This window comes from Kushneria sp. Sum13 (genome assembly GCF_052692355.1).
The window spans coordinates 1,548,571-1,605,414 of sequence record NZ_CP199847.1 but is presented as its reverse complement, the minus strand read 5'-3'; the positions used below and the strand labels follow the sequence as shown (position 1 = coordinate 1,605,414).

The following is a 56,844-nucleotide window of genomic DNA, read 5'->3' as shown; positions in this document are numbered from 1 at the left end:
TTTCGGCTAAAGGAAAGATGTCGTCGGGACGATATTCAAGTTAGCGGCACGCGAAAAGCCGCCCTCGGATGGCAATTTCGCCAAGCCTAAATAAATACTGAAGGAATCGTCATCATGGCAATGGTCGTCAATACCAATACCCTGTCCCTGACTGCTCAGCAGAACCTGAACAAGTCACAGAACTCCCTGAACACCGCCATTGAGCGTCTGTCTTCCGGCTCGCGCATCAATAGCGCCAAGGATGACGCCGCCGGCCAGGCGATTGCCAACCGCATGACCTCTCAGGTCACCGGTCTGAATCAGGCCAGCCGCAACGCCAATGATGGCATTTCACTGGCCCAGACCGCCGAAGGCTCTCTGGATCAGATCAATGATAACCTGCAGCGCATCCGTGAACTGACCGTTCAGGCCCAGAATGGTACCAACTCTGCCAGCGACGTCGACTCCATCCAGAAGGAAGTCAACCAGCGTCTGGAAGAAATCAACCGCGTGACTGAAAGCACTTCTTTCAACGGTACTGACCTGTTTGGCAGCGCTGCCGAAAAGACCTTCAATATTCAGGTCGGCGCCAACGATGGAGAGCAGATCAGCATCAAGATCGGCCAATCCAATGGTACTGCCAGTACAACAGTTGATGGCTGGAACATGTACGACTCTGGCGGAAGCAACAGCGTTGCCAGTGTAAACGGTACAACTCGCGATGTAGATGCTGCCGGCTTTGATGTCATGAGTACAGACGCGCTGGCACAGCTTGATGCCAAACTGAAATCGGTCGACAACAACCGCAGTGACCTGGGTGCCGTTCAGAACCGCTTCGAGTCGGCCATCGACAACATCAGCACCACCGCCACTAACCTGAGCGCCGCCCGTTCGCGCATCGAAGACGCCGACTACGCGACTGAAGTGTCGAACATGTCCAAGGCGCAGATCCTGCAGCAGGCCGGCACCTCGGTACTGGCACAGGCCAACCAGACTACGCAGGGCGTGCTCTCCCTGTTGCGTTAAACGTTAATAGCAGTTGCAATACAAAAGGCCGGCTTATGCCGGCCTTTTCTTTGTCTTATTTGTGTAACGATTTTACTACTTATTACTTATCCAAACGCTTTATTGAGCAGGTCTTCTGTCCCCTGGAATATCGCTCTGTTTTTCCACAAAACGCCTAAAGAAAACATCGAGCAATACCGATAATTAAATCAGGCGGCAGGTGCCGCGAATTAACCGGCTTATCAAGGCCGCTTCCTTTTAGAAAGATATACAGGAAATCGCAAACATGGCAATGGTCGTCAATACTAATACCCTGTCGCTGACCGCTCAACAGAATCTGAACAAGTCACAGAATTCCCTGAACACCGCTATCGAGCGCCTGTCCTCCGGTTCGCGCATCAACAGTGCCAAGGATGACGCCGCCGGCCAAGCCATCGCCAACCGCATGACCTCTCAGGTTACCGGTCTGAACCAGGCCAGCCGTAACGCCAACGACGGTATCTCACTGGCCCAGACGGCTGAAGGCGCTTTGGATCAGGTCAATGACAACCTGCAGCGCATCCGTGAACTGACTGTACAGGCCCAGAACGGCACCAACTCCGCCAGCGACGTTGACTCCATCCAGAAGGAAGTCAATCAGCGCCTGGAAGAAATCAACCGCGTGACTGACAGCACCTCCTTCAACGGCACCAAGCTGTTCAGCAGTACCGCCGCGACCTCTTTTAGTATTCAGGTCGGTGCCAATGACAATGAGAAGATTGATATTAATATCGGCACCTCCAAAAGTGCAGGCGCCACATCCACTACCGGCTGGAATATGTACACCAACGCAACAGGATCAGCGGGTGCCGCACTGACCAATGGCGGTGGCGGTACACGCACCGTGAATGCCAGCGGCTTTGACGTTCTGAGTACTGATGCTCTGAAAACTCTTGATGCCAAGTTGAAATCAGTCGACAACAACCGCAGTGACCTGGGTGCCGTTCAGAACCGCTTCGAGTCGGCCATCGACAACATCAGCACCACTGCCACCAACCTGAGCGCTGCCCGCTCACGGATCGAAGATGCCGACTACGCGACCGAAGTGTCGAACATGTCCAAGGCGCAGATCCTGCAGCAGGCTGGCACCTCTGTACTGGCGCAGGCCAACCAGACCACACAGGGCGTACTCTCCCTGCTGCGTTAAGTATCCATTGCAGTTGCAATACAAGGGCCGGCTCATGCCGGCCTTTTTTGTTTCTTTTTTAACCCTAACCGGATTAGCCCGTTCTTGAACGCGCTATTCAGGCTTTGACTAGCGCAGGGAGTCTCTAGAATCAGCAGGTATATACTCTCTCATTCAGGCCAGAATCCACATGAGCAAGCGCAAACCGAAACATTTTCAAAAGAGCATGAAGCCCGCTTCCAGAGAGGCAACTCCGGAAGAACAGAGGCAGTTCCTGGCGTTTTATGACGTCAATGATTTTGTTCAGGCACAACGCTATGCAGAAACCTTGACTCAGCGTTATCCAAAGGATGCCTTTGGATGGAAAGTGCTGGGCAGTTGTTTACACAAAAACGGCCATATCAGTACAGCTCAGGAAACACTGGAACGTTCGCTTGAGCTCAATGCTGGAGATGCCCAGACACAACATCTCATGGCACGCGCCTGGTATGACCTCGGCGAACCACTCACGGCTCTGCAATTTGCAGGGAAAGCCGTTACGCTGGAACCCGCGTTTGCTCAGGGACATTACACCCTGGCCGAAATCCTGACAGAGAGTGACCAGGACGAGGAAGCGCTCGATCATGTACTGAAGGCCGAAGCCCTTGGGTATAACACCAGTGCCTGTTTGTTCATGCAAAGCCATATTTATACCAAACGTCGCCGCTATCAGCTGGCTTTGGACACGGTTTCGACGCTACTGGAACGAGAGCCTGACAATCCTTTCGTACAAAATGAGATAGGCAACCTTTACAAGGATCTGGGTCACTTTGACAAGGCCGAGACCGCTTATCGAAAGGCGCTGTCACTTCAGCCTGATTTTGATACTGCCTTTTCCAATCTGCTGATTTGCATGCATTACAATCCAGACGTCAGTGCAGATCACATTTTTTCCACCATCCGGAACTGGGAAAGTCATTTCAATCAGCAGGTAACGGCGTTTACGCATCAGCCTGTACTGGCTGACGCCGGCAAAACGATTCGAATCGGGCTGGTATCACCAGGGTTTCGCATGCACCCGGTAGGACAGATGATTCTGACGGGACTTGAAAATATTCAGCCAGGTTTCGAGCTGCATTTTTATAGCACCAATAACGCTGATGATGCCCTTACCCAGCGGCTTAAACAGGTCGCCACACGCTGGAATCTGGTACGCCACCTTGATCAGACAGCACTGGCTGACCGGATCCACCAGGACAATATCGATATTTTGATCGATCTGTCAGGGTTTGGAGAAGGCAGTCGACTTCGTACCATGTCGCGCAAACCTGCACCGCTTATCGTCAAGTGGGTGGGTGGTCTGATCAATACCATGGGTCTCCCCTGCTTTGATTACCTGATATCGGATCATTACGAAACACCGGAAGGCTGTGATCACTCGTATTCGGAAAAGCTGATTCGCATGCCCAATGATTACATCTGCTATTTACCGGCTCCGAATGCGCCCGCCATTAAAGCTCTCCCGGCGATGAGCAATGGCTATATCACACTGGGCTGTTTCAACAACCCTGCCAAAATCAACCCCGAGCTGCTGGGTGAGTGGGCAAGATTGATGCACGAGCTGCCCAATAGCCGGCTGTTTTTGAAAAGCGGCCAGTATGAAAGTACGGAATATTGCGAGCGTATACGTCGTATCATGAGCGACCATGGTATCGAGACCGAACGACTCACTCTGGAAGGCCCGTCCAATAACAAGGACCTGCTTGAAGCTTACAATCGAGTCGATATTGCACTCGATACCTGGCCCTACTCGGGCGGACTGACGACCTGTGAAGCCTTCATGATGGGTGTTCCTGTCGTCACCCTGCCCGGCCCCACTTTTGCTGGCCGCCATTCGGCTTCTCATCTCATTAACGCGGGCATGCCGGAACTCGTGGTCAACAGCTGGGAAGAATATCGCCAGCGTGTGGTCGAGCTGGCATCCGACATTCCCAACCTGAGTGTCATTCGTGCGTGCCTGCGTCAATTTCTGATTCAGTCGCCAACATGTGATGCCGAGCAGTTTGGCCAGCATTTTTCGACCGCCATGCGCGCCATATGGCAGCGTTATTGTGATGGCAAGGATGCAGCTGTATTAACACTAAATGCAGAAGATCAGGTCTTTTTCGAAGATCAACTCTTTGAAGTAACGCCCTATCAATCCACACAAAGTTCTATATCGTTTCAAGATAATTTTTTTGAAAATAACGTTCAGACACTGCCGTCCGCCAAGGATGAAAAAATCAGCCCTGCTGCCAATACAGTCAACATCCCCGATCAACCTCACATGTCAGAGAGCGAACTGACATTATTTGATCATTATTTATCCAGGTCCAAAAAATATTTTGAGTTTGGCAGCGGCGGTTCAACGGTTATTGCAGCAGGGCATGGATTAACCATACACGGCGTTGAAAGTGACCAGCAGTGGGTAGCAGCATTAAAGGAAAAGCTCGGCGCTCCATGCCAGGTGACATGGTGTGATATTGGTCCTACGGGCGCATGGGGGGTTCCTGTGAACCGGGACATGAGAGAGAGTTTCCCGGCATTCAGCCAGTCAATTCTGAACCAACAGGAAAATTACGATTTTGTACTTGTAGACGGCAGATTCAGGGTTGCCTGCACCCTTGCAGCCATTAAAAAATCGATGCTGCAAGACACTGCCATTATTATTTTCATACATGACTTCTGGAATCGCTCTCAATATCATGTCGTGCTTTTATTTCTGGAGCATCTTGAGAGTTCAGAAACCGCCGGAGTTTTCAAACCACGAGATAATATTGACATGGACATGCTTGAACGCATGTATCAACAATATGCGCATAATCCTGACTAATTAAACAATTCATGAGCAAGGGGCGCCTTCAGGCGCCTCTTTCTCCTAATCCAACATATTAAATATCCAAGTGATACTCAATCTTTACGCTCGCCTGCCGATATCAATGATACATTCTCGCGTTTGAGAGCGTTCATGTTCTCGATATCATCATCACCTTCTTTTTCCACTCCCAGTCAGCTGGACAAGAATCAGCGCTCATTGAATCAGGCCATTGAGCGTTTATCCAGCGGTCTACGTATTAACACCGCCAAAGACGACGCAGCAGGCCTGACCATTGCCAATCGATTTCAGGCCAACCTGAATGCTGATACGCAGATCACTCGTGGCGTGAATGATGGCGTCAGCCTGATCCAGACCGCCGATGGCGGACTTGAAAACATCAATGGCCTGCTACAGCGCTCACGTCAGCTTGCCGTACAGGCTTCCACTGGCACCCTTTCAGATTCGGACAGAGCTGCCCTGCAGCAGGAGTTTACCCAGCTCCGCACCGAGATTGATCGTATCGCCACTGAAACCACTGTCTTTGGCAAGACACCGCTGGCACCGGCAACCCCACAACCGCTACCGGTAAAACTCGGCGATACTCTCCCGGCCAGTGAAGTCCTCGAGCCTCAATTCCGACCTTATGCTTCAGGTGTGAAAAGCGTGGCCTACCTTCCGGCGGGTACACAAAATTTCAGGCTGGAAATGAATTCTCTGGCCTATGACGATGATATTCAGCTGTTCACCACGGACGGAAGGCATCTGATTGGCACTCCCCTTGCAGGAGAGAACACCGATCATGTCTGGCAACACCAGAATATATCGAGCGAGGCAGAGGCCAATCTTCTGCTCATGAATCCCTCGGAAGGTTTCAAGCCGGGCGCTCAATATGACGGTAGTGGTCTGCAGGACGGCACGGGCCAATACAATACCAATAACCTGCCCGTGACGGCCCATTACAACGGCATGCAGATCCAATGGTCGGGTGATGGTGATCGCCAGTATCCCGACACGGCCGGTCAAAGCGGCTCCAGCTTCAATAATGGCCGCATCGATGATCAGAAAAGTCAGCTTGAAGTTCTTACCGTTAATAACGTCACTGAAGACCTGCTGATCTTTGTGGTTGGAGAGGGAAATTTTAATGCCTCGGCCACCTGGGACCACATGCCGCTTGAGTACACCCCGGTACCGCCTCCCATGGGCCCGGTCAGTACCGATACGGATATCGTGGTAGGTGCCGATTTTGATCGCGTCATGCAACAGGTCACCATCAAGGCGACGCCCTCGGACAGCGAGACACTGGGGCTTAAAAACACGAGTCTCGACCCAATAGAACAGGCGCAAGCGGCCCTGGGGGCTCTTGATCGTGCCATGGATCGCGTCAGTGACTATCGTGGAAGTTATGGCGCGCTGCAAAACCGGCTTGAAGGTGTCATAGAGGCCGCTGCTGACAAACGGACGATCACGGCTGGCGCCATGTCACGCATCATGGATGCCGACTACGCCGTTGAGATTTCCAACATGAGTCGCGCACAAATCACACAGCAGGCGGGTACTGCTGTGCTGGCACAGGCCAATCAACGACTCGATAGTGTGCTTGCACTACTGCGTTAAGCCCCACTACCCAAGTCGACAGACAGGGCCCTCTTACCGCGCCTTCATTGTTGCTTTTCATCAGCCCGGCCAGCCACTGTCTGGAACATCAAGCATGTCCTGCCAGCCTCTACCCCTGGGGGCCAGCCTCTTGTTAATAGTATTTCAATATCTTCATCATTGTTACAACGCGTTAAAGAGCAGTTTGTTAGGCGCCGTTACTACTATTAACTCCTCAGGAAACTGAGGCACTCCTTTCGTTGCGGCCACCAGCCTTTTTCGAGCTGACAGGCTTATCAACGCCTTTTGGATTTTTCACCATGTACCCGGTTTCAGGACACTGTAAAACGCTGTTTGTCCTTTTTGCAGTCATTGTGTCTTGTACGCCACCCCATGCCGTGCAGGCGGCGGCACACGGTACAACGCCCTCCTCGACAGGCTGGCAACAGGGTGACTGGCTGATACGGTTAAAAGCCACCGGCGTGATTCCGGTGAATGAAAGCAGCGAGACCAGCCCATTGGGCGGGCGGCTGGAAACCCCTTCACAGGTTTTGCCAACGCTGGATATCAGTTATTTCCTGACTGATCACTGGTCAATAGAAGCGATGGCTGGCTTCATCTCGACGGATTACCGCCTGAAAGACAGCCTGCCGGGCGATTTCAAGGTCAGCCATACCAGAAGCGGTACGGCTTCACTGGTCGCTCAGTATCACTTTCTCCCCAAAGCCACTCTTAACCCATATCTGGGGGCAGGTGTTAACCATACCTGGCCCATTAGCGTCGAGTCCGCCACGGGTGTGCCAGAGATCACTACGGAATCCATTACCAGCCCGCTTTTTGATGCAGGCCTGGATTACCGCCTCTCCGAACACTGGTATGCAACCGCCAACGTTCGCTATGCGATAACGCCTGCGCAGCATTTCAGCGGCGATGGTTTTAATGCCAAAAGCGATACCGATGTGCTGGTACTGGGCGCAGGCATGGGCCTGCGTTTTTAAGCATTAAAGGACTGGGTCGAAGAGACGCCGCAAAGCACGACAGGCCCCTCAAAACATCACCGGCAGAATTGAAAATGCCGGGTATTTATGGGAATACGCCAATTCCATGCTTGATCTTACAACGCTAAGCTTTTCCAGTACGGTCAGCCGGGCCGCCTATTGCGCGGTTTTTTTGGTGCTGGCGTTGCGTCAGCGGGAAAAGTCCTATCTCTGGCATTGGCTGGGGGCAATTCTGGCCTCTCTGCTGGGCGCCATGCTGCTGGCCAAAGAGCCTACCAACCTGACGCTGCCAATGCTGGAAAGCATGCAGATCTTTACCCTTTATATGGCCAGCCTTGTATTGTCGTGGAGCGGACTACGGCGTTTTTACGGCCTTCATTTTCATGCATATGCCATTGTGGCGGTGGTCATCCTGACTGTAACGCCTGCACTAGCCTGCCTGCTGGTGCCATCGTTTGGCGTTTCAAAAACCACCGTGTCGAGCATTTACTTCCTCTGTGCGACCGCTGCTTCCGTTATGGTGGTCGTTGAGATCCTGATTGCCAGGCGGGAAGATCTCTGGTCCCAGATTGTGGTGGCCGTTGCCTTTGGCATCTATGCTCTGGGGTTTGCTCTATCTGCCGGCATGCTGATATTGACAGATATCCAGATATCGACAGAAACCGCTCGGGTAACGATTATTTTTGATCAGATCAATAGCGTTCTGGTCTATGTCGGGTATGTGGCGATGAGTGGGGAGCGTGCCAATCTACAGCTCAGACACCAGGCCGACACTGATGCGCTAACCGGGCTTTTTAATCGGCGTGGCATTCAGCATGCACTGACAAGGCTTGATTTAAAGCATCCCGATAGCACGGTATGCGTGCTTTTGGGCGATCTTGACCATTTCAAAAGAATCAACGACACGCTAGGCCATGAAGGCGGAGATGCCGTATTAAAAATCTTTGCCAGGCGTTTGAAAAACCTGATGCGTCGCGATGATATCGCTGTGCGCTGGGGGGGCGAAGAGTTTCTGGTCGTACTGACTCATACCACCATTGATGAAGCAGGTGCTTTCGCCGAGCGACTGAGAAAGCATATTGAGTCCGAGCCTTTTGTGATTTCTTCACAAGCCATCAACGTGACCATCAGTATCGGCGTTGCTGAAATTGAAAGGCCTCAGGAGACGTTTGACAAGGCCATTGGACGCGCTGACGGCGCCCTGTATCAAGCCAAGCATGACGGACGCAATCGCGTCTGCCGCTAGTGTTGCAAACCTGCAAAACAAGGCTCATTGCAGTGCAGGTTCGCTCGAGCCCCTTTCCTTATCGAGACCCTATCCTCAGTACCGATTACCTTCCATGTCTTCATAGCCAAAGTCTTTGGTCATTGGACGATGATCGAACAGCTCGCCCCAGGCCCGATCGTGCGCCGCTGACCGGAAGTTTTTCATGCCGCCGGTAGGCGTAAAGGTAATTTCGCCGAAATAGATCGCATCGCGCATCAGATAGAAATCAACGCGTGCAAAACCAAAGCCTTCGGACAGCTTGAGTGCCAGTTTCATGGCGCGATCCAGCTGTGCCGGTTTCTCGATCGGACAGTCGGTATTGAAACGCTCGTTTACGACATCCACAAGATTCCAGTCCTGATCATAGTAATCGACATGGAAATCGGTGAAACGATCATGCGTGACTTCAATAAAGACTTTTGGCGCCTGCCCTTCTGTACGAAAACAGTAAAACTTGTAGTCCTTGGGAATTTTGCCGTTTTCATCGAGCAGCAGCTTTTCACACATCAAGCGAGGGGTGATGCTTCGGTAGTGAAGCTCCCGGCTATCACGATAGAAGTTGCTGGCCAGCCAGTGGTCACTGAGACGCCGTATCAGATCAAAGCTGTACTCGGCCTTGTTACGCACTACCAGGTTGTAGCCAGAGCCATGGTTGGCCTTGAGTACAAAGCTGCTGGGAAGCCTGTCGTAATCGTGCTGGGTAAAGGGCTGAGAAATTGGATACAGCGGCAACAGGGTCTCGTTACCAATCTTCTGGCGGACGTAATCACGCACCAGCAGCTTGTCACTCAGCGGTGAGAAAATGGGCTCGGGATGCAGGCGCCGATAGCATATTTTTTCATTGAAGGTTTCAGGGTTGACCAGGTTGGGCCTGGCGCCAAAATGCTTCTGGTAGCGGTGCGCAATATAAAGGCGATCCGGTATCCAGCGTGAAATACTCCTTCGCATCATGCGCAGCAAGCTTTGGCGCCTTTGAGGAAGAAGCTGTTTTTTATCGGTGTCAAAACCCTGCATCTCTGCTTTGGCGTGCTGACTTGTTGTTGGAAATACGTGTAATTCCGCCATTGCCGTCCCCTGCGAGGTCAACTGATATTTCAATAAGTAACTTTGACTACGCAAAAGGTAAAACGAGTAACCAAAAGAAAGTGTGCCGTAGCGCGCATGGTCCCTGGTTCTACCTGATCTTGTGGCGAGCTGGCGAAACGAATGGCTTACAGAGTGTCATGAGTCATGGGTTGTAAACGACTCAGCTTCAGCCTGACATCAAGAAATCGCATAATATGTTGTTTTTATTAAGATTAATGGCAAATAAAACCAGAAAAAGAACTGATATATTGCTTTTTGTATTGCAAAACACCTTGTTTCTGCGGCTTAAAAGACGTCTTGAAGCTCTGAACAATCAGGTGCTAATTCATATTTTTTCATGATTTATTGTATCAGGATTTTTTTATATAAAAGCGTTTCAGCACAATTTTGTTAGCAGCTTCGACGGCATTTGACAGCAACCCCGGAAAGGGAGCATCACCATGATCATTACCCCCACAGCTTCGGTCGCCACCAGTACGGCATTATCCAGCAAGACCGTTATGGCCGCATCGGCGTCGATGACGCCGATATCCGTGACTTCAACGCCGCCGGATAACACTACGGGCCTTGAAAAGGCCGTGAAACAGCTGAATCAGAGTTTCACATCGATTGGCATAGAGCTTGATATTCATGACGATAGCGGCCGGGTCGTAACGCGCGTGATCGACCGGGAAAGTGGTGATGTGATTCGCCAGATGCCAACGGAAGAGGTGCTTCATATGGCACGTCTGGCGACGTATCAGAAGGGCCGGCTGCTGCAGACCACCGCCTGACCCCAAAAGAATCAAAATGATGAACATGCACGGGCCATGCAAAAGCGCCCGTGCACTGCCTTCTTGAGGCTTATACCTGCATGCTCATGATCTCGCGATAGGCGCTGAGAACACGGTTACGCACCTGGATGCCCATCTCCATGGAGACACTGGCTTTTTGCATATCGACCATGACATCGTTGAGTGCCACATTGCTGTCACCGCGTGAAAACGCCACAGCCTTGGCTTCAGAAGCCTGCTTCATACCATCAATTCGGTCGATCGCTCCCTTGAGTTCCCCTGCAAAACTAATCCCGCCTGTCTGCTGGGCAGCATTGTAATGACCGCCTGCCTGCTGCGCCACGCCCTGCATCTGCTGAACCAGGGCCTGAAGGCCCGCTGCTGCCACTGACATTTGAGTAACCTCAAGAGAGTAAAGGTAACCGAAAGTAAATTTTGTCACCGAATGCAGCGCAGCTTAAAGACAAAGTGCTCCTGTCGATTGTTCTAAATAGTGAAAAAAACAACGGCTATTCGGTCCTTCAATCCTGTTACTTCCCGTAATAATGACGCCACTCCCGGTATAGGGCGCCACCGTTCCCGGTGCCCAGCGCATAAAAGAGTCTGCCGATGCCCATCGAGCTGAACCCGCGTAACACCAATAACTCTGAGGCGATGTGATGAGTGCTCAAGCAACACAAGGCACCGATCAGAAGCTGTCCGGACTGATGGATCGCCTCAAGGCCAATCCGCGTCTGCCCCTCATTGTGGCTGGCGCTGCTGCCATCGCGATTCTGGTCGTGCTTTTTTTATGGGCGCGTGCACCCGACTATCGCGTGCTGTTTTCCAATCTGAGTGACAGCGATGGCGGTGTCATCATCGCCCGGCTGGATCAGATGCAGGTGCCCTATCGCTTCTCGGAGGGCGGTCAGGCCATCTTGATTCCCGCCGAAAGCGTTGAGCAGACCCGGATGGCACTGGCCAGCGAAGGGCTGCCCAAGGGCGGCGGCGTTGGCTTTGAACTTATGGATGGCCAATCCTTCGGGATCAGCCAGTTTGCCGAGCACGTCAATTATCAGCGTGCTCTTGAAGGCGAACTGGCCCGTTCCATTGAATCGATCGATTCCGTGCAGACCGCCCGCGTGCATCTGGCGCTGCCACAGGAATCTGTCTTTGTCAGGGACCGCCGCCAGCCGTCAGCCTCGGTCATTCTGACCCTTTACCGCAATCGTGCTGTCAGTGAAGGCCAGGTCAACGCCATTACGCACCTGGTATCGGCCAGTGTCTCGAATCTGCCGGTCAATCAGGTCACCGTAGTAGATCAAAACGGTAATCTGCTGTCACAGCCGGCCGGCAACGATACGCGTAACCTCAACGATGCCCAGCTCAAGTACACAGCTCAGGTAGAAGAAAGCTATCGCAAGCGTATTGAAGCACTGCTTTCAACGATCGTGGGACACAGCAACGTACGCGCTCAGGTCACCGCCAGTATTGATTTCTCTGTGGGGGAACATACGCAGGAAACCTATGACCCCAACCAGGACCCCAATCAGGCGAGCGTGCGCAGCATTCAGTCCAGTGAAAGCGAACAAAGCGGCAGCAGTGGTATTGGCGGTGTTCCTGGAGCACTGAGCAATCAGCCTGCACCTACCGTGGCATCACCGGTGGAAAATGCAGCAGCTGCCAATGGGCAAAATCAGAACGCTCAAAATCAGAATCAGGGTCAGGGACAAAACAACGCGCAAAACGCAAACGGTCAGGACAATACGACCACTCAGGCGCCAACCGGACCCCGCTCTACCTCGCAAAGCAGCACGACCAACTATGAAATCAATCGTGTCATTCGCCATGTGCAGGAAGACACCGGTCAGGTTCAGCGTCTTTCCGTCGCGGTAGTGGTCAATTACCGCAACAAGACAGGCGAAGATGGCCAGACCGAGATGGTTGCCCTCTCCGAAGACGAGATGGCTCAGATTCAGCGTCTGGTCCGCGAGGGCATGGGTTATTCCGAGACACGCGGCGATTCGCTTGAAGTGGTCAATGCAGCCTTTAGTCAGCAGGCTGAAGCGCAGGCACCGACGCTTGCCTGGTATGAAAACCCCGAGATCATCTCGCTGGCCAAAACGCTGGGCCGCTATCTGTTGATTGCGATTGTCGCCTTTATCCTCTGGCGCAAGCTGCTCAAGCCTATGGTCGAGCGTCAGCGCAGTCTGATGGTACCGGCGGGCAGCCATGGCGAAGTCGGCAGCGGCGGTACCCTGCTTGCAACCGCCGGCGATGACGAGGACGGAGAAGATGTAGCGGAATCCGATATCGCCGAACAGATCGCGAAAAAGCAGAAGCGTCGTGCCCGTATCGAACATGAAACCCTGTTGGGCACGGTTCGTGAACAGGCTCAGAAAGACCCCAGAATGGTCGCAATGATTATCAGAGGCTGGATCAATGGCAAAGACTGAAGGCAATGAAGAAGGCATCGAGCGTAGTGCCATTCTCATGATGGCGCTGGATGACGATACGGCTGCCGAAGTCTTCAAGCACATGTCACAGCGTGAGGTTCAAAAGGTGGGTCTGGCCATGGCCAGCCTCACCCAGCTCACCAACGAGCGTCTGATGGAAGTGCTCAGGCAGTTTGATATCGAAATCGAAGAGCTTGGCGGGCTCAACCTGCAGTCGAGCGACCATATTCGTTCGGTGCTGGTCAAGGCACTGGGCGAGGAACGGGCATCCAGCCTGCTGGAAGATATCTTTGAATCCGGTAACGATTCCGGTATTGATGCGTTGAATTTGATGGAGCCCAGCGTGGTCTCCGAAATGATCCGCGATGAGCACCCGCAGATCATTGCGACCATCATGGTTCACCTTGAGCGCCACCAGGCCTCGGAAGTACTGTCACGCTTTGATGAAGGGCTGCGCAACGATGTGGTACTGCGTATTGCCACCTTCAGTGGTGTGCAGCCGGCCGCCCTTCAGGAGCTGACCGAAGTCCTCAGCGGTCTGCTGGATGGCCAGAACCTCAAGCGCAGCAAGATGGGCGGCGTAAGAACGGCAGCCGAAATCCTCAACCTGATGAACACCACTCAGGAAGAGAGCGTTATCGAAAGCGTGCGCCACCACGACGACTCCCTGGCACAGCAGATTCTGGACGAGATGTTTGTCTTCGAAAATCTGGCCGATGTCGACGACCGGGGCATCAAGCGCATTCTGCAGGATGTCGACAGCAACTCGCTGGTCATTGCGCTCAAGGGTTCGCCGGAAGAGCTTCGCGACCGCTTCCTGTCCAACATGTCCTCGCGTGCCGCGGAGCTTTTGCGCGAAGACATGCAGATGCGCGGACCGATTCGTCTGTCGCAGGTCGAGGCCGAGCAGAAAAACATCCTGCAGCTGGTACGCCGTCTGGCCGATGCCGGCGAAGTAACCCTGGGAGGTGGCGACGACGCCTATGTCTAGGTCGAACGATCACTCATCGTGGCGGCGCTGGGAAATGGATCGTCTGGAAAGGCGCGAGGCGCGACAGCCCGCGCCTGAGGTGCTGGAGAAGCACAACATTCCCCAGCGCCGGGCAGAAGACGACATACGTCGCGAAGCTTTCGAGAAAGCCCGCAAGGAAGGCTTTAAACAGGGCCAGCGCGAGGGCCATGAGGCCGGGTATGCCGCAGGACTGGAAAGCGGCCGGGAACAGGCGCATCAGGATTATCAGCTCGAGCTTGAGTCGCGCCTGCACGAGGCACTGGCGCCGGTGGCGGACATGGTTCATGCCTTTGATACGGCTGCCGGAAAACTCAAGGACGATATTGCCTATACCCTGGTCGAACTGGCGCTGGAGACCGGCCGCCAGCTGGCCGGGCGGTCGCTGGAGCTGGCGCCCGAACATATTCTTGATGACATCGAAAAGCTGATGATGGAACACCCGACCCTTGGGGGATCACCGCGCATTTGTGTCCACCCCGATGATCTGGTCATGGTCCAAAAGCAGCTGAGCACCCTTCTCGGTGATGTTGGCTGGCAGCTCAAAAGCGATGTCTCCCTGTCCCGCGGTGACTGCCGACTGGAAACCGATCAACTTGAAATCGATGCCACTCGCGACGACCGATGGGAACGTCTGCGTCACGCCGTCGGCCATGGCAAGCATTGATGAACCCAGAGACAGGAGGCAGCGCCCATGTCATCAAATAGTGATGCCATGCTCAACCAGTGGAAACGCACGCTGGAAACTGCCACCCGACGTGTGCAGAAACTGCCGACCAATCGCGAACGTGGTCGGCTGACGCGCGCCACCGGGCTGGTACTGGAAGCGGTTGGTCTGCGTCTGCCGCTGGGATGCAGCTGCATGGTCGAGCTGGCCGATGGTCAGGGAGAAACCGAAGCTGAAGTGGTCGGTTTCAATGGCGATCGTCTTTTTTTGATGCCTTTGGTCGAAACCAGCGGATTGGTGCCCGGCGCCCGTGTCTGGCCGGCCAACCCTCGCCCGGGTGCCGGTCAATCCCAGAGCAAGCAACTGCCGGTTGGAGACGCCCTGCTTGGGCGCGTCGTGGATGCCCGTGGTCGGGTACTGGACGGCCGTGGACCACTGATCGAGCCGGATAACGTCTCGCTCAACTCCCCAACGCTTAATCCGCTGCAGCGTGCTCCCATCGAGGAAGTGCTCGATGTTGGCGTGCGCGCCATCAACGCCCTGCTGACTGTCGGGCGTGGTCAGCGCCTGGGCCTTTTTGCAGGCTCGGGCGTGGGCAAGAGTGTGCTACTGGGCATGATGGCCCGCTACACCCAGGCGGATGTCATCGTGGTGGGTCTGATCGGCGAGCGTGGCCGTGAGGTCAAGGACTTCATCGAAAACATTCTGGGCGCCGAGGGTCAGCGCCGCGCCGTGGTCGTGGCCGCTCCGGCCGACATGTCACCGCTGCTGCGTCTGCAGGGGGCTGCCTATGCCACACGTCTGGCAGAAGACTTTCGTGACCGTGGCAAGAACGTACTGCTGATCATGGACTCCCTGACCCGCTACGCCATGGCCCAGCGTGAAATTGCACTCGCCATCGGCGAGCCGCCGGCAACCAAGGGGTACCCGCCCTCGGTCTTTGCCAAGCTGCCTGCCCTGGTAGAGCGTGCCGGCAACGATGCCCCGGGCAAGGGCTCGATCACCGGATTTTATACTGTTCTAACCGAAGGCGATGACCAGCAGGACCCGATCGCCGACGCGGCGCGCGCCATTCTTGACGGGCACATTGTACTGTCCCGAAAGCTTGCCGAAGCGGGTCACTATCCGGCCATCGATATTGAAGCATCAATAAGCCGTGCAATGACGGCGCTTATCGACGAACCACATTTCGAGTGCATCAAATACTTTAAGCAGATGTTGTCACGCTATCAGCGCAACCGCGATTTGATCAGCGTAGGGGCCTATGCCGCAGGCAGTGATCGATTACTGGATGAAGCCATCAGGCTCTATCCGGCACTGGAAGCCTTCCTGCAGCAGCGCATGAGTGAGCGCGCCGATGTCGAGCATTCCGTAGAGGGGCTCAAGTCGCTTTTGACCTCATAGCGTCCGGGACACTGCACACAAGCCAGCCATCGGGCTGACTGCCACTGATACTGAGGGGACCATGTCCAATCATTCATCACTTGAAATGTTGATCGAGCTGGCTGAAGGCGATCGTGATGCTGCAGCCAAACTGCTGGGCCAGCTGCGCTCGGCCCATCAGCAAAGCCATACACAACTCGAGATGTTGAGTGATTATCGCAATGATTATCTGCGCCGCTTCGAGCAGGCCATGCAGCGTGGACTGACCATGGCCTCCATTCAGAACTATCAGCGCTTTTTATCGTCGCTCGATCACGCCATCGAACACCAGCGCCAGCAGGTCAATCAGCATGAGGGCCGCATTACGCGTGGCATGACGAACTGGCAGCAGCAGCAAAAGCGGGTGAATTCCTATGACGTCCTGATCAGTCGGCGCCGTCAGGAAGCAGAACACCGCATGAACAAACTCGAACAGCGCCAGAGTGATGAATATGCCAGCCGGGCAACGTCTGCGCTGGGTGGGTTCTAACCACGTTTTTTCTGTCAGGAAACATGACACATGCTGACGCCAGTCAACGCTCAGATCACCTCCCAGAGCTCTGCCAGCGCCACCCCGAAGGGCAGCGAGGGCGATAGCGGTTTCGGTGCCCTTTTAAACGATACAAAAGCACGTCGTCAGAGCGATACCGAGTCCTCAAAAGCAGGCCCGGACGACCGCACCTCCACGGTCTCCCGACAGCAGACTCGTGCCGATGACGCGGGCTCAAATCCAAAAGGCGCTGCGCTGCGCAAAGACAGTGGCGCCAGCATCGCTGCCGATCCCAGATCGCGCCCGGCGGGCAATGCCCGTCAAACGTTGTCCAGTGCCCTTGAGCAGCTTCAGGGCAATCGTCTTGAAAGCCGTGAGCGTCCTGATGAGGCTGCTGTACAGCGCGGCACTGACCGAGCTCGTGCGACCCTGGCCAATCAGAAAGGGGGAGATGAATTACGCCAGGCAAGGCTTGCAGCACTGTCAGGCGAGCGCCAGCCCCTTGAGGCGTTAAAGGCTGAACGTGCCGGCAGTTCCCTGTCGAACATTGGCAAATCAATTGCCAGCCGCACTGATGCCAAGGCCGATACGCTCGATGAAAAGGGCAAGCGCCTGACACAGCATGATCAGACAGAAGATGCCAGCACGCTCTATGCACTGGTCGATACCGGCCTGATGAGTCAGACGCCGCAGGCACAGAAGCCAGGCGCCGGTCGTGAAGGTGGCCTGCCTGCCCGAGGCGTCATGCTCGAGCAGGGTCTTCGGGGTCGTGACAGCTCGAAAACGGATACCACACTGGCCTTGTCTGGCGGCCGTGATCAGGACAGCGTCAGAAGTGACCGCCTGTTTGGCGAGATTCTTTCACAGCGCGACGGATCTGCTTTCCGAGTATTTGGATCGAGCTCTGACGCAACGATGGGTACTCAGGCAACAACGCCTTTGACCAACGACAGTCCGCTGAACACCCTGTCTGCCCTGACGGGTCAGTCAGGCGCCAACTCTATGGCGCCCGGAATAGCCCAAGCCGTCACAACGGCCACGCTGCCTGCCATGGACAGTGATCAGTGGAGCTCGGCATTTGAGCGCCAGGTGATTAATCTCAGCATGCGTGGTGGCGGTGAAGCACGACTGAACATGAACCCGCTCGAGCTGGGGCCGCTGTCCATTTCTCTGAAGATGGGTGAACAGAGCGCTCAGCTGCATATTGCCTCACATCATGCGCAGGTTCGTGCTGCCATTGAAGCCGCCCTGCCCCAGCTTCGCGAGGCCTTTAGTGCCAGCGGCATTGAGCTGGGTCAGACCTCGGTCAGTGATCAGGGCAGTTTTCAACAGGGCGGCTTCCAGCAGCAGGAAAGAACGCCCGGCGCCCTGGCTTCACGTGACGACTCAAATGCCATTACGGGCATTGATACCGATGCCGAGGTAATCTCGATCAGCGCCCTGCCGGGACGCTCGCTTAATGGCGGCATTGATCTTTTTGCCTGATTGTCCTTTAAGGATCGGATAGAAGGTCCTGCCGGGCCGCACTGGTATCTGCCAGCGCGGCCCTTTTATTTTGTTGATCGTTTGCAACAGACACGGCCCTGGATTTCAAAACGTTGAGATAACCGTCTGAGACCGCGCTATTTGATCCATCGTTTGCCGCGCCAATCCGTACCATGGCATCAACCCGAACACGCCATGACACACGATGTTACGGATTAATGGACAAGTGTTCTTAACCCTACTGGATTGATCTGACGCCATGACGACTTCTACCGCAACGCCTCCGGCCAAGACCGGCAGTAAAAAACTTCTCTGGATCATCGTCGCGCTGCTGGTCGTTTTGGTAGGCCTGGCGTGTGCTGGAGGTGCCTGGTACTTTCTCAAGGGAGATACCTCCGCTGAGGCACACGTGGCCGAGCAGGCTCCCCCGGCGCCCGTTCCGGTGTTTGTTGAGCTCAAGCCCTTTACCGTAAACCTCAACGATGGCAGTGGCCGCATTCTTTATATCGGTATCACGCTCAAGGCAGAGGGCGAAGAAGCCGCTGCTATCCTGAGAGAACAGATGCCCGAGGTTCGCAATCGTATTTTGATGGTGCTGACCGGCCAGCAGGGTGATCAACTGACCACGCCCGCCGGCAAGCAGGCACTGGCACAAGCATTGATCGGTGCCTTCGAGCAACCGTTCAATGGCGATACAAGCAGCGTCGCGGTAAGCGATGCCCTGTTCACCGATTTCATTGTTCAGTAGGTCCCCATGGCAGATGACATGCTGTCCCAGGAAGAGATCGACGCACTCCTCAAAGGGGTAAGCGGCGAGGAAGAAGAGACGCGCTCCGGGGACATTGGCACCAAGCGTATTCGCCCTTTCGATCCAGCCAATCAGCAGCGTGTGGTACGCGGTCGCCTGCAGTCGCTCGATATCATTCATGAGCGCTTTGGTCGCCGCTTTCGCATGGCGCTGTTCAACCTGATCAGACGTACGGCGGACATTACGGTAGGCCCGGTCAAGATTCAGAAATACAGCGATTTCACGCGCAATCTGCCGGTGCCCGCCAATATCAACATGATCGCCATCAAGCCCCTCAAGGGCAATGCGCTGATCGTGTTTCCACCGAATCTGGTCTTTCTGGTGGTGGACAGTCTCTTTGGCGGAGATGGCCGTTTTCTGACCAAGTCGGAAGGCCGGGAATTTACCCATACAGAGCAGCGGATTATCCGGCGCCTCTTGAATCTGACACTGGAAAGTTACGCCGAGGGCTGGCAGTCCATCTACCCGGTGGAGCTTGAGTACCAGCGCTCGGAGATGCAGGTGAAGTTCACCAACATCACCAACAGCTCCAATGAACTGGTGGTTAACACCACCTTTCATGTCGAGGTAGGCGCCTTTGGCAGCGATTTTCATATCTGCATGCCCTACTCGATGATTGAACCCATTCGCGAGACGCTTTCGGGGCCGCTGCAGCGTAACGACCCGGAAGAAGACCGCGAAAGGATGCAGCGCCTTGCCGGTGAGGTGAAATCCTCAAGCGTGGAGCTGGTCGCGGACTTTACGACGATCGAGACCACTCTGAACAAAATCTCGAAGCTGTCGGTGGGTGATGTTCTGCCCATCGACCTGCCTCAGGACATTAACGTGCGCGTCGACGGTGTCCCGGTCATGGCCTGCGATTACGGCAGCCTCAATGGCCAGAAGGGTCTGCGCGTCAAAAGATTGATCGACCATCGTCCCATCGATGCCCACAGGAATACGCATCATGACTGATCCCAAAAACCCGGATTCACCCAACGACAAGTCTGAAGAGATGCCCGATGACTGGGCCAGTGCCATGCAGGAGCAGGGTGCTGCCAGCGATGAAGACGATATCGACTGGGGCTCGGCTTTTGCAGAGACCGGCGAAACCCCGGAGCATACTCTGGAAGAGACGCCTCCTGTGGCTGCGGCACCACCTGCCAGCGATCTTATTTTTCAGCCCCTGTCGGGTACTGACGCACACGGTCAGTCGCGCGAGCTGGATGTCATCATGGAAATTCCGGTCACGCTGTCGGTCGAGCTGGGCCGTACCCGCATGACCATCCGCGAGCTGCTGGACCTGGCCAAGGGATCGGTCGTCGAGCTTGACGGTCTGGCCGGTGAGCCCATGAACATTCTGATCAATGGCTATCTGATTGCGCAGGGTGAAGTGGTTGTGGTGGAGGACAAATATGGTATTCGTATTACTGATATCATTACGCCATCCGAGCGCATTCATAAGCTTAATCGTTGAAGTCATGCCTCGCTCGTGCTAAGTCGTGTCCCTTGAATGAAACGATATGAGTCATCCCATGACCGACAGCCACACGCGCGAGGCAAGCATCTCGCCTTTTCTGGAAAGCCCGGGGCACACGGCCAACGGCCCGCTGGATGCCGCGGCTTTAAAAAGCGCCCACCAGATTGGCAGCGCGCACGTCGCTGTTGAGCCTGCAACGTCATCTCCTGCCTTTGCTCAGGACAATGGTCTTGGTATCGCGGGACTGGGTAAAACGGCGCTGGGTCTGGCACTGGTACTTTTGCTGATCTGGGGGCTGGCCGCCATCATCAAGCGGCTCGGGCCGGGCCGACGCCTGAAGGGACAATCCCTTCGTATTGTGGCCAGCCAGAGTGTCGGCGCGCGCGAGCGCGTAGTGGTTGTGGAAATAGAAAACACCTGGCTGGTCCTCGGCGTGACCCCCGGCAGCGTTAATCGCCTTCATGAGATGCCGGCAAAAGCTCAGGAACCTTTGAACAGTGCCGGCACTTCTGTCGATCAGGCCACACGTCCTGCCTTTTCCGAAAGCTTCAAGCGTGCGCTGTCACAGCGCTTTGATAGGCGCCCATGACTCATTCTGCCCTGCCCCGTCTGTCTTACCGGGTTCGACACGCTCTACCGGTATTGCTGCCAATACTGGCCACGCTGGTATCGCTGCCGGCCCACGCTTCGGCCGAATTCCCGGCCATGACCAGCCAACCGCTCAACGGTGGCGGCCAGTCCTGGAGTCTCTCCGTCGAGACGCTGGTCCTTTTAAGCTCCATGGCCTTTCTGCCGGCCGCGCTTTTAATGATGACCGGCTTTACCCGCATCATCATCGTGCTGGGGCTTTTGCGAAGTGCACTGGGCACCCAGTCTTCGCCTCCCAATCAGGTACTGGTCGGTCTGGCACTGTTCCTGACGTTTTTCGTCATGTCTCCGGTCTTTGAACAGATCTATGAAACAGCCTGGCAGCCGCTGTCAGAGGGTAATATTGGCATGCCCCAGGCCATTGAAACCGGCAGCCAGCCCCTGCGTGAATTCATGCTGCACCAGACGCGCGAAACCGACATTGCCATGTTCGCCGGCATTGCCAACATGCCGCCACTGGAAGGCCCGGAAGACGTGCCCATGCGCCTGCTGCTGCCTTCCTTTGTCACCAGTGAACTGAAAACTGCCTTTCAGATCGGCTTTACGATTTTCATTCCCTTTTTGATTATCGATCTGGTCGTGGCCAGCGTTTTGATGGCGCTCGGGATGATGATGGTGCCGCCTGCCATCGTGTCGCTGCCCTTCAAGCTGATGCTCTTTGTGCTGGTCGATGGCTGGGGGCTTCTGATGGGGTCACTGGCGCAAAGTTTTTACATGTAGGCATGCCAGTGACAGGCAGGCGTTTTCGAGGCAGTGGCCTCGTAGTATCCCGACTTCAAGGAGTGGCCCCATGACACCGGAAATGGTAATGAGTCTGGCCTATCGCGGCATGATGCTGACGCTTCTGATTGCAGCACCACTGCTACTGGTGGCCCTGACGGTGGGTCTGCTGGTCAGCCTTTTTCAGGCCGCCACCCAGATCAACGAAATGACACTTTCCTTTATTCCCAAGATTCTGGCGGTCTTTACAACGCTGATCATTGGCGGGTCCTGGATGCTGGGAACGCTCTCCGATTTTACTCGAGAGCTTTTTAACAATATCCCCGCCATGATCGGCTAGAGGGCCTTCCCTTGCTGGAGATTACTTCCGCCCAGCTCGATGCGTGGCTAACGGCCTTTCTCTGGCCCTTTGTCAGAATTCTGGCCTTTATTGGCACAGCCCCCATCTTTGGCGAAAACGCCATCCCCAAAACGGCCAAGGTAGGGCTTGCCTTTGCCCTGACCGTGGTCGTGGCCCCTGTACTGCCCCCCATGCCGGATATTCCCCCGGCTTCCTGGGCGGGTATCATGATCATTATCCAGCAGTTTCTTATCGGCGCAGCACTTGGGCTGGTCATGCGACTGGTGTTTGCCGCCATCCAGGCCGCCGGTGATTATATCGCCCTGCAAATGGGCCTCTCCTTCGCCTCGTTCTACTCTCCCGAAGCTCAGGGGACGACCACGGTCCTGTCACGTTTCCTTAACATGATCGCGATTCTCATGTTCATGTCCCTCAATGGTCATACCATCATGATCCGGCTTTTGATCGAGACCTTTACTCGCCTGCCGATCGGCCAGACAGGGCTTGAGCCGGCCGGCTTCGATGCGATCGCACGCTGGGGCAGTTTTATCTTCTCGGCCGGCTTTTTGATGGCCCTGCCCATAGTGACCGCCCTTTTGATCATCAATATCTCGATGGGCATCCTTAACCGCGCATCACCGCAGTTCTCGATCTTCTCGGTGGGCTTTCCCATTACCCTGACGACCGGGGTCATACTTCTGACCTTCATGACACCGGAGCTGGGAACGATCTTCCAGCGCATGTTTGAAAGTGCCCTCAATCAGATGGTCAACATCACGGAGCTTTTTTCCTGAGCCCGAACAGGGCTTTTCAAAATTGATGATCAGAGGCGCAATGCATGTGCCATAAAAAAGCCCCCATGTCGTTACCGACATGGGGGCTTTCTGACATTGGTGCTACCTGTTAGCGGACCAGATCAAACAAGGAAGTCTGCTGCACCTGCATGAAAATCTTCTTTGAGGCCTCAAGGCCGATCTGAGCCAGGGTATAACTGGAGATGGCTTCGGCATAATCCAGATCCTGAAGATCTGAAAGTGTACCATTGTTGCTGATGGTACGGCTGGCGCCGATATTGCCAAGAATATCAAGCTCGTTGAGCTTGCTGCCAATACTGGTCTGGACGCTTCCGACATTATCCAGACTTACATCGAGCTGTCGGTTGACCTTATCCAGATCAGCCCTCAAGGCGTCCTGATTACCAGGGGTTTGAGGTGTTCTAAGTGCCGTGATGGCAGTCTGAAAGGCCGTAAACAGATCGCTCTCAGCATCACCTGCAGCGGTTGCCGGCACCCGGAAAACGTCCGTCCCTGTTGCATTGACATTCATCAGGCGAGACGCATCCACCTGCATGTTCAGGGGTTCACCATCTCCGGCATAGTTCATGACGAAACCGCCGGTGGCATCAGTACCTGCCGTAAAGGGCTGTACATCACCCTTTGATCCGGAAAACATGTACTGGCCATTGCTGTCCTTGCCGTTGGCAAGCCCTGTAAGCTGGTTATAGAGCCCTTCAAGCTGAGTCGCGACTGAAGCTCTGTCACTGTCACTCAGCGCGCCATTGCCCGCCTGAACAACCAGTCCCTTGCCGGTATACAATAGTTTGTTGACGCTATCCAACGTGTTGTCCTGCGCCTCCAACACTGAAGTGGCGCTGGTACGACTGTTTTTATACTGTTCCTGAACAGCCTGATCCTGTTTGATAATCAGGGCCTGCGCCGATGCGCGCGGGTCGTCGGAAGGAGACACCACCCGCTTGCCGCTGGCCATCTGCTCGCCCACCTTCGACAGATCGCTCTGGCGGCTCTGCATGGAATTTTGGCTACGTTCGAACATCATTGAGGTACTGAGACGCATTTGTTTTATCCCCTTAACGCATGATGCCGATCAGCGCGTCGAACATCTCCGAGGAAGCCCGGATCATCTGCGCACTGGCACTGTAAAGCTGCTGATATTTGAGCATGTTGGCGGCTTCTTCATCGATATTGACTCCTGATACCGACTGCTGCGCGCTTTTAAGCTCCTGAGAAATCTGGGTTTGAGCGGCGTTACTGCTTTTGAGCGTGGCGGTCTTGTTACCGACATCGCTGACCAGGGAAGCATAGGCTGTATTCAGACTGGTACTGCCATTGATCAGGTTCTGGTTCTGCACATTGGCCATGGCCAATGCGTTGCTGTTACCGCGTACGCCTTCGGAGAGACTGCCACGGGCAGCAATCCCTTCCGGCGTCATTTCGCTGCTGACACTCAATTGACCGGCCGCATTGGCCAACGGCTTGATGACAAAGCTGTCGCCATTGGTCATGCCTGCCGGAACAGTGACGTCAAGCCCGGCATCAGCAGCATTGACTGCCTGCCCGCTATCCAGCCGCGTTAACGAGTAACCACTGGCCTCATTGCTGTTTACCGTCAGCTTGTAATTGCTTGCAGCGACCCTGGAAATATCGTCTGTGAACGATACCGTAGGCATGCCATTGCCAATGTTGGCACTGCTGGCCACAACCGCGGGTGTACCGGCCGTAAACAGCGCCTTGCCGGCATCACCATCCAGATCAAAACCGCCGGTCTGCAGCTCGTTAACGCTGGTCGCCAGTGTGTGCGCTATCTGATCGAGTCGCAGCTGCGTCGGTTCAAGCGACTGACTGCGAAACTGCGTCAGCCCCCCCAGCGTGCCGCCGGTCAATTTGCTTTCATCGAGCTCGAAAAGGCTTCCATCGCTTGCTCTAAGCGCCACTGCTCGACGAGTCGGATCATCCTCAGCATCGACCATTTCAAGCTTTTGCACCTGCTTGCCGGATACCAATGACTGCCCCGTCGATAGCGACACGGTGTATTGGCCATCCTGATTAACAACCGAAATACCGGTTAGCTCACTGAGCTTTGCCACGGCCAGATCGCGCTGGTCCAGCATGTCGTTGGGCGGCGTTCCGGTCTTGGCCTGCGTCTGGGTAATCTGAACGTTGAGCGTGGCAATCTGTTTGGAGTAACTGTTGATCTCATCAACCACACCGCCCATCTGCGCCACGGTGTTGTTCGACATGTTTTTCAGATAGCTGTCGGTCGCGCGAAACTGGGCCGTCATGCTCTGGGCATCACCCAGCAGGGCCTGACGCGTTGATGTATTGGCAGGATTGTCAGCCAGGGTCTGCATGCCCGCAAAAAAGGACTGCATCTGCTTGTTAATCCCGCCGTCATCGGCCAACAGGTTATCAATCTGGGATATCTGGGCCAGATGAGACTTGCTGGCCCCCAGCTCGCTGTTGGCATCGTTAAGCTGCGTGCTGAGATACTGCTCATACTGACGCTGTACGCCGGTCACACTGACGCCACTGCCGGCAAACAGGCCGCTGGCACTGGTGCCACCAGACTCGGACAGCCCGATAATCTGGCGGTTGTAGCCTTTGGTTTCAACGTTGGCAATGTTATTGCTTGTAGTACTCAGGCCAATCTGGGCAGCTCTCAGCCCGCTCAGCGCTGTCCCCATCAGTGAACCGGACATGGTGTTTCCTCGCACGCGCCCTTAAGGGTGTTATCTGTCATGTACTATCGGCCGAACGCCGGGAAATTTTAGGAAAACATGCCCTGTTGACAGGGCATCAATCGATCAAAAAATTCTGCTGGCTTCATTTTCAACGGCATAGGCCATGGCAGCCCGTCGTTGGGTTACCGCTGATATATCACCATCCTGGCGCCCCTGTGTGCGCGAGGCATACAGCGACTGAGGTACGGCGGGCTCGTCATTCGGCATTTGCGACATGATGGATACCAATTTTTCGCCATAGCGGGGGTCCGTCGCATAGCCACATTTTTGCAGCGCATGCGCCGCCGCCTCGGGCGTGCGGGCATCCAGTACCGGTTGATAGCGCGGGTTATCGGTCAAAAGACGCGCATAGTCGGAAAACGCCGCCTCATAAGAGTCATATACGCGAAAGGCCGCCCGCTCCTTGTGAGCGGTGCCTGCTTCAAACTCAGTGGTCATGACGCTTGCCCGATCGCCCTGCCAGCCGCCGGTTGCCTTGATGTTGAAAAGGTTGTGACTGGCCTTGCCATCATCAGTGCGAATTTCCTTCGCGCCCCAGCCGGTTTCAAGGGCCGCCTGGGCCAGAATCAGCTGATGCGGGATTCCCGTACGCTCACTGACAGCCCGTGCTGCCGAGCCCATTTTCGAGACAAACGAAGAGACGTGCGGGGCTACATCCGCCATCATTTTCTGATGGTCGACCCGGTCCTGTAGACCGCCGCCCAGAGAGGCGTAGCCTTCAATCAGCGGCCCGCGTTTTTGCTCGGCGGGCTTGACCACATGACTGTCTGAATCGAGGCGCGCGTTGTATTTCAACTGTTCATCGCTCAGCGGAATGGCCAGCGCCGACGGGATATTGCGGGACTGCGCCGTCAGCGTTTGAAGCGAATCATTGGGCGACATGTCAGCGGACTGAGCATTGTCCTTGTTCGACAGCTGCTTGATCATCATGTCGGACAGACCGATACCCTGTTCGGAGAGGTTCTGCGCCCACTGTTGATCCAGCATTTTGGTATAGGTGTCCATGCTGTCGCTTTTGAGCAGATCGCTTTTGGGCATGGCATCGCGCATGCTTTTCAGCATCTTTTGCAGAAACAGCGCTTCAAACTGCTGCGTGGTTTCCTTGAGACTCTCCTGAGGATTGTCACGCGCGCTGTACTTGAGCCTCGACAACCCCTGCACGTCGAGCGCAAAACTTCCCCGACTGTCCACTGACATTAGATGATCTCCAGATCCGCGTTGAGCGCACCGGCCGATTTCAGCGCCTGAAGAATGGCCATCAGGTCATTGGGGGTTGCGCCCAGACGATTCAGGGCATCCACAACCTGACTCAGATCCGCTTCGCCACTGACAATGCTCAGCGCCCCGGACTCTTCCTGCACGTTGATATCTGCATTGGGTACCACTGCAGTTTGCCCGCCTGACAAGGCATTCGGTTGGCTGATAATGGGGTTGGAATCTATCGTAATCGAGAGATTGCCATGAGCGATCGCCGCCCGGTTGAGCGTGACGCGGGTATTCATCGCCACCGAACCCGTACGGGCATTCATGATGACTTTCGGTGTCAACACACCCGGGTCTACATCGATGTTCTGTACACGCGCCATGAAAGAGACCTGAGAGGCGCTATCCAGCGGCGCCGCCAGCGAAATCACGCGTGAATTCTGGGCCACGGCAATCCCCTGGCCCATGGCATTGTTGATGGCATTCATGGTGCGCAGTGCAGTGTTGAAGTCAGCGTCCTTGAGCTCCAGATCGATACGCCCCTGCTCGGCCATCTGAACCGGCACCGTACGCTCGATGATCGCGCCGCCCGGAATACGACCGGACGAGGTCTGGTTGACCTGTACGCTGCTGCCGGCGGCCTGGGCACTGATGCCCGGGATGACCATATTGCCCTGTCCCAGCGCATAGATCTGACCATCCGCGCCCTTGAGCGGTGTCATGAGCAGCGTGCCACCCCGCAGACTGCGGGCGTTACCGACCGAGGACACGGTGATATCAAGCCTCTGTCCCGGGCTTGAAAACGGTGGCAGCTCGGCGGTGACCATGACGGCGGCCACATTCTTGAGCTGCATATTGGTGCCGGCCGGTATCGTGACCCCAAGCTCTGAAAGCATGTTGGTGACCGATTGCCCGGTAAAGGGCGCCTGCATGGTCTGGTCACCCGTGTTGTCCAGACCCACGACCAGGCCATATCCCACCAGCGGGTTGGAGCGCACGCCTGCAAAGGTGGCAATGTCGCCCAGCCGGGCTGCCTGAGCCTGACAGGCCAGGCCCATCAGGACGCAGCCGCTCAACAGCAGCGCGGCGCAATGCAGGGAGACGGATTTCAACATTGCCATCATTGTGAAGTTCCTCGATTAAAACGGTGAAATATTGAGGAAGAAGCGCTGCATCCAGCCCATGGTCTGCGCCTCGTTGATATACCCATCGCCGTAATACTCAAGTCGTGCATCGGCCACCTGGGTCGACGGTACGGTATTGAGCCCGGTAATCGTGCGCGGGTTGACGGTGCCCGAAAAGCGGATGTACTCGGTGCCCTGATTAATACCGATACGCTTCTCACCGGCGACCTGGAAGTTACCGTTGGGCAGCACATTCATGACCGTAGTGGTAATGGTGCCGACAAAGGTATTGGAGGCATTCGCGCCTCCCTGTCCCTGAAATGTATTGGTGCCGGAAAGACTGGTCGTCTGACCGTCCAGTAGCCCACCGATGACTCGTGGTGCGGCTTCAAGGCCAAGCGCCGTGGAACCGTTGCGGGTGGCATTGGCCGCCGAGCTTTTGGTGGCACTGACGTTTTCATTGAGCACGATGGTCAAAATGTCGCCTACGCCGCGCGGTCGACGGTCCTCGAACAGGGGCCGGGTATAGTTGCTCTGATAGATCGAACCGTTGGCGACCGGCATCGGCGGAAGCTGAGGCGGTGCCGTGGTTGGCCCTTCCACCACGTTTTGGCGTGGAATCTGGGCACAGGCCACCATCATCATGGCCATGCACGCCACCAGAAACAGCTTCCACAAACGCATGTATCGCATCATTGATCCCCGGTTAACCCTGCACACGTGCATCAATCTTCCCTGTCAGAGCTGAGTCAGACGCGCCAGCATCTGATCCACGGTCGATACGGCCTTGGAGTTGATCTCATAGGCACGCTGTGTCTCGATCATGCTGACCATCTCCTCCACAACATTGACGTTGGAGGTTTCCACAAAGCCCTGATAGATCGTGCCAGCACCGTTGTTGCCAGGAATGCTGTCATTACGCGGCCCGGAAGCATCGGTTTCGAGATAGAGGTTGTCGCCAATGCTTTCCAGACCGGTCGGGTTGATAAAGGTGGTCAACTGAAGCTGGCCGACCTGCTGGCTGGCTGCAGCGCCCGGCACTGTCACCGAGACCAGACCATCATTGGAAATTGATACCGACAGCGCGTTGGCCGGGATCACGATACCCGGATCGATCGGAAAACCGTTGGCGGTAACCAGCTGGCCGTCCTGGTTGACCTGAAAGGCGCCATCGCGGGTGAACGAGTTGGTGCCATCAGGCATCTGCACCGCAAAGAAACCATCGCCACGGATCGCGACATCCTTGGTGTTGCCGGTCTGCTCCAGGTTGCCCTGGGTATGCAGACGCTCGGTGGCCACAGCGCGAACACCGGTACCGATCTGAAGGCCCGAAGGCAGATTGGTCTGCACCGACGACATCGAACCGGGCTGGCGCAGGTTCTGATACAACAGATCCTCAAACACCGCGCGCGAGCGCTTGAAACCATTGGTCGAGACGTTGGCCAGGTTGTTGGAAATGACATCCATGTTGGTCTGCTGGGCATCAAGACCGGTCTTGGCAATCCAGAGTGCATTAATCATCGTTTTCTCCATTCACCGGCAATGATCCGGTGACTTCATGTGCCTGGTCAGAGCCGTCATGGCCCGGAAACATCAATTCATCGAAAGCAGCGAGTTGGCACGCTGATCGTTTTCATCGGCGGTTGTCAGTACTTTCATGTTCATTTCAAAGCGCCGGGCCGTGTCGATCATGGACACCATGGCTTCGGTCGGATTGACGTTGCTGCCCTCGAGCGTGCCACTGATGACCTGAACAGTTTCATCACGCGGCAGGGCTGCCATGGGTCCACCCTGTGCATTCCAGGCACCGAAAAGACCGTCTTCACGTCGGGCCATGCGCCCATCCTGATTACTGGCCAGCATCAGTCGACCAACCTCTGCCTGTGCCTGTGTGCCAGCTTCCCGGGCAGAGATGGTGCCGTCACCGGCGATTGAGACCTCGGCATTGAGCGGCAGAATAATGGGGCCGTCTTCTCCCATGACCGGCCGTCCCTGAGACATCAGCATCCCGGTAGGATCGACCTGCAATCCACCATTGCGGGTATAGGCGGTATCACCGTTGTTGGCCTGCACCGCCAGCCACCCTTCACCGTTGATGGCCACATCCAGTGCGCGACCGGTGGTGCTGAAAGAGCCGGCCGTAAAATCGGAGCCCGGGGTAGAATCAGCCGTAATGGCACGCGTGGCGTAGCCTGCACCGTTGACCGGCACCGCCCGAGCGGCACTGAGTTCGGCACGAAAGCCACTGGTCGAGACATTGGCCATGTTGTTGGCAACGGCAGACTGCCGCTCCAGACTCTGCCTGGCGCCCGACATGGCGGTGTAGATGATTCTGTCCATGACCCGCTCCGAAAAGCTTGAAGAAGTATCGCGGCCGGCATTTTCAGGTGTAACCGAATGCCCGCCCTTTGTGACGCCTAGTAAACACGCAAAGGCGTCTTCTCAAAGTCACAAGAAAGGCACGAGAAAGGTCGTATTTCGTCAGCTGCCATAGTGGCCATAAAAAAGACCGGCCCTGAGGCCGGTCGTTTTACTGCAGAGAGAGAACGGTTTAGCGCAGGTTGACCATGGTCTGCAGGATCTGGTCCTGCGTCTTGATGGTCTGGGCATTGGCCTGATAGTTGCGCTGCGCCACGATCATGGTGACAAGTTCGGCAGCCAGGTCGACGTTGGAGTTCTCAAGCGTTTGCGAACGCAGCGAACCCAGCTGTCCCGTACCGGCACTGCCCAGAAGCTCCTGCCCGGAGTTGGTCGTGGCAAGCCAGGCGTTATTACCGTCAGGCTTGAGCCCCTGCTCATTGGTAAAGCCGGCCAGTGCGACGCGACCCAGGGCACGACTCTGGTTGTTGGAATACTTGCCCAGTACGTCGCCGTTGTCGGCAATGGAGACACCCGTCAGGCTACCTGCAGCATAACCATTTTGCCCGGCCGCCTTGACCACGAAACTCCCACTATTCTGGGTAACACTGGAGAGATCGATATTAGCAGCGACATTGGCAGCCCCGTTATTCGGATTAAACGCCAGCGCCAGATCGCTATCCCCGGTAATTTTTCCGTTCGCATCAAAGCTCAGCGTTTTTGGCTGATTATTCGGTCCAATCTCATTGCCCTTGTTCAAGGCATGGACTTCCCAGGTATTGGGCGTTTCCGATTTCACAAAATACAGATTGACCTGCTGGGCATTGCCTTGCGAATCATAGGTCGTCAGCGAGGTCTGCCAGTTGTAGCTCTTGGGGTTGGTCGCATCAAAAGCAATCGCATTGCCGTCGGCATTCAACTTGACCGTGTCAGTCGAATCCAGGTTAAAGGTCATGCTGCCGCTGGTCGTGGCACTGGCATCCAGATCCCCCTGGGCCACCTGCAGTGCTACCGGCTGGGCCCCCGCCAGTACCACCGGGTTGGCAGACGTCGGGTCGTCCACCGGATAGCCCATCAACCTGCCGCCAGTGTTGTTGACCAGAAATCCATTTGAGTCCATCTGAAACTGGCCGTTGCGAGAATAGCTCACCTGCTGACCGTCGGTCAGACGGAAGAAACCACCGCCCTGAATGGCCAGGTCAAGATCACGGTCGGTGCTTTCCATGGCACCCTGGGAAAAGGCCTGGGTGATGGCAGAGACCTGCACACCAAGGCCTGCCTTGGCACCGGCATAAAGGTCAGCAAACTCGGTACGGCTTTTCTTGAAGCCGACGGTCTGTGAGTTGGCAATGTTGTGGCCGATGGTATCCAGCTGGCTGGATGCTGCATTAAGACCACTGACGCCCTGTGTAAAAGCCATGATTCATCCCCTGATTAAAAGTCGTCTCACCGGCCTGTGCCGGCTGGGTCATAGGACGCGCAACACCGCGCCCGGTGTGCGTTAAAGAATCTGTTTGACGTCGTTAAAGGCGACACTGCCCATGTTGGGCCCCAGGTCCAGCCTTGTAGCGTTACCGCCGGTCATGACGCCGCTAACATAACCGTATTGCAGCGCACGCGAGGCAACGGCTCGGCCGCTGCCGTCGATGGCAGCAATGGTGACCTGATAGGTACCACCCTCAACGCGAGCGTTGCTGGTGTCCGTACCATCCCAGTTGAAGGACTGCACCCCGGCCTTGATCTCGCCCAGATCATATTGATTGATGGTCCGACCCGAGGCATCCGTAATGGTGGCGGTGACCTGGGCGGCATCGTCATCAAGCTCGATACCAAAGGGCAGTACAGTGTCCTTGCCCACCTGAACCTTATTACCTTCCACCAGCACGCCTCGGCCGACCATGGCGCCGGCCTGCAGTTTCTGGGAGGCATCAATCTGACCGGTGATGCTTGAAAGCGTGTCATTGAGCTTGTCGATGCCGCTGACCGTATTGATCTGCGCAATCTGTGAGGTGAACTCGGAGTTCTCCATCGGATTGAGCGGATCCTGATTATTGAGCTGTGCCACCAGCAGGCTCATGAACTCTTCACCCAGTTCACTGGCGCTGGTCGCGCCCATGCCGCTGGTGCCGCCTGTCGTACTGGTACCGTTCACACGGCTCACCAGAGCGTTGTCAAATGCCATGATTTACTCCTCGATGATCCGGTTTACTGACCCAGCGTCAGCGTCTTGAGCATCAGTGTCTTGTTGGTGTTAAGCACTTCAACGTTGGCCTGATAGGAGCGCGCCGCCGAAATCATGTTGACCATTTCAGCCGTGGTATCCACGTTGGGCATGCTGACGTAACCCTGATCGTCGGCTGCCGGATTTTTCGGATCAAAAAGACGCCGGAATTCACTCTGATCTTCACTGATGCCCGCCACGCGAACGCCACCGATCTGCTGACCGGGCTCACCGGCCATTTCAAAGGTCAGCTGTCTGGCACGATAGGGCTGGCCATCAGGGCCTGCCACACTGTCCGCGTTGGCCAGGTTACTGGCGGTCACGTTCATGCGCTGTGACTGCGCCGAAAGCGCTGACCCTGAAATATCGAAAACGCTAAAAAGACTCATTGACTGTTCTCCTGTCGGTTATCAGGACTCGCGCTGCATGGCGTTTTTCAGGCCCTGCAATCGACTGGTTAGAAACTGTACATCGGCCTGGTAGTGCACGGTGTTGTCGGCGAAGTTGACGCGCTCCATATCCATGTCGACCGTATTGCCATCAAGGCTTGGCTGGGTCGGATTGCGATACAGCATGTCCATACCGCCTGCACTGCCATTGGCCTGAGCTGCGATATGCCGACTGGAGGTCATGCTCAGTGACAGCCCGCTCTGCCCTTCTGCCCGCCCTTGATTAACGACACGATCCAGTTCGGTTCTGAAGTCAAAGTCGCGCGCCTTGTACCCGGGAGTATCGGCATTGGCGATGTTGGCTGACAGCACTTCCTGGCGCTCGGCACGCAGGTTAAGGGACTGCTGCAAAAAGTTGAGTGAGGCGTTGAGCCGGTCGATCATGGGTAGTCACTCCATTGCGCCATGAATCATTAAGACAACAAAGGTTACTTTCTTTTACCTTTTGGAATGAGCGCAGCATAGAGAGCCCGCAACCCTCACCATTGAATGAAAAGGCCGCTTTTTAGGGGTCATTTCGCGCACTGTTTTTTTGAGCACCTGTCTAGAATGCACAGCATCCATGTAACCGTTTGATAACAACAGGCCACGTCATGACGCTGCCCTTCATACGCTCTTACCGCAGGCACTGCCGCCATGGCGCCACGTTGTTACTGGTGGCGGCAGGACTGGTTTGTGCACCGGTTGAAGCCAATGAACAGGTCATTTATGACGTCATTGAAGGATTTCTGCTGGAGCAGACGGCCAGTGAAAATGGTGATGTCACCATTGATCTCACGCCATCGCCGGCAGCAGCCATGGCCTGTCAGGCGCCTTCTCCGTTTTTGCCCGGGCGTGGCGGCAAGGTCTCGGGCCGCACCTCGGTTGGCGTGCGTTGCCCGGGCGATGCACCCGAGACGAGGTACTTTCAGGCCTATGTCCACATCAACGGCCAATACCCGGTGGTCAACCGCAACATCATGCCAGGCGATGTCATTGAAGAAAGTGACCTTGACTGGCAGGAAGGAGATCTGACCCGGCTGTCCAGTCGTTTGATCACCGATGCCTCTCAGCTGGTAGGGCAGGTATCGCAGCGCCGTATTGCAGCGGGTCAGCCGTTTCAGACAGGCATGGTGAAGGCGCCCGTACTCATCCAGCGCGGTGCCGAAGTTGCCCTGCTGGTTCAGGGTAATGGTTTCATGATCACCAGCAGCGGCAAGGCGTTAAATGACGCAGGCCTTGGTGAAAGTGTTCGAGTTAGAATGCCCTCCGGCAGCATTATCAATGGTGAGGCAAGTCGCGAAGGAGTAGTGGAGGTTCACTAGTCCCAAAGGCAGTCACATTACGCACTGATATCCATTCGATACCTTTCGTTACCAGAACGGGTTAAAGAACCTGTCCGTGATGTCGATAATGGATACAACAGCGCTTGCCTGCGCCCCTTTATCAGCTCACCCGAGAGAGCATGAAGATGAAAATTGACAGCAACAACGGTTCAATCAACCGCATTGCCAGCCCGGTGTCGGTATCACGCGTTGCTACGCCTGAAGCCGCTAAGACCGAGCAGAGCGCCGCGACGCGCTGGGTCCCTTCCAGCGCTCAGGATGGCTCGCAGGATATTGATACGGCACGTGTCAACGAACTGCGTCAGGCCATTCGCGATGGCAGCTTTGAGGTTGATACCGGAAAAATTGCCGACGGCCTGATCGCAAGCGCGCAGGAGCTGCTTTCGAGCAAGGGCTGAAGCATTCCTCTGTTTGAACGCCTTTGGAGAATACATGGATGAACGATTACGCCAACATCCTGAATCAGATCGATGAAGCCCTCGGGCGCTTCATCGATTTACTCGACCAAGAGGCCGAGATTCTGGATAGCCATCCGGTCGATATTGAAGCCCTGCTGCAAGCCTGTGAGCACAAGGGCACCTCAATGGTTCGACTGGATCAGCTCGAACGCGCTCGAAGTGCCCTGCTTGAAAGCCGCGGTCTCGGTTCGGATCGCGCCACAAGCGATCGAGCGGCCATCAAACTAGAGCTCAACGAGCTATGGCAGCGTATTATCGAGCGCACTGAAGCGGCCGCGCAGCGTAATCGTCTCAACGGGTTTGTGATTGGTCGACGTCTGGATTTCCACAGTCGTGCCCTTAACTTCCTTCAGACCGCAGCCGGCATGACCATGTACGGCCCCAACGGTCGCCAGCACAATATCGGCCGCTCCAGTACGCATCTTGTGGGCTGAGCGCAGATTTGACACTCAAGCATTAAAAAGGCCGCGCCATGATTATGGCGCGGCCTTTTTGATTCCGAATTTAGCGCTTTAATTGAATAAGCAAACACGGCCCCGGCTCTGAATGCCTGTCAGGCAAAACCCTTTTCATTACCTTCCCATTACCCTGCCGAATAGCCTGCAGCAGGCGTGATTTACTGGTCCTGCAGCCGATAGTTGACGAATACCTGGGCGGCCCCGCCCCGCACCGGATGCTTGAGCATGCCCTTGCCAGGCAGCACAAAGTGAAGTGACAGCGGCGTACTGGCTGGCAGCCCGGCAAGGGCGTCCGTGCTGCCACGAGCCATATTCAGTGCCACGCATTCTAATGGCGTACACAGAGAAGCCTCTGGCAGCACCTCCCCCGGGCCCAACTCATAGCGCCAGGAAAGCTCGGTCAACCGGCTGCCAACGGGCGCATTCTCGGCATTCGCCAGCGCCACCCTGTATTCCCATCCCTTTTGCGCCATGTCAGGAAGATTGACCTGAACAGGAATGGCGCCCCCGCCCCCGGCTTCGGCCCAGACCGACGGCAAGGCCAATGCAGCAGTGATCACAAGCCATGATGCCGGCCGAACGCTTATCATGACTGCGATCCGATAATGGCCGTCACACGAATCTGGCGTTCTTCAGGGATCTCTGCCTGAGAGAGCACCACCAGACGCGGCAGGCGTCGACGCAAAAACCGCGACAGCAGCGAGCGCACGCCGTGCTGCACCACTAGTACGGCCGGCAGCCCGCGTTCCTCCTGGCGCTGAACAGCGGTTTCTGCCTGTTGAATCAACGTATCGGCAAGGCCGGGCTCCAGCGCCCCGCCATTGTTGAGCGCCTGCATCAGCATTTTCTCCAGATCGACATCAAGGCTGATCACTTCGGCAGGCTCCTGCCCGGGGAAATACTGCTGCGTAATGGCACGGCCCAGCGCCAGTCGCACGGCGGCGGTCAGCTCCATGGCGTCAGTGGTATGGCCACCATGATCGGCCAGGGTATCAATGATGGTTCGCATATCGCGGATCGACACATCTTCCGACAATAGCTGCTGCAGGATTCGGGTCAGTGTGGTCATTGAAATCAGCTTGGGCACGACTTCCTCGACCAGGCTCGGCGATTCCTTCGCCAGTCGATCCAGCAGCTTCTGGGTTTCACTACGGCCCATCATTTCACTGGCGTGCTCACCCAGCAGGTGATTAAGGTGCGTGGCCACCACCGTGCTGGCATCGACCACGGTAAAGCCCTGCATCTGCGCCTGATCACGCTGAGTAGCCTCAATCCAGGTCGCGGGCAGACCAAACGCCGGATCTTTCGTGACACGACCCTCAAGATTGCCCATTGCCTGACCGGGATCAATGGCCAGATACTGTCCGGGCCACGCCTCCCCTTCGCCAATCAGGACGCCATTGAGCGCGATGCGATACTGCTGTGGCTGTAGTGACAGGTTGTCGCGAATATGCACCACCGGCGGCAGGAACCCCACCTCCTGGGCAAACTTCTTGCGCAGACTCTTGATGCGTTTCAAAAGCTCGCCATCCTGATTCTGATCTACCAGCGGGATCAGGCGATGACCGACCTCAAGACCCAGCGGGTCCACCAGCTGTACGTCATCCCAGCTGGCTTCATGACTGTCCGTCACGGCGGCCGCCACTGGCTGAGTCTCCTCAATGCTGGCCGCTTCCTTGTTTTTCTTGCTCAGATACCAGCCCAGACCGCCCAGCATGGCAGTGAACAGCAAAAACACGATGTTGGGCATGCCGGGAATAATGCCCAGCAGGCCGACAACGCCTGCCGTTAGATAGAGCACACGGGGATTGGTAAACAGCTGGCCCAGCAGCTGCTGACCCACGTCCTGCTCGGTGTTAACGCGCGATACGGTCACACCGGCCGCAGTAGAAATGATCAGGGCCGGAATCTGGCCGACCAGGCCATCCCCGATGGTCAACAGCGTATAGGTGTGGGCAGCATCGCCGACCGAAAGCCCGTGCTGGGCCACGCCCACGATCAGCCCGCCCACGATGTTGATGACCATAATCAGGATACCGGCGACGGCATCACCGCGTACAAATTTGCTGGCACCATCCATGGAACCGAAAAATTCGGCTTCCTGAGCGATCTCCTTGCGCCGCTCACGCGCGAATTTTTCATCGATCAGACCGGCATTAAGATCGGCATCGATGGCCATCTGCTTGCCGGGCATGGCATCCAGGGTAAAGCGCGCGCCGACTTCAGCAATACGACCCGCACCCTTGGTAATCACCATGAAGTTGATGACGACCAGAATGACAAACACCACCAGACCCACGGCAAAGTTACCGCCGACAAGAAACTCGGCAAACGCCTCGATGACCTTGCCAGCAGCGTCACCGCCGTTATGCCCTTCCAGCAGAACCACACGCGTCGAGGCCACGTTGAGCGACAGCCTCAGCAGCGTTGAAAACAGCAGCACGGCCGGGAAGGCCGCAAACTCAAGCGGTTTGGTGGTGAACATGCTCACCAGCAGCACCATGATCGACAGTGCAATATTAAAGGTAAACAGCATGTCGAGAATAAATGGTGGCAGCGGCAGCACCATCATCGACAGAATCATGAGGATCAGGACCGGGCCGGCCAGAAACTTCAGCTGGCTGCTCTGCGTCAGGCCACCCCGGGAAAACAGTGCACTCAATGCATTCATGTCAGCGATGACCTGTCATGGTGAATAGGTTGTCCGGCGCCTTTAATGGGCAACGCAGCGCCCCGAGCATCATTGTTCATTGCTGTCCTCGTCATCCGAGGGTGACGGGGTATAGGCCATCTCTTCAGGCACCTCGATATGGCCGGGTCGTTTTGGCGTTTTGCCCCCCTCACTGCGATGGCGGCGCAGCTGATACACCCAGGCCAGCACTTCAGCAACGGCGGTATAAAGTGCGGCAGGAATTTCCCGGCCCAGCTCACCGTGTCGATACAGTGAACGCGCCAGCGCCGGGGCTTCCAGAAAGGGAATACGGTTCTCCTGACCCAGCTCGCGAATTTTGGCAGCCACGGCATCAGCGCCCTTCGCCACCACCCGCGGGGCCCCCATCTCGTCGTCCTTATAGGCCAGCGCCACGGCAAAATGGGTCGGGTTGGTAATAATGACGTCGGCCTTGGGCACCTCACTCATCATGCGTCGGCGCGCGATCGCCTGCTGCTGCTGGCGAATACGGCCCTTGACGTGTGGGTCCCCTTCGGACTCCTTGTGTTCCTGGCGAATATCTTCCCGGCTCATGCGGAGCTTTTTGGTGTGGCTCCAAAGCTGATAAGGCACATCGATGAGGATGACAAAGATGAAGGACAGCAGGATCAGGGCACAGCAGAACACCACCAGCAGCATCATGTGACGCATGGCGGACTGGATGCTTTCTCCGGCAAGTCCCAGCAGCTCACCCTGGTGGCTATAGATAAAGTAGGCCGCGACCAGCGCAATCAGCAGCGACTTGGCAATGGTCTTGACCAGTTCTGCCAGTGCCTGACTGGAAAAGATACGCTTTAGACCGGCGCCTGGATTGAGCTTTTTGATATCCACCTTGATGGACTTGGTCGAAAACAGCCAGCCACCCAACGCCATGGGCGCCATCAGCGCGACCACCCCCATGATGCCCAGAATCGGGGCAATGGCCAGCAGTGCCCGCCCGCCCAGCGCCGAGACATTGATCATCATTCGAGTGGGGTCGCGTGCGACCTCCGAATCAAAGGTCAGTCCGTCCATCATGACGTCTGACAGCGTCTCTCCCATCCAGCTCATGCACAGCGCAAGGCCGGCAGCCCCGACGCTGAGCATCAGGAAGGTGGTCAACTCACGTGAACGAGCAACCTGGCCCTCTTCACGGGCTTTTTCAATGCGTCGTGCCGTTGGCTCTTCGGTTTTTTCTGCGTCGCTGTCGCCGGACATTTCGACCCCATGAAATCATGTAGAGCATCGTGCTCACTGGGCGACATTGTGCGAGGAAGGAGGGAAAAACAATCGCTCGAATAGCCCGCCCGAGGGAGAGCTATTCGACACATAAGCAGGAAATATGAACTAGAACCCGAGACTGTCGAGCAGATCGTCGACCTGAGACTGATCGGTCACGATATCGGTGCGCCCTTCCGTCTTGATCTGGGGCCCGTTGAGCAGGCCTTCGGGGGTCTTGCTGGAGCTCTCCCTTGCACGCTCGCGCATGGCTTCAGAGGGCATGTTATCGATCAGCACCTGCAGGAGCTCACGCTCGATTTCGCGGATGACCTCCATCATTTTCTTGATGACCTGACCGGTCAGATCCTGGAAGTCCTGGGCCATCATGACTTCCATCAGCTGACTCTGGGTCGCGCGGGTCTGTGCCGGCACCCATTCAAGATAGGCACGAGTATCCCCGACTAGATCACGCGCTTCGGCCTGCTCAAGCGGCTTGTCGAACCACTGATCCCAGCGCCCGGCGAGCTCAGCCGACTGCTTTTCAATGTTGTCCTGAATGGGCTGAGCAATTTCGATGGCATTGAGCGAGCGCTCGGCCGCCTGCTCGGTCATGGAGGCAATATAGCTCAGGCGATCGCGGGAATCGGGAATGGCCTGGGCGGCCTTCTCGACTTCCTTGTCCAGCCCCAGCTCTCGCATATTGTCACGCAACGCACGCGTCAGATGACCGATTCTGGCAATAAGGTCCGGCGGGATCGCATCTTCTGCGTTCTGCGGTTTGGCATTGGCTGTCATGTCGTTAACTCCCGATGGCTATCCGCAGACTTATTTATCGAGCTTTTCGAAGATCTTGTTCAGCTTTTCTTCGAGCGTCGCGGCGGTAAAGGGTTTCACCACGTAACCATTGGCGCCGGCCTGCGCTGCCGCAATGATGTTTTCCTTTTTGGCTTCTGCCGTGACCATCAACACCGGAAGATGCTTGAGGTTGTCATCGGCACGAATCTGCTTGAGCATTTCCAGCCCGTCCAGGTTCGGCATGTTCCAGTCAGAGACCACAAAGCCAAAGCTGTCACTGCGAAGCTTTGCCAGACCATCGACGCCGTCTTCGGCCTCATCAACATTGTTGAAGCCAAGCTCCTTGAGGAGGTTGCGCACGATACGACGCATGGTGGGAAAGTCGTCCACCACCAGGATGTGAATGTTCTTGTCAGCCATGTCTGCCATTTCCTTTTCAAATAAGTGCGCTTGCGCGCGAGTCAACGATTCAGTGGTGCTGCGCTAAACGCGCAGCGCCTGACGATTATTGCCACCCAGCTGTGCCAGCGCTCGCTCGCACATGCTGGTAATGGGGACGATTTCACATGCAGCACCCAGGGCTATGGCCTCACGCGGCATGCCAAAGACCACACAGCTGGCTTCATCCTGCGCCAGCGTCCAGGCACCGGCTTCGCGCATCTTCAAAAGCCCCTGAGCACCATCCTTGCCCATACCGGTCAACAGCACACCAATGGCATTCTTGCCTGCGCTGATGGCGGCGGATTCAAACAGCGCATCAACGGAAGGCCTGTGGCGATTGATGGGCGCTTCATGGTCCAGCGAAATCACATAGTTGGCGCCGCTTCGAATCAGACGCAGGTGCGCTTCACCACCGGGTGCCAGATAGGCATGACCGGGCAGCACACGCTCGCCATGCACGGCTTCGCGAACACTGATACGACAAAGACTATCCAGACGCGCAGCAAAGGATTTGGTAAACCCGGCCGGCATGTGCTGGGTAATCAGTATTGCCGGGCTGTCCGAGGGCAGCGGCATCAAAAATTCTCGAATCGCTTCTGTGCCGCCCGTTGAGGCACCCACGATCAGAAGCTTCTCGCTGGAATACAGGGGCGCACGAAGGGCCGCCGGCGCAGTCGTTGACGACGGGTGAGCCACCTTGAGCTTTGCCCTGGAGGCTGCTCGGATCTTGTCAGTAATGGCATGAGCGTATTCGGCCATGCCTTCTCGAATGCCGAGCTGTGGCTTGGTCACGAAATCCACCGCGCCCAGCTCAAGCGCCCGCATGGTGATTTCCGAGCCGCGCTCTGTCAGGGAAGAGACCATGACGACCGGCATGGGCCGCAGGCGCATGAGCCTTTCCAGAAAATCCAGACCATCCATGCGCGGCATTTCGACATCCAGTGTCAGCACATCGGGATTGGTCCGTTTGATCAGATCACGAGCCACAAGAGGATCCGGGGCCGTGGCAACCACTTCCATGTCCGGCTCCTGATTGATGATTTCGCTGATCAGGCTGCGAATCAGTGCCGAATCGTCAACACACAATACCTTGATCTTGCTCACCGTCCTGCTCCTTTCATGCCTGCTGCAGCTGCGACCAGCGGATTAACAGCATCGCCCACCAGCGCCTCGATCAATGTCTTCTCACGACTGCAGACCGTGGCACTACCGTTGAGGCGCCTGACCCTTACCTGGCCGGTCCCCGGCAGATAGTGCACGCGACGCGCATGGCTACCGTTGAGGTCCTGCGCGAGGACACGAATGTTTTCGCGATCAAGCCACGCCATGACAAACTCGGCATTGGCAAATCCGATGCGCGATGCCATACCGGCAATGACCATGCCGCCCCCGAATACCTTGGCTTCCAGTCGGTCGCGACGTCCGCCCAACCGACATATTTCCTCCACCAGCGTGCTCATGGCGTGCTCGCCGTAACGAAGACGTGGGCCGCTGGTATCGTGACTGCCATCACCGGGCAGCATGTAATGGTTCATGCCGCCCACGCCTGCCGCGCTATCACGGATACACGCAGAGACGCAGGAACCCAGCACCGTCGACAGCACCATGGGTGATGACGCCACGTAATACTCGCTCGGCAGCAGCTTGACGGCGTCAAGACTGTCATCGCGATCGAAGTAAAAGTGGTCGGCCAGGCCTTCCTGCTCGCGAGATTTCATGACCGTGAACCCGGGTTTGACGCAAGGCCATAGACGGTATGTCCCTGCAAACGGAAGGCATCGGTCAAATAGGTAAAGTTTTCGGAGTGCCCGGCAAAAAGCAGTCCATTGGGCTTGAGCAGCGGCGCAAACCTTTCCAGAATTTTCTTCTGAGTCGGCTTGTCGAAATAAATCATGATGTTGCGACAGAAGATGACATCAAACGGACCTTCAACTTCCCATCGGGCCGCCAGCAGATTCAACTGGCGATATTCCACCATGGCCGCCAGCGCCGGATTGACCCGTGCCACGCCGGATTTGGCTCCTACGCCGCGCATGAAGAAACGCTTGCGCTGCTCCATCGACAGCTTCTCGATCTGAGCGATCGGGTAGATACCGGCCGCCGCCGTGGCGAGCGCCTTGGTATCAATATCGGTGGCCACAATCCTGGCGCTTTGCGCCTTCGACCCGAGCGCCTCGGTCAGCGTCATGGCCAGCGACCAGGGCTCTTCGCCGGTAGACGCTGCGCAGCACCACACCTTGACGCTGCCGCTCTGGGCGCGAACGTGATCGGCCAGAATCGGAAAATGATGCGCTTCACGAAAAAATGACGTCAGATTGGTCGTCAACGCATTAACGAAATGTTCCCACTCCGAGGACTCTGCATGGCCATCCAGCAGATCCAGATAAGCCTTGAACTGATTAAGTCCAAGGGTGCGCAGGCGACGTGCCAGCCGGCTGTAAACCATCTCTTTTTTATGCAATGCCAGTGCAATACCTGCACGCTCATGGATCAGGCGCCTTACACGCTCGAAATCCTCATGCGTCAGTTTTAAATCGCGGCTTTCAACGACTTCTGTCACGTCTTTTACTCCGCATCACCCGAGGTGATTAAAAGGTTGTCCAGTCCTCGTCTGCTGCTTCAGACGCTGGCTCACCACGTGGGCGAGCAACTTGTGCCTTGGCTTTGGCAGAGACGGAGGCGGCGGCTTTGCCGGACTCGGTACGTGACGACGTCGAAATGTGTCTGTCCGATTCACCGCCGTGGGCCTTACCCCCATGCTTCATTGAAGAAGCAGTCCTGTCTGAAGCTATTATCGGCGCCCGAACGCTTTCCTTGATCCTGAAAAGACTGACAATTTCATTAAGATGATCGGCGTTTTGACGCATCGACTCGGAGGCTGCCGAAGACTGCTCGACCATGGCGGCATTTTGCTGGGTCATTTCGTCCATGCGCTGAATGGCCTGGCCGATCTGTTCGATGCCATTTTTCTGCTCACGGGTGGCTGACGAGATCTCCTGCATCAGTGTCGTGACCCGATGCACCCCGCCGACGATATCGGTCATGGTGGTTTGTGCGCGGGCTACCAGCTCGCTGCCGGCATGCACTTCAACCGAAGACCTGTCGATCAGTTCACGGATTTCGCGGGCAGCCTGAGCGCTGCGACTGGCCAGGGAACGCACCTCATTGGCAACCACGGCAAACCCTTTGCCCTGCTCGCCGGCACGCGCCGCTTCCACCGAGGCATTGAGTGCCAGAATATTGGTCTGAAAGGCAATGCTGTCGATGACGCCCACGATATCGGAGATGCGTGCCGAGGCCTGAGTGATGCCCTCCATGCGCGTGACAACATCGCCCATTTCGCTGCGGCCCCGCTCGGCTACGGTCGACGCCTCATGCGCCAGCTTCGAGGCATCACTGGCATGCTCTGCGTTATGGCCGACCGTGGCGGTCAGCTCTTCCATGCTGCTGGAGGTCTGTTCAAGTGACGCTGCCTGTTCCTCGGTGCGCCGAGAGAGGTGCTGGTTACCGGTGGCCAGCTCACTGCTGGCCGGCGAGATCACGCCAACACTGCCCTTGACGTCACGAACCACGCCTAAAAGGCACTTGCGCATGGTATCCAGTGCGATCATCAACTGATCCTGACTGGTGCTGGGCGCTTCAAGGTTGCCACTGGAAATTTGTCGGCAGCACACCAGCGCCTGCTCAAGCGAGCGCTGAGCGCGTCGTACCAGCAACGCTCCGGCAGCCGCCGTGCCCGTTGCCAGCAGGGTGGTGGCAATGGTGAGTGTGCTCATGAGTACTGGAAGTGACTGCTGGGACGAGAGCATCTGATAATCCGCCACCAGAAGGCCCAGCAGTGCCAGAGACGATACTGCACATGTGGCTCCCGCCCAGCTGGCCTTGCGCGCCGGGGCCATACGGCCAATTCGATGCCCCCAGCCCAGCGGGCCGGCCGGCGTAATGACGCCATGCACCAGCGTCCACCCCTTGCCCTGGCCTCTGCTGATACGTTGGTAGACCCGCTCGGCGTGTGCAATGGACGCCTCGTCAGCCTTGATGCGGACCGAGGCATAGCCCTTGAGCTGGCCCTGCTCGACAATAGGCATGACCGTGGCCCTGACCCAGTAGTAGCCCCCGTCCTTGCGTCGATTCTTGACCATGCCGGTCCACGTCTCTCCGTCGCGCAGCGTCTTCCAGAGATTGGCAAAGGCCACTGGTGGCATGTCCGGATGGCGCACAAGGTTATGGGGGGCGCCAATCAGCTCGTGGCGCTCAAATCCACTGACCTCGATAAACGCCGGATTGGCGTAAACGATATTGCCATCCGTGTCGGTCTGGGAGATCAGAAACTGCTGCTCATCCAGGACATAATGTTTGTCATTGACCGGTTGGTTATTGCGCACGCATGGATCTCCTGAGATGAACTCGGTGGCCGGCGGTTGCCGGCGGTTGCCGGCATGTCTGTGCACATCAAACTATGTTTTGGATAAACCAAACCGAGGATTAGAGCAGGTTAAAGTACGCTGTTTATACAGACACAAAAAAAGCGCCGGCATCAGCCGGCGCTTTCCAAAGCAGGAGCAATCGATCAGGCAGCCTTGTCGATCAGGGCCATCTCTTCACTGCTCATCAACTTTTCAATATCCACCAGAATCAGCATGCGATCATCCAGACTGCCCAGTCCCATCAGGTAATGGGTAGACAGTGTTGAACCAAACTCCGGTGCCGGCTTGATCTGCTCACCGGTCAGGGCCAGAACATCGGAGACACCATCCACCACCACGCCCACGACGCGATGACCAATGTTGAGCACGATGACGACGGTTTGCGCCGTGTAGTCGGCATTGCCCAAGGCAAACTTCAGACGCAGATCAACGATGGGAACGATAACGCCACGCAGGTTGGTCACGCCCTTGATAAAGGAAGGTGCGTTGGCAATGCGCGTCACCCCTTCATAGCCGCGAATTTCCTGCACACTCAGGATATCGATGCCGTACTCTTCCGCACCCAGTCGAAAGACCAGAAACTCATGACCTTCCCCTTCCAGCTGTACCTTGTCGATAGCAGAAGCTTCCATTGTCTCAACTCCCATATGCCCGACCCAGCGGGCAGAATTAAAGATGGCTGTGCGTTATGCAACTGAATCAGTGCAGCGCGGCAGCACTACGATGATGACCCGCGTGACTGCCTTCACGATCCTGAGGCGCACGTGACAGTGCCGGAATGTCCAGGATCAATGCCACGCTGCCATCGCCCAGGATGGTGGCGGCAGAGATGCCCGGAACACGTCGATAATTGGTTTCCAGATTCTTGACCACGACCTGGTGCTGCCCGATCAGTTGATCAACCTGCAGGGCAAAGCTGCGCCCTTCGCTTTGCACGATCATGACAATGCCCTTGGTGACATCCTGCTTCGCATCGGGGATGTCAAAAACGCGGTAAAGCTCGACCAGGGGCAGATATTCACCTCGAACGTGCAGGACACGATCATTACCGGTGACGGTGCTGATATCTTCCGGCCTGACCTGCATGGACTCCTTGATGGCACCCAGCGGCAGGATATAAACCTCTCCTCCGACACGAACCGACATGCCGTCGAGAATGGCCAGCGTCAGTGGCAGCACGATTCGCGTGGTAGTGCCCTGCCCGGTACGGGAGAGAATTTCCACGTGGCCACCCATCTGCGCGATATTACGCTTGACCACATCCATGCCGACGCCACGGCCTGATAGATCGGTAACATGCTCGGCGGTCGAGAAACCCGGCGCAAAAATCAGCTGCCAGACATCGTCATCACTCATGGCATCCGACACGGCCAGACCATTCTCACGAGCCTTGCTCAAGATCCGGTCGCGGTTCAGGCCGGCACCGTCATCACTGATTTCAATCAGGATGTTGCCGCCCTGATGACTGGCAGACAGCGTCAGCCTGCCTGCAGCCGGCTTGCCCGCGGCCAGGCGTCGATCAGGCGTCTCGATGCCATGATCCAGACTGTTGCGAACCAGATGGGTCAGCGGATCAACGATGCGCTCGATCAATCCCTTGTCGAGTTCGGTAGACTTGCCCACTGTTTCAAATTCAACCTGCTTGCCCAGTTTGCCAGCCAGGTCACGCACCAGCCGCGGGAAGCGGTTGAAAACAACATCCATGGGCATCATGCGAATTGACATGACCGCTTCCTGCAGGTCACGAGCATTACGCTGAAGCTGGTTCATGCCACTGAGCAGATTGCCGTGGATGACCGGGTCGAAATCGGATGTCCCCTGCTCCAGCATGGACTGGGTAATGACGAGCTCACCGACCAGGTTAATGATCTGGTCAATTTTTTCGATCGATACGCGCAGAGAGGCATTTTCGCTGCTGGCCGCAGCCCGCTCGGCCTTTTTGGCAGCAGGCGCGGCGGCCCTGGCCGGCTCGGCCGGAGCCGCAACGCTAACCGGTTCCGCCGGGGTCATCTTTTCCGGCTCAGGTGCCTTTTGCACCATCTCTTCCTCGACAGGCCACTCATCAACTTCGGCCGGCCATTCATCGACTGCTGTCTCTGCGCCATTGTCAGCGGAGGCGGCTGCAACAAGCTCGAACGTGATCTGATCATCGTCGACCACGAAGCAGAGCACGGCGCGGATATCTTCCTCGCCCGTGGCGGTTTCAAGGCGCACGGTCAGCACATCATTGGCATGCTGCTGTTCCAGTACGGTACCGAACAATGCCATCTCTTCTGCAAGACTGGTGGCATTATCCGCGGCAACCCCGGCAATTCGGATGATCATGGCACTGCTTTCAGCAGCGCCGGATGCAGAGGTCTGCGCTGACGATTCGGAAACAGCACCGCTTCCGTGGCCCTTCTCTTCGGCCAGTGTTTTCAGTGTGTTACAGATACGCTCGTAGGCGGCGCTGTCCGGCTCGGTCTGTTGACGGTAGGCATTGAGCTGATCGCTGAGCATATCCTTGGTTTCCAGAAATATGTCGATAATGGTCGGGTCAAGGGTCAGTTCACGATGACGCGCCTTGTCGAGCAGGTTCTCGAACAGATGCGTGGTTTCCTGAAGCACGGTAAAGCCGAACGTACCCGCGCCACCCTTGATGGAATGTGCCGCTCGAAAGATGGCATTGAGCTGTTCGCCGTCAGGATCACTGGGATCGATCTGCAACAGTTGCTGCTCCATATCGCTGAGCAGCTCCTCGGCCTCTTCGAAAAATGTCTGGTAGAACTCGGTAATGTCGATGCTCACGCCTGATGCCCTGCCCTGCTTCTGGATTCGGTCCAACGCTCGACTCGAGCGTGCGCGAAAGTGTTTTCAAAACCTGCCGTCATGGTGCTCATGGCTGTGTCATCTGTTCTGACGCCTCCGGAGTGTCCAGAGCACTGTCGCCCTGCGTAAACCCCTCGATGGACAGCGGGACCTTGTCACCATCAATGATGGCGGGCGCGGCGGGTGCCATGTTTTCCTGTTCCATCATTTTCTGTGCGCGACTGTTGAGCACCAGAATGCTGATACGACGGTTGAGCGCACTGTCTTCCTCATCAGGCATGTTCATGGTGTCCGCCATACCGATGACTCGTAGCAGCTTCTCGGGCTCAAGCCCTCCTGCTACCAGTTCACGCCGTGATGCATTGGCGCGATCCGTTGAAAGCTCCCAGTTGCTGTATCCCTTGAAACCAGCGGCAAACGGAAGGTCATCCGTATGGCCTGACAGGGTCAGCTTGTTGGGCAACTCATTAAGCAAAGGGGCAATGGCCGTGAGTATGCGGTGCATATAAGTCGCTACACGGGCACTGCCTACCTCGAACATGGGCCGTCGCTGGCTGTCCACGATCTGAATCCGAAGCCCCTCGGGAGTAAGATCAAGCCGCATCTGTGAGCGCAGATCCCGCAGGGCCGGGTCTTCCTGCATCAGGGCTTCAAGGCGTGCCTTGAGCCTGCTCAGCGCCGACATATCGGTGGCCATGCTACTGTTTTGCTCAATGGTAATTCGGGAGCGTTCTCCCTCACTGTGCATGACATCATCCCCGCCTCCGGGAATGGCGCTGTTGCTGGCCGAATTACGATCCCCGCCTGCCAGCGCCACTTTCAAAGGGGTACGAAAATATTCACTGATCTGCTCAAACTCGGCTTTTGATGTTCCGGCCAGCAGCCACATCACCAGAAAGAAGGCCATCATGGCCGTCATGAAGTCGGCGTAGGCGATCTTCCAGCTGCCATGCGAACCATGATGGGCGGCGGCTTTCTTGCGACGTATGACAATGGGGCGACGGTGCTGGCTCATGGTTTAACCCTGACTATTGCCGCTGGGCTGTGAACGTACGCTACGCACATGCTCTTCCAGCTCGCTGAAACTGGGGCGCTCGCTTGAATAGAGCACCTTGCGACCGAACTCGACTGCGATCGGCGGTGCATAGCCATTCAGATTGGCCAGCAGCGTCACCTTGATACACTGCAGCATCTTCTCTACTTCACTGATCTGATGCCGGATGTGCGTGGCAAGCGGCGTGACAAAACCGTAAGCCAGCAGGATCCCCAGAAAGGTCCCCACCAGCGCAGCCGCGATCAGGGGGCCTACTTCCTCGGGCGTTAGTCCTTCGGCACCCAGTGCGTGCACCACGCCCATGACGGCTGCCACGATGCCAAAGGCAGGCAGGCCATCGCCGACACCCGAAATGGCGTTAACGGGAATTTCCGCTTCATGCTGAAAGGTCTCGATTTCATGATCCATCAGCGACTCGATCTCGAAGGCATCCATGTTGCCGCTGATCATCAGGCGCAGATAATCGGTCAAAAACTCCATGAGCAATGGATCTGCCATCAGCTTGGGATAGCGTGTAAACAGCGGGCTTTCCGCAGGGGTTTCCACATCACGCTCGAGCGCCATCATGCCCTCCTGGCGGCCCTTGGCCAGCAACAGGTATAAAAGCGCCATGAGCTCCATGAAAAGCTCCTTGTTGTACTTGACGCTTCCCTTGAGCTTGGGAACAACTTTCAGTGTTGCCTTGATTGCCGTGCCGTTGTTACTGGCGACGAAGGCACCTATGGCAGCACCACAGATGATGACGATTTCGGCCGGCTGAAACAGTACTGCCAGATGACCACCTACCATCATGTACCCCCCGATTACCGAGGCAACAACAGCAACATATCCAAATAATATCAGCACGGTAATTCCTCAGTATTCAGGATCTGGAGATAACATCGGCCAAAAGTGGCCAGGCTTGAGAGCCCATCTCATCAGATTCATCGGGGAAAAAGGGATATAACGCCTGCAACAATACCGAGCTCGTCTGCCGGGCAATGGTGACGATATTAAAACCTTTCATCGCCTATCAAACGCAGGACTAGCCTCCAAAAAGGGGGCCATATTTTCTGTTTAAAAACGGTTTTGACAGGGCCTTCAGACAAGAAAAAACCCTGAAAGCGAGCGCTGTCAGGGCAAGGGGGAAATCATGGCAATAACGGGGAATCAAATGGGGGTGTACGTTGCCTGATCAGTATTCGCTACCACTTTCCTTTCTAATACGCTCTCTTTCGGCAGCACGTCGGGTTTTGCCGGCACGAGACGGCGGCTGGCAGATCCCGCAAACAAAGTCCTGATCAAGGCTGTGGGCATGGTTAACAAACCTGCCACTGCATGAGGTGCATGAGGATAGCTGCATCATGTCGCTTTCAAAAAAGCGTACCAGTGTCCAGGCGCGAGTCAGACCCAGCACGGCCTCACCATCTTCAAGCATGGAGATTTGCTCGAAGTAAAGTCGGTAGGCCTTGATAATGGCTTCCATCCGGTCACAGCGGCTCTGTTCGCGCAGGGAAAGATAAATATTATAAAAAAGTGACGAGTGAATATTGGGAAGCCATGTAATAAACCAGTCTGTCGAAAAGGGCAGCATTCCCTTCGGCGGTGAAACGCCCCGGACTTCCTTGTAAAGACGAATCAGTCGACCACGAGAAAGATCCGTCTCGGTTTCAAGCACCTGAAGTCTTGCACCCAGCTCAATCAACTCGATTGCCAGCTGGATATCACGCACTTCATTGATGACGCTCTTATCGGCCATGATGGCGCCCCTTTTTCAGCACCACCTCCTCCTCGTCATCACGCATGCTACCAGCAAGCAGAATGGCAGCGTGGGTGCGCTTGAGATCGTCTTCTCGCTGCTGGGTAGTCAGCGAGGACAGCTGTGAAGGGTCTACCAGAGCAAAATGACACAGTAGCTGATTGGAGTTGGCAAGTTTTGCAAGCTGGGAAATGGGCAATGAGGCCAGAGTATCCGCCATCTGTTCGTTCAGCTTCAGCCTGAACATGGCAGAAGAACGATCTTCGTTCAGAAGCCGCTGTACCAAAAGCAGATAAGACAGATTGACGTTGCGAATATCGTCCAGCAGATGGCTTGTGGTCATCATGTTCCCTTCCCCTCGTCTTGAAGATTTATCCCGTATCACGACAGGTGCAGCGGCGATTGTTCACGCTCTTGACCGATTGTCGTAACAGGTTCATTGCCAGACAGAGCGACATTCAGTCAATTTAATGTAACGCCCCGTTACTTTCTGCAATATTGGCACATCATACTTTACTACCACAACCCTTTTTTTGATTAGTACGAAAACAATGTTTTCTCATGTCGTTTCTTAAGACAATAGCAGAAAATTTAGCCAATAAAATCAACGTCAGACGAAAAGGGCCCAAAAAGGGCCCTATTTCAAAATAAAGAAAAAATTATTTGTGTCTTTGAGTTAACATACGGTTTTTTGATGTATCACGATACAGAGGCTGCATCCCGCTCCAGTTCGTGTATCCAGCACAACAGTTCTGCCAATGCCAGATACAACTCTTTCGGAATACGGTCATCAAGGTCCACGTGCAGGAGTAGATTGACCAGCTCTGCCGATTGATGCACATGGATACCACTTGCATGCGCCTTTTCTATGATGGCATCGGCAGTTGTGCCATAGCCCTTGGCCACCACACGAGGCGTCTCATTGACATCATGTGCTATGGCCACAGCACGCTGGCGTTGAAAGGAATGATCATTGGAAGATGTCATGCTGTTTTACCCTCATGATCATTCCCGTTCTGAGGCGAGAAGTGTAATGCCGCCAGTTGAAGGCCTGCCCCTGTGAATCGTTCATCAAGATGTTGTCCCTGCACAGTCATCCATGCCAGATAGGGGCCTTCTACCCTGCCACTGACCTTGATGGTCTTGTCCTGCAGGCTGATCTCAAGATCAACATGCCCCAGAGCAGGGAGCGTCAGCCTCAATTTTGAGCGCCAGATCCTTGAGGCATCTTCTCTCTTCTTGTCGGTATCGGCCTCGGGTTCCTGCTCGATTTCCCATTGCACCGGTATCTGGGGCGTCAAAAAACCTTCCCACCTCACCAGCGGAGACGTCATGAGCTCCAGCTGATGACGCAAAATGCCCTGTAGATCATCCTGGGCAGAGGACATATCAGGCATTCCGGCTTCTCGACCAGCAAGACTACCAGCGGATTGCGCAGCGTGTCGTTCACGCATGACCGCAGTGAGCACGCTGTATGCCTTGTCCGCCTCTGCAGTAGCCTGACTTCCCGTCGAAGGTGCCTGTAAAAGCCTGTTCTGAGGCTCCTTGAGCAATTCCTGTGAATCATACTGCCCCAGAAGCCATTGACGCAGGTGCGACTCATAGAACAGGCCGCTATGCCTGATCTGTCCGGCAAGCACGGACGAAAGCACTAACGGCCTGGGCGATTCCTCGTCTGCCAACAGAACGACATCCGTGCTGACCACAGGTGCCGTGGCTGGAAATTTTTCCAGAATACGGGATATGGCTCTGGCTTCGGCGCTGAAATGCGTGGTGGAAGATTTGGGCAGGCTGCTTGAAGTCGTGTCTTCAACGAAAGGATTGCTACCTGATGTCGTCACTCGAGTGGGTATCCTGTCAGGCGATTTGGCTCTTGCAGCCGCATCCTCGCCATGGCGCTCAAGCGTTTCATCCGGTGTGTCCGAGGTGCCATGACGCACTGCCGGTGTATAGGTCACACCCCCCAACGGCAGATCGGGTTGCCTTGAAGCAACCCGATCCAGATCCGCGCGACGTCCCAGGACGTTGTGAAGCAAGGTATCCAGCAGTGGCGTAATGGCACTCATGACTACTCCCCCATTGGGGCCGATACCGCACTATAGGCACGATTGACCTGCTGCTGTACCCGGCTCTTCTCCATCAGATGACTGAGTTCGTCGAGCCTTTGCTGTAGCAACACATGAAGCTGATGGTCGTTTTCCAGAAGCTGCGCCAGAATTTCCTTCTTGTATGCCTGACGCTCACTATCCAGCGTTATTTGTTCATCACGCACTCGAAGACGATCAATTTCACACAGATAGTCATGCTCAAGTTCAATCAGCTTTTGCCACTGGCCTGCACTGGCATGCTCAAGCATTTGCTGGCTCACCCTGAGCGCTCGCTCATAGCCATGGATGATCAGAGTACTTTTTTTTTCCATATCAGGCCTGAGCCGCTGCAGTGGGTTGCTGGACAGACGAACCGATTTCCTTCCATGCACCGGCGATATCACTCAAAAGACTTTCCACATGCTCTACCAGCGTCTTGTTATTCGACATATTCGCTTTTAAAAGAGAACGAGACATGTACTCATAAAGTGATGACAGTCTTTCTGCCATCTCCCCACCACGCGTCATGTCCAGGCTGGCTCGCAGCCCGCCATCGATGATGTCGATGGCCTTTGAAATGGCCATGCCCCTGCCAGCAATATCGTTGTGATCCATGGCCCACTTGGCCTTGAAAATGGCCGCCATGGCACCATCGAACAGCATGACGATCAGTTGATGGGGAGAAGCGCTCATTGCACCTGTCTCCACGCCTACTGATGCGTAGGTACTTGCCCCTCTTTGTGTATACATAACTGGTATCCGCCACAATAGTCGTATTATGAAGTCTTGTTCAGCGCATCAAGTTGCTGAGAAAGGTATGACTGAGTGCTGTTAATCTGGGACATCAGTGAATCGAGCTGCTGAAACTGCTTCTTGTAGCGCTCCATGGTCGTGCTGATGGTGTCCTGCATTTTGGCGCTACGGTCCTTGAGACTCTCTACCGAACTCTTCAAGCCTGTTTGAGCACTTCCGATCACCCCATTGTCAGATAGCATCTGCTTGATGCTGCTATCCAAGCGTGAGGCAATACCGTTGGTTCCATCCCCCTGAAAAAGCCCCTTCATGCCGTCAAGGTTCGTGGAGAGCGCTTTATCAAGCTTGGCCTCATCCGTAATCTCGAGCTTGCCACTTTTCGTAAGGTCGCTGCTAAAACTGATGCCGGCTTCGAAGAGATAATTCATGCCCGTGCCTTCGACCGCACTACTCATGATGCTGCGCAGGTTGCTTTGAACAGAACGCACATTACTATTACCGGTTAACGCGGCGCCCTTGAAGTTATCACCTTCACCGGTAGGCTTGGTCAAAGAAGTAATCTTGTCGGCCAGACTGTTATAGGCCGTCACAAAATCCTTTACCGCCGTTTTGACACTGTCGGTGTCCTGGCTGACGGTCAGTTTCGTAGAGGCCCCTTCAGCTGTTGTCTCTGCAAGATTAAGCGTAACGCCCTGAATGGCTTCCTCTACCTTGTTGGTTGAGCTGGTAATGGCCAAACCATTAACAGTCAGACTGGCATCCTGCGCAGTAACCTTTGTCTCCGCGCCCGTAAAAAGCGCATTTAAACCGGCGTCGGCACTGTCAAACGACATGGTCGAATCCTTGCCTGTCGTTTGTGAATTCAACACCAGCCGGTAAGGAGTACCGCTACCATCATTGATAATGGAGGCCGTCACGCCAGCATCGGACTTGTTAATGGCATCGCGAATGCCTGCCAGCGACCCATCTGTAACATCGACATTGGTAGACTTGTCACCGAGATTGATCGTTAATTTCCCGGTGCCAATAACACTTGTAGTATCAGTCTGCCCCAGGGTAGCTCGCGACTCGGCAGTGGCCAGACTATTGATCTTGATATCGTAACTACCTGCGGCAGCCGTGCTGCCGGCAGTCGCCGTTAACGCCGAACCGCTGACATTGGTCGCAAAGCCTTTATATAGCTCGGCACCATTGAGCTTTTGAGCAGCCTTTTGAAAACCTTCAAGCGAACTCTGCAATTGCCCAAACCCTGAAAGCTTGGCGTTGGTCGACGTAAGCTTGGCATTGATGGGTGCAAGCTTTGTTTTCTCTGACTTCTCAAGACCATCAAGTAGAGACGACAGGTTAAGATTGGAACCAACACCCAGTGATTCGATAGCCATCTGTGACGCTCCAAAATGGGGAATCCTGGCAGGCAAAAGCGGATTCGTTGTTCTCTCTGAGACACTATCGGCAGCTGCCGTGGAATATTTAAGGCGATCTGCTCACGGACGCATTTAAAAACCCGGGATAACGCCATTTTTCATCAAGCCCTCGTCCAAGGGCGATGAAATCAGGGTTTATCAGTGAATCGCGCTGGTTATATCGAAGCCTTTCCCCTGCCTGCAGGGTATTCGTATCCAATTGAAGCACCGTACCGCCGGCTTCTTCCAGAATGATATGAGCAGCACCTGTGTCCCACTCACACGTGGCACCAGGTCTTGGATAGCAATCGGCAGCGCCTTCCGCAATACGACAAAACTTGAGAGAACTCCCAACGCCCTGCAGGTGGCATGGCGGCATGGCCTCCAGCAAACGCGTCATCTTGCCATTGCCATGTGAGCGACTGCCTACAATCCGAAGCAACCGATCAGGATGCCATGCTGCAGAAGCAATGCACTCTTCTGGTTCGCCCAGGCATTGACGCCATGCCCCCTTGCCCTTCGCGGCATACCACATGGTGCTTAAAACAGGTGCAGCAATTACGCCAAGAATCGGGTTGCCCTCATGTATCAACGCGATATTGACCGTGAACTCACCGTTTCGATTAATAAATTCCCTGGTACCATCCAGAGGATCAATCAACCAGAAGGTTGACCATGACAGTCGGTCTTCAATCTCATCTGCACCAGACTCTTCTGAAAGCAACGGCCATGAGGGCGTCAGACCAGACAGCCGCCGCTGGATCAGTCGATGTGCTGCCAGGTCAGCCTGGGTCAAGGGGCTATCATCCGACTTATCGGTAACTTCTATCGAACCCTGATAGATTTCCATAATGGCGCCACAGGCATCCCATGCGATTTTTTTTACGGACTCAAGCAGCTCTGTCATTAGTCTATTTCCTGTACGCCATGGCTTTAACACTATACCCCGCGCATCAGCAGCAGCCGAGCCTGCCAAGGTGGTTTGCATAAGCCGAGCAACGACTGTTTTAGATCGTTTATCTCTCTATCGATGTCTGAAAATCAAAAACCCCGGTATAGGCTTTTGACCTATACCGGGGCAAACGTACTGGTACTTGACTCAGGAAGTCGACAATCTCAGGCAGCCGGTTTTTTCCTCAAAATGCCCTGATAGACCGCAGCAAGCAGTTTTTCGGGCATGAGACGCAAGGGGGCTCTCTTGAGGATGTTCATGTACATGGTCCCTGATCCAACAAATCCCATATCGTGAAACTTTTTCTGAAGCTTCACGTCCTGCTTGAAATAATGCCAGCCCCGACGCCTTGCCAGCATCCCGTTACCCACACGGGCATTAACCAGAATATCGCTGACGTTATCGATATGACTGCCCTGACACAACAGACGAGCCCACAGATAATAATCTTCGATACCCAAAAAATGCTGATATCCCCCGGCCTTGAGGATGGCTGCACGACGGAACATTACCGTCATGTGATTGACCGGGCATCGTGAGCGTGCAAACCGCGCCACTTGCTCCTTGCCTGTGGGTAGCTCACGAATGGCGTGTGGTTTTGTCGGGTCTTCATTGAACTCTGCAATGGCCCCTCCAAGCATATCGACCTCGGGATGGGCGGTCATGTAATTGACCTGCAGCTCGAAGCGGCCAGGGCAGCAGTGATCATCCGTATCCATTCTGGCGACCAGATCATTACGGCAGTGCTCAAGGCCCGTGTTGAGCGCCTCACCCAGCCCCTTATTCTCGGGAAGTCTTACGGAAACAATATTCAATGTGGGGCGGTATTCATCGAGCGCTGCATGCAGTTGATCATTGATGGGACCATCTTCAACAATGACAACCTCATCAGGCTGTACGCCTTGTGTCCTGATGCTTTCAAGGCACTCACGTAAGAAGCGTGGCGATTCCTTGTCATAAACGGACATCAGCACCGAAAATTTCATTTTAATCTTTTCCTGCCTGTAATTTAGCGATCAAGTCATGTGCCATTGGCTCCTGTATCAATTAATTGATACAGGAGCCAATGGCGTTGACACACTGGCCTTCAGATAAACACTGTCATCCATCAATAAACTACCGATGCCGAGACACTGCTTTCTCGTAAAATTCGGCAT

General features: G+C 55.5%; 59 protein-coding genes (1 of these 59 only partly in view). 23 read left to right on the top strand and 36 right to left on the bottom strand.

The genetic code is table 11. From position 1 onward, the window contains the following. Positions 1 to 114: 114 nt before the first annotated feature. From ACUN8C_RS07575 to ACUN8C_RS07550, 6 genes are all read left to right on the top strand, one after another. On the top strand, positions 115 to 1,005 hold the full coding sequence (locus ACUN8C_RS07575) for a flagellin N-terminal helical domain-containing protein (RefSeq protein WP_445621617.1): 891 nt from the start codon (positions 115 to 117) through the stop codon (positions 1,003 to 1,005). 265 nt (positions 1,006 to 1,270) lie between these two features. After that, on the top strand, positions 1,271 to 2,170 hold the full coding sequence (locus tag ACUN8C_RS07570) for a flagellin N-terminal helical domain-containing protein (protein ID WP_445621616.1): 900 nt from the start codon (positions 1,271 to 1,273) through the stop codon (positions 2,168 to 2,170). A gap of 169 nt (positions 2,171 to 2,339) precedes the next feature. Further along, the gene (locus ACUN8C_RS07565) at positions 2,340 to 5,000 is read left to right on the top strand and encodes an O-linked N-acetylglucosamine transferase, SPINDLY family protein (protein ID WP_445621615.1); all 2,661 of its coding nucleotides are present in this window, start codon (positions 2,340 to 2,342) and stop codon (positions 4,998 to 5,000) included. A 135-nt stretch (positions 5,001 to 5,135) separates the two neighbouring features. Then, positions 5,136 to 6,599 carry a flagellin N-terminal helical domain-containing protein gene (locus ACUN8C_RS07560; RefSeq protein ID WP_445621614.1) on the top strand — a complete coding sequence of 488 codons (1,464 nt, stop codon included), beginning with the start codon at positions 5,136 to 5,138 and terminating at the stop codon, positions 6,597 to 6,599. A 299-nt stretch (positions 6,600 to 6,898) separates the two neighbouring features. Further along, positions 6,899 to 7,576, top strand: coding sequence for an OmpW/AlkL family protein (locus tag ACUN8C_RS07555; RefSeq protein WP_445621613.1), 678 nt, complete (start codon positions 6,899 to 6,901; stop codon positions 7,574 to 7,576). A gap of 253 nt (positions 7,577 to 7,829) precedes the next feature. Next, a complete protein-coding gene (locus ACUN8C_RS07550) occupies positions 7,830 to 8,822 on the top strand; it encodes a GGDEF domain-containing protein (protein WP_445621612.1) in 993 nt (330 codons plus the stop codon). 75 nt (positions 8,823 to 8,897) lie between these two features. On the opposite strand, the gene ACUN8C_RS07545 is transcribed toward ACUN8C_RS07550, so the two are convergent. Next, positions 8,898 to 9,794, bottom strand: coding sequence for an ATP-grasp fold amidoligase family protein (locus ACUN8C_RS07545; protein WP_445621611.1), 897 nt, complete (start codon positions 9,792 to 9,794; stop codon positions 8,898 to 8,900). 575 nt (positions 9,795 to 10,369) lie between these two features. Between ACUN8C_RS07545 and ACUN8C_RS07540 the strand changes: the two genes are divergently transcribed. Beyond that, on the top strand, positions 10,370 to 10,702 hold the full coding sequence (locus ACUN8C_RS07540; RefSeq protein WP_445621610.1) for a flagellar protein FlaG: 333 nt from the start codon (positions 10,370 to 10,372) through the stop codon (positions 10,700 to 10,702). Between the two features lie 70 nt (positions 10,703 to 10,772). On the opposite strand, the gene fliE is transcribed toward ACUN8C_RS07540, so the two are convergent. Beyond that, positions 10,773 to 11,096 (bottom strand): flagellar hook-basal body complex protein FliE, encoded by a 324-nt coding sequence (fliE, locus tag ACUN8C_RS07535; protein ID WP_445621609.1) that lies wholly within the window; start codon positions 11,094 to 11,096, stop codon positions 10,773 to 10,775. A 265-nt stretch (positions 11,097 to 11,361) separates the two neighbouring features. Between fliE and fliF the strand changes: the two genes are divergently transcribed. The 13 genes from fliF (at position 11,362) to fliR (ending at position 22,979) form a co-directional block, all read left to right on the top strand. After that, on the top strand, positions 11,362 to 13,137 hold the full coding sequence (gene fliF / locus ACUN8C_RS07530; protein WP_445621608.1) for a flagellar basal-body MS-ring/collar protein FliF: 1,776 nt from the start codon (positions 11,362 to 11,364) through the stop codon (positions 13,135 to 13,137). Beyond that, on the top strand, positions 13,124 to 14,128 hold the full coding sequence (fliG, locus tag ACUN8C_RS07525; RefSeq protein WP_445621607.1) for a flagellar motor switch protein FliG: 1,005 nt from the start codon (positions 13,124 to 13,126) through the stop codon (positions 14,126 to 14,128). Before fliF ends, fliG begins: the two co-directional genes overlap by 14 nt. Next, positions 14,121 to 14,813, top strand: coding sequence for a flagellar assembly protein FliH (locus ACUN8C_RS07520; protein ID WP_445621606.1), 693 nt, complete (start codon positions 14,121 to 14,123; stop codon positions 14,811 to 14,813). Before fliG ends, ACUN8C_RS07520 begins: the two co-directional genes overlap by 8 nt. Before the next feature lie 27 nt (positions 14,814 to 14,840). Continuing rightward, positions 14,841 to 16,217, top strand: a complete 1,377-nt coding sequence (fliI, locus tag ACUN8C_RS07515) for a flagellar protein export ATPase FliI (RefSeq protein ID WP_207771482.1) — start codon at positions 14,841 to 14,843, stop codon at positions 16,215 to 16,217. 61 nt (positions 16,218 to 16,278) lie between these two features. Continuing rightward, the gene (fliJ, locus tag ACUN8C_RS07510; protein ID WP_108843660.1) at positions 16,279 to 16,725 is read left to right on the top strand and encodes a flagellar export protein FliJ; all 447 of its coding nucleotides are present in this window, start codon (positions 16,279 to 16,281) and stop codon (positions 16,723 to 16,725) included. Between the two features lie 30 nt (positions 16,726 to 16,755). Next, complete coding sequence (locus ACUN8C_RS07505) at positions 16,756 to 18,210, top strand: flagellar hook-length control protein FliK (protein WP_445621605.1); 1,455 nt, start codon at positions 16,756 to 16,758, stop codon at positions 18,208 to 18,210. A gap of 259 nt (positions 18,211 to 18,469) precedes the next feature. Continuing rightward, positions 18,470 to 18,958 carry a flagellar basal body-associated protein FliL gene (gene fliL, locus ACUN8C_RS07500; RefSeq protein ID WP_445621604.1) on the top strand — a complete coding sequence of 163 codons (489 nt, stop codon included), beginning with the start codon at positions 18,470 to 18,472 and terminating at the stop codon, positions 18,956 to 18,958. 6 nt (positions 18,959 to 18,964) lie between these two features. Next, positions 18,965 to 19,972: a flagellar motor switch protein FliM gene (gene fliM / locus ACUN8C_RS07495; protein WP_108843662.1), complete on the top strand. Its 1,008-nt coding sequence runs from the start codon at positions 18,965 to 18,967 to the stop codon at positions 19,970 to 19,972. Further along, complete coding sequence (gene fliN / locus ACUN8C_RS07490; RefSeq protein ID WP_445621603.1) at positions 19,965 to 20,474, top strand: flagellar motor switch protein FliN; 510 nt, start codon at positions 19,965 to 19,967, stop codon at positions 20,472 to 20,474. Before fliM ends, fliN begins: the two co-directional genes overlap by 8 nt. Positions 20,475 to 20,520: 46 nt before the next feature. Continuing rightward, positions 20,521 to 21,066 carry a flagellar biosynthetic protein FliO gene (fliO, locus tag ACUN8C_RS07485; RefSeq protein ID WP_445621602.1) on the top strand — a complete coding sequence of 182 codons (546 nt, stop codon included), beginning with the start codon at positions 20,521 to 20,523 and terminating at the stop codon, positions 21,064 to 21,066. Further along, positions 21,063 to 21,845, top strand: a complete 783-nt coding sequence (gene fliP / locus ACUN8C_RS07480; RefSeq protein WP_445621601.1) for a flagellar type III secretion system pore protein FliP — start codon at positions 21,063 to 21,065, stop codon at positions 21,843 to 21,845. The genes fliO and fliP overlap by 4 nt, the downstream gene beginning before the upstream one ends. A 70-nt stretch (positions 21,846 to 21,915) precedes the next feature. After that, positions 21,916 to 22,185 carry a flagellar biosynthesis protein FliQ gene (gene fliQ / locus ACUN8C_RS07475; protein ID WP_108843666.1) on the top strand — a complete coding sequence of 90 codons (270 nt, stop codon included), beginning with the start codon at positions 21,916 to 21,918 and terminating at the stop codon, positions 22,183 to 22,185. An 11-nt stretch (positions 22,186 to 22,196) separates the two neighbouring features. Continuing rightward, positions 22,197 to 22,979, top strand: a complete 783-nt coding sequence (fliR, locus tag ACUN8C_RS07470) for a flagellar biosynthetic protein FliR (RefSeq protein WP_445621600.1) — start codon at positions 22,197 to 22,199, stop codon at positions 22,977 to 22,979. Between the two features lie 109 nt (positions 22,980 to 23,088). Here the strand turns inward: fliR and flgL are convergent, their stop codons facing one another. The 11 genes from flgL to flgB all read right to left on the bottom strand — a co-directional run bounded on the left by flgL (position 23,089) and on the right by flgB (position 33,462). Then, entirely contained in the window at positions 23,089 to 24,039 is a 951-nt protein-coding gene (flgL, locus tag ACUN8C_RS07465; RefSeq protein WP_445621599.1) for a flagellar hook-associated protein FlgL, read from the bottom strand. A 13-nt stretch (positions 24,040 to 24,052) separates the two neighbouring features. Beyond that, a complete protein-coding gene (gene flgK, locus ACUN8C_RS07460; protein ID WP_445621598.1) occupies positions 24,053 to 25,681 on the bottom strand; it encodes a flagellar hook-associated protein FlgK in 1,629 nt (542 codons plus the stop codon). A gap of 105 nt (positions 25,682 to 25,786) precedes the next feature. Beyond that, entirely contained in the window at positions 25,787 to 26,920 is a 1,134-nt protein-coding gene (gene flgJ, locus ACUN8C_RS07455; RefSeq protein ID WP_445621597.1) for a flagellar assembly peptidoglycan hydrolase FlgJ, read from the bottom strand. Then, entirely contained in the window at positions 26,920 to 28,050 is a 1,131-nt protein-coding gene (locus ACUN8C_RS07450; RefSeq protein ID WP_445621596.1) for a flagellar basal body P-ring protein FlgI, read from the bottom strand. Before ACUN8C_RS07450 ends, flgJ begins: the two co-directional genes overlap by 1 nt. A gap of 15 nt (positions 28,051 to 28,065) precedes the next feature. After that, positions 28,066 to 28,734 carry a flagellar basal body L-ring protein FlgH gene (locus tag ACUN8C_RS07445; protein WP_439330956.1) on the bottom strand — a complete coding sequence of 223 codons (669 nt, stop codon included), beginning with the start codon at positions 28,732 to 28,734 and terminating at the stop codon, positions 28,066 to 28,068. 54 nt (positions 28,735 to 28,788) lie between these two features. Beyond that, positions 28,789 to 29,571: a flagellar basal-body rod protein FlgG gene (gene flgG / locus ACUN8C_RS07440; RefSeq protein WP_108843976.1), complete on the bottom strand. Its 783-nt coding sequence runs from the start codon at positions 29,569 to 29,571 to the stop codon at positions 28,789 to 28,791. Positions 29,572 to 29,643: 72 nt separating this feature from the next. Next, positions 29,644 to 30,390 (bottom strand): flagellar basal body rod protein FlgF, encoded by a 747-nt coding sequence (locus tag ACUN8C_RS07435; protein ID WP_445621595.1) that lies wholly within the window; start codon positions 30,388 to 30,390, stop codon positions 29,644 to 29,646. A gap of 211 nt (positions 30,391 to 30,601) precedes the next feature. Continuing rightward, positions 30,602 to 31,828: a flagellar hook protein FlgE gene (gene flgE / locus ACUN8C_RS07430; RefSeq protein WP_445621594.1), complete on the bottom strand. Its 1,227-nt coding sequence runs from the start codon at positions 31,826 to 31,828 to the stop codon at positions 30,602 to 30,604. Between the two features lie 81 nt (positions 31,829 to 31,909). Next, the gene (locus ACUN8C_RS07425; protein WP_445621593.1) at positions 31,910 to 32,590 is read right to left on the bottom strand and encodes a flagellar hook assembly protein FlgD; all 681 of its coding nucleotides are present in this window, start codon (positions 32,588 to 32,590) and stop codon (positions 31,910 to 31,912) included. A gap of 23 nt (positions 32,591 to 32,613) precedes the next feature. Then, positions 32,614 to 33,018 carry a flagellar basal body rod protein FlgC gene (flgC, locus tag ACUN8C_RS07420; RefSeq protein WP_108843674.1) on the bottom strand — a complete coding sequence of 135 codons (405 nt, stop codon included), beginning with the start codon at positions 33,016 to 33,018 and terminating at the stop codon, positions 32,614 to 32,616. Positions 33,019 to 33,039: 21 nt separating this feature from the next. After that, entirely contained in the window at positions 33,040 to 33,462 is a 423-nt protein-coding gene (gene flgB, locus ACUN8C_RS07415) for a flagellar basal body rod protein FlgB (RefSeq protein ID WP_445621592.1), read from the bottom strand. 209 nt (positions 33,463 to 33,671) lie between these two features. Here flgB and flgA point away from each other — a divergent pair, with 209 nt between their 5' ends. The 3 genes from flgA to ACUN8C_RS07400 all read left to right on the top strand — a co-directional run bounded on the left by flgA (position 33,672) and on the right by ACUN8C_RS07400 (position 35,295). Next, entirely contained in the window at positions 33,672 to 34,382 is a 711-nt protein-coding gene (gene flgA / locus ACUN8C_RS07410) for a flagellar basal body P-ring formation chaperone FlgA (RefSeq protein WP_445621591.1), read from the top strand. 140 nt (positions 34,383 to 34,522) lie between these two features. Further along, positions 34,523 to 34,801: a flagellar biosynthesis anti-sigma factor FlgM gene (gene flgM, locus ACUN8C_RS07405; protein WP_445621590.1), complete on the top strand. Its 279-nt coding sequence runs from the start codon at positions 34,523 to 34,525 to the stop codon at positions 34,799 to 34,801. Between the two features lie 38 nt (positions 34,802 to 34,839). After that, positions 34,840 to 35,295: a flagella synthesis protein FlgN gene (locus tag ACUN8C_RS07400; protein ID WP_445621589.1), complete on the top strand. Its 456-nt coding sequence runs from the start codon at positions 34,840 to 34,842 to the stop codon at positions 35,293 to 35,295. Positions 35,296 to 35,477: 182 nt separating this feature from the next. Here ACUN8C_RS07400 and ACUN8C_RS07395 read toward each other — a convergent pair whose 3' ends face one another. The 23 genes from ACUN8C_RS07395 to ACUN8C_RS07285 form a co-directional block, all read right to left on the bottom strand. Continuing rightward, a complete protein-coding gene (locus tag ACUN8C_RS07395) occupies positions 35,478 to 35,909 on the bottom strand; it encodes a flagellar protein FlhE (RefSeq protein WP_445621588.1) in 432 nt (143 codons plus the stop codon). After that, positions 35,906 to 37,990, bottom strand: a complete 2,085-nt coding sequence (gene flhA / locus ACUN8C_RS07390) for a flagellar biosynthesis protein FlhA (RefSeq protein WP_445621587.1) — start codon at positions 37,988 to 37,990, stop codon at positions 35,906 to 35,908. Before flhA ends, ACUN8C_RS07395 begins: the two co-directional genes overlap by 4 nt. Positions 37,991 to 38,059: 69 nt before the next feature. After that, on the bottom strand, positions 38,060 to 39,226 hold the full coding sequence (flhB, locus tag ACUN8C_RS07385) for a flagellar biosynthesis protein FlhB (protein WP_445621586.1): 1,167 nt from the start codon (positions 39,224 to 39,226) through the stop codon (positions 38,060 to 38,062). Positions 39,227 to 39,355: 129 nt separating this feature from the next. Then, positions 39,356 to 40,024 carry a protein phosphatase CheZ gene (gene cheZ / locus ACUN8C_RS07380; RefSeq protein WP_445621585.1) on the bottom strand — a complete coding sequence of 223 codons (669 nt, stop codon included), beginning with the start codon at positions 40,022 to 40,024 and terminating at the stop codon, positions 39,356 to 39,358. Positions 40,025 to 40,054: 30 nt separating this feature from the next. Next, entirely contained in the window at positions 40,055 to 40,444 is a 390-nt protein-coding gene (gene cheY / locus ACUN8C_RS07375) for a chemotaxis response regulator CheY (RefSeq protein ID WP_090129602.1), read from the bottom strand. Between the two features lie 63 nt (positions 40,445 to 40,507). Further along, on the bottom strand, positions 40,508 to 41,569 hold the full coding sequence (locus ACUN8C_RS07370) for a protein-glutamate methylesterase/protein-glutamine glutaminase (protein ID WP_445621584.1): 1,062 nt from the start codon (positions 41,567 to 41,569) through the stop codon (positions 40,508 to 40,510). Next, positions 41,566 to 42,183 (bottom strand): chemoreceptor glutamine deamidase CheD, encoded by a 618-nt coding sequence (locus tag ACUN8C_RS07365; RefSeq protein ID WP_445621583.1) that lies wholly within the window; start codon positions 42,181 to 42,183, stop codon positions 41,566 to 41,568. The genes ACUN8C_RS07370 and ACUN8C_RS07365 overlap by 4 nt, the downstream gene beginning before the upstream one ends. Then, on the bottom strand, positions 42,180 to 43,025 hold the full coding sequence (locus tag ACUN8C_RS07360) for a CheR family methyltransferase (RefSeq protein ID WP_445621582.1): 846 nt from the start codon (positions 43,023 to 43,025) through the stop codon (positions 42,180 to 42,182). The genes ACUN8C_RS07365 and ACUN8C_RS07360 overlap by 4 nt, the downstream gene beginning before the upstream one ends. A gap of 28 nt (positions 43,026 to 43,053) precedes the next feature. Further along, positions 43,054 to 44,850, bottom strand: coding sequence for a methyl-accepting chemotaxis protein (locus ACUN8C_RS07355; RefSeq protein WP_445621581.1), 1,797 nt, complete (start codon positions 44,848 to 44,850; stop codon positions 43,054 to 43,056). A 185-nt stretch (positions 44,851 to 45,035) separates the two neighbouring features. Then, a complete protein-coding gene (gene cheW, locus ACUN8C_RS07350; RefSeq protein ID WP_108843686.1) occupies positions 45,036 to 45,524 on the bottom strand; it encodes a chemotaxis protein CheW in 489 nt (162 codons plus the stop codon). 67 nt (positions 45,525 to 45,591) lie between these two features. Further along, positions 45,592 to 47,673, bottom strand: coding sequence for a chemotaxis protein CheA (gene cheA / locus ACUN8C_RS07345; protein WP_445621839.1), 2,082 nt, complete (start codon positions 47,671 to 47,673; stop codon positions 45,592 to 45,594). 94 nt (positions 47,674 to 47,767) lie between these two features. Next, positions 47,768 to 48,715, bottom strand: a complete 948-nt coding sequence (gene motB, locus ACUN8C_RS07340; protein WP_445621580.1) for a flagellar motor protein MotB — start codon at positions 48,713 to 48,715, stop codon at positions 47,768 to 47,770. Between the two features lie 3 nt (positions 48,716 to 48,718). After that, positions 48,719 to 49,600: a flagellar motor stator protein MotA gene (motA, locus tag ACUN8C_RS07335; RefSeq protein WP_108843688.1), complete on the bottom strand. Its 882-nt coding sequence runs from the start codon at positions 49,598 to 49,600 to the stop codon at positions 48,719 to 48,721. A gap of 328 nt (positions 49,601 to 49,928) precedes the next feature. Beyond that, complete coding sequence (gene flhC, locus ACUN8C_RS07330) at positions 49,929 to 50,492, bottom strand: flagellar transcriptional regulator FlhC (RefSeq protein ID WP_108843689.1); 564 nt, start codon at positions 50,490 to 50,492, stop codon at positions 49,929 to 49,931. Then, entirely contained in the window at positions 50,482 to 50,838 is a 357-nt protein-coding gene (flhD, locus tag ACUN8C_RS07325; RefSeq protein WP_341476567.1) for a flagellar transcriptional regulator FlhD, read from the bottom strand. Before flhD ends, flhC begins: the two co-directional genes overlap by 11 nt. Before the next feature lie 353 nt (positions 50,839 to 51,191). Further along, the gene (locus ACUN8C_RS07320) at positions 51,192 to 51,479 is read right to left on the bottom strand and encodes an EscU/YscU/HrcU family type III secretion system export apparatus switch protein (protein ID WP_445621579.1); all 288 of its coding nucleotides are present in this window, start codon (positions 51,477 to 51,479) and stop codon (positions 51,192 to 51,194) included. Then, positions 51,476 to 52,333 carry a flagellar hook-length control protein FliK gene (gene fliK, locus ACUN8C_RS07315; protein WP_445621578.1) on the bottom strand — a complete coding sequence of 286 codons (858 nt, stop codon included), beginning with the start codon at positions 52,331 to 52,333 and terminating at the stop codon, positions 51,476 to 51,478. Before fliK ends, ACUN8C_RS07320 begins: the two co-directional genes overlap by 4 nt. A 227-nt stretch (positions 52,334 to 52,560) precedes the next feature. Next, on the bottom strand, positions 52,561 to 52,911 hold the full coding sequence (gene fliT, locus ACUN8C_RS07310) for a flagellar protein FliT (RefSeq protein ID WP_445621577.1): 351 nt from the start codon (positions 52,909 to 52,911) through the stop codon (positions 52,561 to 52,563). Position 52,912: 1 nt separating this feature from the next. Next, on the bottom strand, positions 52,913 to 53,329 hold the full coding sequence (gene fliS / locus ACUN8C_RS07305; protein ID WP_445621576.1) for a flagellar export chaperone FliS: 417 nt from the start codon (positions 53,327 to 53,329) through the stop codon (positions 52,913 to 52,915). A 26-nt stretch (positions 53,330 to 53,355) separates the two neighbouring features. Continuing rightward, positions 53,356 to 54,714, bottom strand: coding sequence for a flagellar filament capping protein FliD (gene fliD, locus ACUN8C_RS07300; RefSeq protein ID WP_445621575.1), 1,359 nt, complete (start codon positions 54,712 to 54,714; stop codon positions 53,356 to 53,358). A gap of 88 nt (positions 54,715 to 54,802) precedes the next feature. Further along, a complete protein-coding gene (cysQ, locus tag ACUN8C_RS07295; protein ID WP_445621574.1) occupies positions 54,803 to 55,642 on the bottom strand; it encodes a 3'(2'),5'-bisphosphate nucleotidase CysQ in 840 nt (279 codons plus the stop codon). Between the two features lie 209 nt (positions 55,643 to 55,851). Beyond that, complete coding sequence (locus tag ACUN8C_RS07290; RefSeq protein WP_445621573.1) at positions 55,852 to 56,673, bottom strand: glycosyltransferase family 2 protein; 822 nt, start codon at positions 56,671 to 56,673, stop codon at positions 55,852 to 55,854. Between the two features lie 130 nt (positions 56,674 to 56,803). Then, a protein-coding gene (locus tag ACUN8C_RS07285) for a glycosyltransferase family 4 protein (protein WP_445621572.1) crosses the window boundary here: on the bottom strand, positions 56,804 to 56,844 show its 3' portion. The gene runs 1,009 nt beyond the window's last position; 41 of the gene's 1,050 nt are visible here — the last part of the coding sequence; its start codon lies beyond the right edge, outside the window; it ends in the stop codon at positions 56,804 to 56,806.

Excerpts from the sequence above, each read along its gene's own strand:
- fliG (WP_445621607.1), top strand. The coding sequence starts at position 13,124 with ATGGCAAAGACTGAAGGCAATGAAGAAGGCATCGAGCGTAGTGCCATT.
- fliM (WP_108843662.1), top strand. The coding sequence starts at position 18,965 with ATGGCAGATGACATGCTGTCCCAGGAAGAGATCGACGCACTCCTCAAA.
- ACUN8C_RS07575 (WP_445621617.1), top strand. The coding sequence starts at position 115 with ATGGCAATGGTCGTCAATACCAATACCCTGTCCCTGACTGCTCAGCAG.
- flgL (WP_445621599.1), bottom strand. The coding sequence starts at position 24,039 with ATGCGTCTCAGTACCTCAATGATGTTCGAACGTAGCCAAAATTCCATG.
- ACUN8C_RS07550 (WP_445621612.1), top strand. The coding sequence starts at position 7,830 with ATGCTGCTGGCCAAAGAGCCTACCAACCTGACGCTGCCAATGCTGGAA.
- cheW (WP_108843686.1), bottom strand. The coding sequence starts at position 45,524 with ATGGAAGCTTCTGCTATCGACAAGGTACAGCTGGAAGGGGAAGGTCAT.
- fliQ (WP_108843666.1), top strand. The coding sequence starts at position 21,916 with ATGACACCGGAAATGGTAATGAGTCTGGCCTATCGCGGCATGATGCTG.
- ACUN8C_RS07520 (WP_445621606.1), top strand. The coding sequence starts at position 14,121 with ATGTCTAGGTCGAACGATCACTCATCGTGGCGGCGCTGGGAAATGGAT.
- cysQ (WP_445621574.1), bottom strand. The coding sequence starts at position 55,642 with ATGACAGAGCTGCTTGAGTCCGTAAAAAAAATCGCATGGGATGCCTGT.
- cheY (WP_090129602.1), bottom strand. The coding sequence starts at position 40,444 with ATGGCTGACAAGAACATTCACATCCTGGTGGTGGACGACTTTCCCACC.
- fliF (WP_445621608.1), top strand. The coding sequence starts at position 11,362 with ATGAGTGCTCAAGCAACACAAGGCACCGATCAGAAGCTGTCCGGACTG.
- ACUN8C_RS07425 (WP_445621593.1), bottom strand. The coding sequence starts at position 32,590 with ATGGCATTTGACAACGCTCTGGTGAGCCGTGTGAACGGTACCAGTACG.
- fliP (WP_445621601.1), top strand. The coding sequence starts at position 21,063 with ATGACTCATTCTGCCCTGCCCCGTCTGTCTTACCGGGTTCGACACGCT.
- flhD (WP_341476567.1), bottom strand. The coding sequence starts at position 50,838 with ATGATGACCACAAGCCATCTGCTGGACGATATTCGCAACGTCAATCTG.
- ACUN8C_RS07570 (WP_445621616.1), top strand. The coding sequence starts at position 1,271 with ATGGCAATGGTCGTCAATACTAATACCCTGTCGCTGACCGCTCAACAG.
- ACUN8C_RS07540 (WP_445621610.1), top strand. The coding sequence starts at position 10,370 with ATGATCATTACCCCCACAGCTTCGGTCGCCACCAGTACGGCATTATCC.
- flgC (WP_108843674.1), bottom strand. The coding sequence starts at position 33,018 with ATGAGTCTTTTTAGCGTTTTCGATATTTCAGGGTCAGCGCTTTCGGCG.
- ACUN8C_RS07565 (WP_445621615.1), top strand. The coding sequence starts at position 2,340 with ATGAGCAAGCGCAAACCGAAACATTTTCAAAAGAGCATGAAGCCCGCT.
- ACUN8C_RS07435 (WP_445621595.1), bottom strand. The coding sequence starts at position 30,390 with ATGGACAGAATCATCTACACCGCCATGTCGGGCGCCAGGCAGAGTCTG.
- flgJ (WP_445621597.1), bottom strand. The coding sequence starts at position 26,920 with ATGTCAGTGGACAGTCGGGGAAGTTTTGCGCTCGACGTGCAGGGGTTG.
- fliO (WP_445621602.1), top strand. The coding sequence starts at position 20,521 with ATGAGTCATCCCATGACCGACAGCCACACGCGCGAGGCAAGCATCTCG.
- fliJ (WP_108843660.1), top strand. The coding sequence starts at position 16,279 with ATGTCCAATCATTCATCACTTGAAATGTTGATCGAGCTGGCTGAAGGC.
- fliE (WP_445621609.1), bottom strand. The coding sequence starts at position 11,096 with ATGTCAGTGGCAGCAGCGGGCCTTCAGGCCCTGGTTCAGCAGATGCAG.
- motB (WP_445621580.1), bottom strand. The coding sequence starts at position 48,715 with ATGAGCCAGCACCGTCGCCCCATTGTCATACGTCGCAAGAAAGCCGCC.
- flhC (WP_108843689.1), bottom strand. The coding sequence starts at position 50,492 with ATGGCCGATAAGAGCGTCATCAATGAAGTGCGTGATATCCAGCTGGCA.
- fliI (WP_207771482.1), top strand. The coding sequence starts at position 14,841 with ATGTCATCAAATAGTGATGCCATGCTCAACCAGTGGAAACGCACGCTG.
- ACUN8C_RS07290 (WP_445621573.1), bottom strand. The coding sequence starts at position 56,673 with ATGAAATTTTCGGTGCTGATGTCCGTTTATGACAAGGAATCGCCACGC.
- fliS (WP_445621576.1), bottom strand. The coding sequence starts at position 53,329 with ATGTATACACAAAGAGGGGCAAGTACCTACGCATCAGTAGGCGTGGAG.
- ACUN8C_RS07450 (WP_445621596.1), bottom strand. The coding sequence starts at position 28,050 with ATGATGGCAATGTTGAAATCCGTCTCCCTGCATTGCGCCGCGCTGCTG.
- ACUN8C_RS07365 (WP_445621583.1), bottom strand. The coding sequence starts at position 42,183 with ATGAAATCTCGCGAGCAGGAAGGCCTGGCCGACCACTTTTACTTCGAT.
- ACUN8C_RS07545 (WP_445621611.1), bottom strand. The coding sequence starts at position 9,794 with ATGATGCGAAGGAGTATTTCACGCTGGATACCGGATCGCCTTTATATT.
- flgA (WP_445621591.1), top strand. The coding sequence starts at position 33,672 with ATGACGCTGCCCTTCATACGCTCTTACCGCAGGCACTGCCGCCATGGC.
- ACUN8C_RS07560 (WP_445621614.1), top strand. The coding sequence starts at position 5,136 with ATGTTCTCGATATCATCATCACCTTCTTTTTCCACTCCCAGTCAGCTG.
- ACUN8C_RS07320 (WP_445621579.1), bottom strand. The coding sequence starts at position 51,479 with ATGACATCTTCCAATGATCATTCCTTTCAACGCCAGCGTGCTGTGGCC.
- flhB (WP_445621586.1), bottom strand. The coding sequence starts at position 39,226 with ATGTCCGGCGACAGCGACGCAGAAAAAACCGAAGAGCCAACGGCACGA.
- flgG (WP_108843976.1), bottom strand. The coding sequence starts at position 29,571 with ATGATTAATGCACTCTGGATTGCCAAGACCGGTCTTGATGCCCAGCAG.
- fliT (WP_445621577.1), bottom strand. The coding sequence starts at position 52,911 with ATGGAAAAAAAAAGTACTCTGATCATCCATGGCTATGAGCGAGCGCTC.
- flgB (WP_445621592.1), bottom strand. The coding sequence starts at position 33,462 with ATGATCGACCGGCTCAACGCCTCACTCAACTTTTTGCAGCAGTCCCTT.
- fliD (WP_445621575.1), bottom strand. The coding sequence starts at position 54,714 with ATGGCTATCGAATCACTGGGTGTTGGTTCCAATCTTAACCTGTCGTCT.
- cheZ (WP_445621585.1), bottom strand. The coding sequence starts at position 40,024 with ATGACAGCCAATGCCAAACCGCAGAACGCAGAAGATGCGATCCCGCCG.
- ACUN8C_RS07445 (WP_439330956.1), bottom strand. The coding sequence starts at position 28,734 with ATGCGTTTGTGGAAGCTGTTTCTGGTGGCGTGCATGGCCATGATGATG.
- ACUN8C_RS07505 (WP_445621605.1), top strand. The coding sequence starts at position 16,756 with ATGCTGACGCCAGTCAACGCTCAGATCACCTCCCAGAGCTCTGCCAGC.
- flgK (WP_445621598.1), bottom strand. The coding sequence starts at position 25,681 with ATGTCCGGTTCACTGATGGGGACAGCGCTGAGCGGGCTGAGAGCTGCC.
- ACUN8C_RS07400 (WP_445621589.1), top strand. The coding sequence starts at position 34,840 with ATGAACGATTACGCCAACATCCTGAATCAGATCGATGAAGCCCTCGGG.
- ACUN8C_RS07395 (WP_445621588.1), bottom strand. The coding sequence starts at position 35,909 with ATGATAAGCGTTCGGCCGGCATCATGGCTTGTGATCACTGCTGCATTG.
- flhA (WP_445621587.1), bottom strand. The coding sequence starts at position 37,990 with ATGAATGCATTGAGTGCACTGTTTTCCCGGGGTGGCCTGACGCAGAGC.
- flgM (WP_445621590.1), top strand. The coding sequence starts at position 34,523 with ATGAAGATGAAAATTGACAGCAACAACGGTTCAATCAACCGCATTGCC.
- fliN (WP_445621603.1), top strand. The coding sequence starts at position 19,965 with ATGACTGATCCCAAAAACCCGGATTCACCCAACGACAAGTCTGAAGAG.
- fliL (WP_445621604.1), top strand. The coding sequence starts at position 18,470 with ATGACGACTTCTACCGCAACGCCTCCGGCCAAGACCGGCAGTAAAAAA.
- ACUN8C_RS07555 (WP_445621613.1), top strand. The coding sequence starts at position 6,899 with ATGTACCCGGTTTCAGGACACTGTAAAACGCTGTTTGTCCTTTTTGCA.
- flgE (WP_445621594.1), bottom strand. The coding sequence starts at position 31,828 with ATGGCTTTTACACAGGGCGTCAGTGGTCTTAATGCAGCATCCAGCCAG.